Below are 56,695 nucleotides of genomic sequence, written 5' to 3'. Positions count from 1 at the left end.
TGTTGCCCAACGAATAGGTCTAGCAACCTCGCGCCCCATAATGTTTCAGGGCACGTTGGGTGAAAATGTGATGATGCCGATGCGGTCACATCCATTGTCCAAGTCCACCGAGGATCCGGATTTCCCCGAGACGCTGAGGGCAGGCAATAGTGCTGATCCATTCAACGCCGAATGGCTTGACCCCGGAATGGCGGGTTTTGACGATACGGCGCGGCTGCGCGATTGGTGGCTGAAACTGATCGATGGCATGGGCTCGGGCGCGGCGTTGTTTCAGCGCGGTGCCGAGCAGGTGTTTGATGCGAATGAGCGCCCGGAACTGGCAGCAAAGCTGGTCGAATTGCGCCCTCGGGTTCAGAAGGCGGTGCGCGAGGCCGGGCTTGATCAGCAGGCGCTGATTTTCGATCGCTGCGCGTATAACCCTGCGCTACCCGTTGCTGAGAACCTGTTGTTTGCCACCCCCTGCGTTCCGGTGACGCGACAATTGCTGGCACAGCAGACCGTGTTTCTGGGCCAGTTGCGCGAGTTGGGGTTGGATGAAACCCTGATCAGCCTGACACGCGACGTAATTGAGATGCTGCGCCAGATATTTGGGCTTGATGGAACAGATCATCCTTTGTTTCGCAAGCTGGGGCTTGAGGCCCAAACCTACGAGGCCGCGGTTGAATTGGTCGAGCAAACCCGCAAAGAAGGCGCAAACGGGCTGGATGACGAACAATTGGCTAGCTTGCTTTCGGTGCCATTTGTGATCTCGGCCGAGCAGATTGGCCCGGCGTTTTCGGATGAGCTGAAGAACCGCATTCTTGAGCTTCGCCACAGCCACTCGGCCAAATTGCTGGAACCCTTGCACGATGTATTCGTCCCGTTGGATGAAGATGCCTTTGCACCCGGTTTGACGGTTATGGAAAACGCACTGTTTGGCAAGGTCAGCCAGATCGGCGGTGCGCGGACCGACGAGGCGCGCAAACTGATCGTCGATGTTCTGGCCGAGAACGGGGCGCGACCGATGGTGGTGGAACTGATCTATGATGTTCCGGTCTCGATTGGCGGCCAGAACTTGCCTGCCGTATTTGCCGAACCGCTGGCCTTTACGCGCGCTGCGATCAAAAAGCCAGATATTCTGATCCTGGAAACCGCGCTTGCCAGCTATGATATGGAGACACAGGTCGCAGTTTATAAAAATCTGCGTGAATTGCTGCCCGAAACTACTGTAATCTATCTAAATGATGCGTTCGAAAATCCAGATGTTTTCGACATGTATGTTGAAATCCGTCAGGGCCGGGTCGTGACGGGTGAAGGCCCAACCGACGTCGACGGCGACGGTGCGGCGTCTGCCGATCTGGTACGCAAATTGCGTGCGCTTGAGCAGACCCCGTTGTTCTCTGGGCTCGACCGTCGCCAGCTTCGACTGCTGGCCTTTGGTGCGCGCTGGTTCGAAGCGAAACCCGGCCAGGTGGTGTTTCTGAAGGATGATCAGCCAACCGATGGCGCCTATGTCATCCTTGAGGGCGAGGCAGGATTGTACCTGCCGCGTTCGGGCGAGGCCGATCAACTGATCACTACGGTTGGTGCGGGCGCGTTGGTGGGAGAGCTGGGGTTGATCCGAAAAGAGCCTCGGGCGTTGAGCATGGTGGCTGAAACGGAACTGTCCTGCCTACGGATCGGTGAAGAGGAATTTCTGGCGGTCGTCGAGAACGATGCAGCCACAGCCTTTAAACTGTTGCAGGTCATCGCGGGGTATGTCTCGAACTGATCGGCTTGCTCGCCTGTCGATTGTTACCCTTCGGTTGCGGGTGCACCGCCTTGAAACGCATTCCCATTTGCATAATCACATGGGGTTTCCTGCATCTGTAGGTGCAGCCCGTCACCTTTGTAGGGATGGGCTCGGGCAAGGCTTTCATCGACCTCGATACCAAGGCCGGGCTCGGTCGGAGGAGCGACGAACCCCTTCTCGACGCGGATGCTTCCCTTTATCAGTTGATCGTGGAATGGGGTCTCGATGCTTTCAAGCAGCAGCAGGTTCGGGATCGACGCCGCCAGATGAATATTCGCCGCCCACTCGATCGGTCCCGCATACAGATGGGGTGCCATCTGGGCGTTGAAAACCTCGGCCATTGCGGCGACTTTCTTCATCTCCCATATACCGCCAGCGCGTCCCAACGCAGGCTGAAGGATTTCGGCGGCCCCGGCGCGCAGGACCGCGCCAAATTCCGCTTTGGTTGTCATCCGTTCACCGGTTGCGACAGGGATACGGACATTGCGCGCCACACGGGCCATATCCTCGATCATGTCGGGGGGTGTGGGTTCTTCGAACCACAGCGGCGAAAAGGGTTCCAGCGCTTGGCCCAGACGTATAGCTCCGGCTGTGTTGAACTGGCCATGAGTACCGAACAGCAGATCGGCCTTGTCTCCAACTGCCTCACGGATCGCTTTGCAAAACGCTATCGACATTGAGATATCGGACATCGCGGGCATGTGTCCACCGCGGATCGTATAAGGCCCGGCGGGATCAAACTTGACGGCGGTATAGCCGCGCCGGACCATTTCAGCAGCACTTTCTCCGGCCTGCTCAGGTGAAGTCCAGAAGTCCGTCAGGTTATGCTGAGGAAGTGGGTAGAGATAGGTGTACGCCCGGATACGGTCGTTCATCCGCCCACCCAGCAGCGCATAGACCGGACGATCACGATCCTTGCCCAAAATGTCCCAGCAGGCGATTTCGAGCCCCGAGAACGCACCCATGACGGTCAGGTCTGGTCGCTGAGTGAAGCCGCTGGAATAGGCGCGGCGGAACATCAACTCGATATTCTCGGGGTTTTCGCCCTGCATGTGCCGTTCGAATACATCGCGAATGACATGGGTCATGGCTTCGGGACCAACCGAGGACGCGTAGCATTCCCCCCAACCGATCACGCCCGTATCCGTGGTGACCTTGACCAAAATCCAATAGCGCCCACCCCAACCCGGTGCCGGAGGCGCAGTGACAATGACATCGAGATCTTGCAGTTTCATCGGGTGTTCCTTTTGCGGGGTTCAGTCGCGATCAAACAAGATTACATTGCGTTTGGCCGCACCGGACTTGGTGTCTTCGATGGCCTCATTGATCTGCGACAGGGTCCAGCGACCCGAGATCAACTCGTCCAGTTTCAGCCGCCCCTGTTCATACAGATCGATCATCCACGGGATGTCGCGCTGGATCACTACATCGCCCATTTTTGAGCCCACCATGCCCTGGCCAAGCGCGGCCAGCACGACGGGTTCGTAGCTGGACATGTCACCAGAATGGGGCATCCCGATCATGATCGCCTTGCCGCCCCGACCAAGGTAACGCGGGGCCTGATCATAGGCCGGGATTGCACCAACAGTAATCAAGACGGCGTCTGCGCCACGTCCGCCCAGCGCCTTGTAGGCGCTTTTCCACGGCTCTTTCTGGCTGGCCAAAACACCATGGGTCGCGCCGAACTCCATTGCGATATCCAGCTTATCCTGTGTCATATCGACCGCAACGATACGGCGAGCTCCGGCAATACGTGCGCCTTGGATTGCGTTCAAGCCGACGCCCCCGGCGCCGATGACAACCACGTCCTGCCCGGGGCGAAGTTGGGCGGCGTTGACTGCTGCACCAACACCGGTGATCACCCCGCAGGACAGCAGGCTGGCAAGGTCCTTGGGCAGCGTTTCGGGAATGCGGACGATTTGTCGGTGGCTGACAACTACCTTTTCGGCAAAGGCCCCGCATGCCATGGCCTGTTCCAGCGCATCACCGTCGGCAGTCTGCAGCGGACCTTTCACCGTGTCATAAGGTGTTTCACAAATGGTGGGCATGCCACCGGCACAGGACGGGCAGGACCCGCAGGCGCGGATCAAGGTTACCACAACGGGATCACCAAGTTTGAAATCCCCTGCGCCTTCGCCAACAGCAGAAACGATGCCAGCCGCTTCGTGCCCGTAAACCGCGGGCAAGTGGCCGCCCCATGCGCCGCTTGCAAAGGAAATGTCCGAATGGCAAATCGCCACTGCATCCAGCGTTACCTCGACCTCGCCCATGCCGGGTGGTGCGATCAGGATGTCTTCGATGACCAGAGGTTCGCCGAAGGCCCGGCATACGGCTGCTTTGATGGTTTGCATGTGTTTTCCCGCTCCCTAACGGGATCACGGTGACCCGTCCCGGCGGGACCTGCAAGGTGGAAACCGTCACGGATGTGTCGTTGTTCTGCCAAAGTGGGGTAGACGCAAAAGAATCCACCTATTGATAAGCATTGTGTGGGTCATCGGTTCAGTGTGCGACAACCAAACAGATCGGCGCACGGCGTATCGGGGTCGGGACATCGACGGTGGCTCGCTACATTCGTTGCGAGATCTGGTGCATCAACCCGGCAAGATGCTCAGGATGCGAAAAAAACGGCGAGTGAGAGCTGTCTATCGTAAGGTGCATATCAGGGTCCGCGCAGCCCGCCATCTCGGCCTGATATTCGGTCGGAACGATTCTGTCATCGGTAGTTCTGATGTACCCTTTTGGAACGCGCGCGAAGTTATCGCCGACGTCTAGGGGGGTAGTCTGCGGTGCAATCGCCTGGGGGCACAGGCGCGCGAATGCATAGGCAACCACCTCGCGCGCGCAGTCGTGATAAAGCAGGTCGTGCACCTGATCCGGTACCACCGAATACGACAACCCGTCGCCGGATACTTCGACGGCATTTCCGATCAGTTGGCGTGGGGCTCGTTTGCGCATTTCGACCATAGATAGCCCGGATTTCGGAACATAGGCACTTAGATAAATCACACCTCGCATGGCGTTCGGGTCGGTCTCGGCAGCCGCACTTACGGGATATCCACCCCACGAGTGCCCTAAGATGATGGTCTTTGGTGTCGAAGCCTTCAGCACGGCATCTCTGCACGTTCCAAGGGTGACATCGCGGATAGGCGTCGGGTCCGAGCCGTGGCTTGGCATATCGATGGCGCGGGCGGTATGTCCGAAAGTGGTCAGTTCCGGGATCAGATCGCGCCAGCACCAGGCACCGTGCCAAGAGCCATGTACAAGCAAGAAATCTGCCAACAATCCCTCCTTCAAATATGTCCGATCTCGGTCAGAAAATCACCAATCAATTGGGCAAAGTCCTGAGGGCGCTCGACGCAGGGCAGGTGGCCTGCCTTTCGGATCAGCGCAAAGCGTGAACCAGGGATCAGATCGACCGTTTCGCGCACCAGATCGGGCGGGGTTGAGCCGTCTTCGCTGCCCGCAATCCCCAAGGTCGGCAGGCGCAATCCGCTGGTTGGCGTATAGAAATCGGTGCCAGAAATTGCACTGCAGCAGCCCAGATAGCCATCGACCGGTTGTCGGACCATCATGTTGCGCCAAAGCGTCATCTCGGCGCTGGCCCGAAATGATTTCGAGAACCACCGATCCATGGTGGCATCCGCCAGTGCCTCGATCCCGCCTTTACGGACAGCATCCATACGCTGCTGCCACATCATGGGAGTGCCGATCTTGGCGGCCGTATTCGACAGCACCAGCGCGCGGATCTGATCCATACGCTTGACCGCCAGACCCTGCGCAATCATGCCACCGACGGACAGACCCACGAATACGCAATCCTTGACCTCTAGATAATCCAGCAATTGCTCGGCGTCGCGCACCAGATTTCCCATGGAATAGGGCGCTGAGGGTGCTGTTGACAATCCGTGCCCGCGTTTGTCGTACCTAATGATGCGCAGGCCTTTGGGCAGTAGCGGCAATATCGGGTCCCACAGCCGCATATCCGTGCCCAGTGAATTAGCAAACACGATAGGGGCGCCAGCGGCGTCGCCATCAATTCGGTAGTGTATCCGAACATCTTTGAGGTCAGCGATATGCATGTTTAGCGTCCCCGTCTGCTCAGGGTGTCGGTTAAAACGACTACGACCGGATTTTGCACCGGCTTTAAGCGATTGTCAGGTAAGGAATTCCAACGCCCGTTCAAAGATCTGCGGATCCACGTTGCCGCCCGAGGCGACTACGATCACCGCATTTCCATCAATCTGATCCTTGCGAAACAGGGCAGAGGCCAGCGAAACCGCTCCTCCGGGTTCCAGCACGATCTTCAGACGCAGAAACGCAAGGGCCATGGCGCGTAGGGATTCCTGTTCAGATACCGACAGACCAGGGCCGCAAAGCCGCTGCAGGATGGGAAAGGTAATCTGCCCCGGCTGTGGCGTCAGGATTGCGTCGCAGATGTTTCCCGAAGTAGCGTCGTTGCTTTGGATCGTCCCGCTTGCCAGCGAGCGTTTCACGTCTTCGAACCCTTCAGGCTCGCATGGACGAGGGCGCAGACCGGGCGCGTGACGCTCTAACGCCAGCGCGATACCAGATGTCAGCCCGCCGCCGCCACAGCAGATCAGAACGTCACCTTCGGTCACGCCCAGCGCCCGTGCCTGACGTGCCAGCTCCAGTCCCGTTGTTCCCTGGCCAGCGATCACTTGCGGTTCGTCATAAGGCCGGATCAAGGTCAAACCGCGCTCGGCAGCCAATGCCTCGCCGATGTCTTCGCGGCTTTCGCTGGCGCGATCATAAAGGACGACCTCACCGCCCAGCGCGCGGGTGTTTTCAATCTTCAGCTTCGGCGCATCCGAGGGCATGACGATGACGGACGAGATTCCATGTTGAGCCGCTGCATAGGCAACACCCTGTGCGTGATTGCCCGAGGAGTAGGCGATGACGCCCCGGTTGCGCGCCGCCTCATCCAGTGCCGAAATAGCTGACCACGCGCCGCGAAATTTGAAGCTGCCGGTGTGTTGCAGGCATTCGGGTTTGATCAGAACGCAGCGACCCGCGATTTCATCCAGGAAAGGCGACGACAGAAGCGGCGTCTCGCGCACGTGACCTTTCAGCCGCTCGGCGGCGGCTTCGATCATGTCTATGTTGCTCATTTGGCGTCCAGTATTTTGCGGATCAGGTCTAGGGATTGAGGCTCGTTCAGGAACGGGATATGTCCTCGGTCCGGCACTTCGGTCGAGATCAATTCGGGGTGGTGTGCGTGCATCTTCTGCACCGTGGCTTTGCTCAACAAGTCGGAATTTGCGCCGCGGATCACACCGGTGGGGATCGTACGCAGGGCGTCGAACAAAGGCCACAGGTCCGGTGCCGGGGTGATGGCGGCCTGCTCGATCAGCGCTTGTCGCAATGCGGGGTCATAACGCAGCTGTAGCCCGGTATCGGTTTGAATGTATTGATGTTCTACCTGCAGTTTCCAGACGTCCTGAGCGATGCCCGGGAACTGTGGCGCCATCATCGTTTGCAGGACCTGCGCAGCCTCATCATAGGATTGTGAACTTGGGGGATTGCCGACATAGTCCATAATCTTGGCAATGCCGGCGGGTTCGATTACCGGGCCAACGTCATTTAATATCACACCTGCCAGCCGGTCAGGATGGCTGGCGGCCAAGGCCATGGCGATCAGCCCCCCGCGTGATGTGCCCAACAGAGTCACTTTCTTCAAGCCCAGTTGATCCAGCAGATCAACCGCATCCAGCCCCTCGCGCAGGATGTTGTAATTCATGTAGTTCGCATCAAAATCGGACTTGCCGCGCCCGCGATAATCCATCGCAATCATACGAAGATCACGCATATGTGGCGCAAGAAATGAAAAGTCGCGGCAGTTGCGCGTCAAGCCAGCCAAGCAAAGCAGAGGATGGCCCGTGCCGGTATCTTCATAGTACAGGCGTTTGCCGTCCGAGGTGGTGAAATATGCCATCAAAGCCCTGCCAATTGAGGGATCGTCGTCAGGTCTGGCAGCACATGTGCAGGTTTCCACGGCAGACGGTCCATTGGCTCGCCAGCGCGGTTGACCCAAGCTGTGACAAATCCATAGCCACTGGCCCCGGCAGCGTCCCACCCGTTTGAGCTGACGAACAGCACTTCATCGCGCGCGCAGCCGAAGCGGTTCTGCACCAGATCGTATACGCTGGCATGGGGTTTGAAGACCCCCACGCTTTCGACCGACAGAACATCACCCAGCACATCACCGATCCCGGCAGACTGCACCGCCCCGTTCAACATCGGGGGTGAACCGTTGGATAGGATGGCGGTCTGCAACCCACCGGCCTTCAGCGCCTTCAACATATCGGGGACCTCGGGATAGGCCTGCAATTCCCAATACAAATCCAGCAGACGCTGCCGAAGGGTGTTATCCCCCTGAAGGCCTACCGCTTCCAAGGCCCAATCCAGCCCATCTTGCGTGACATCCCAAAAGTCACAATGCGCATCAGCGACAGCACGCAACCATGTATATTGCAGTTGCTTCAGACGCCAGTGATTGGCCAACTCGGGCCATTTGCTAGCCAACGCTTCAAATCCGGGCTCTGTTGCGGCCTGCCTGGCGGCGGCGGCCACGTCAAACAGAGTACCATAAGCGTCGAATACACACGTGGTGATAGCCATCCGATCCTCCCCTGATCGGGCGCAGGTAATCACAACCGGTTCCGGGGTTAAAGAGGGCAGGGTTTACAATGCTGTGTCAGCCTCTAGGCTGCGCCGTTCATTTCTTTTCAGGCCGGAGGCCATCATGACCGCAATCAAACAAGGCGACACGGTTCGCATCCACTACACCGGAACTCTGCTGGACGGCAAAGTCTTCGACAGTTCCGAGGGGCGCGATCCGTTGGAGTTTGCGGTTGGTTCCGGGCAGATCATACCCGGTCTGGACGCTGCCCTGCCGGGCATGGAGATTGGCGAGAAGAAGCGTGTCGAGATCGATTGCGTTGACGCCTATGGCCCGATCAATCCGGGCATGCGGCAGCAGATCCCGCGTGAAGGCATCCCGGATGACATTCCGCTTGAACCTGGCACGCAGTTACAGATGCAAACTCCTGACGGTCAGGCATTGCCAGTGACTGTCGTCGAGGTAGATGAGGCGACGGTGACCTTGGATGCAAATCATCCACTAGCGGGGCAAGATCTGGTCTTCGATATCGAAATCGTTTCGATCAACTGACGCTGATTGGATCAAAGGCCCGGGATATGTGACAACAACGGCTCAATCGCATCGCGCACGGGCGGTTGGGTCAGAAACACAAAGGCAATCAGCAGCGATGTGAGAATCAGCAGCAAAAGACGCGCACGTCCGCTTCCTGATTTGCGTTTCAAAGCTGGCGAGCGCGTGTTGCTCGCAAGGATCTGTTCAAGTTTGCTCATATCGTAATCCCTGCGGGGCAAAGATGTTCAAATCTTGGCACCCGCAGGGAAAGATATGGTCACATGGCCTCTGGCTGAGGCATGCCCAGAATATGATACCCGCCATCGACACGGATGATCTCACCCGAAGTATAGCTGCCGGCGTCGGACGCAAGATACACGGCGGTGCCTCCGACGGCCTCCAGCGTGGCATTCGAACGCATCGGTGCGTTCTGGTCGCAGAACTTGTAGGTCTTGCGTGCACCACCAATAGCCGCACCCGCCAATGTTTTCATCGGGCCGGGCGAGATGGCGTTCACGCGAATACCCTCGGGGCCCAGATCGTTCGCCAGATAGCGCGTCGCCGATTCCAGCGCAGCCTTGGCGACGCCCATGACATTGTAGTTTGGTACAACCTTGTTCGATCCTTGATAGGTCAGGGTCAACAATGTGCCGCCATTGTCCTTCATCAGCGGATAGGCGCGACGGGCAACTTCGATGAACGAATAGGCCGACACATCCAGCGAGTGTTTGAAGTTTGCCCGCGTGGTGTTCAAGAATCGACCGGTCAGTTCGGACTTGTCCGAATAAGCGATAGCGTGGACAACAAAATCTATTGTTGGCCAGCGGGCGGACAACTCGCCAAACGCGCGATCCAGTGAATCATCATCGGTCACATCCGCATCGACCATGAAGTCGCTGCCCAAGCTTTGGGCCAGCGGTTCAAGCCGTTTGCCAAACGCCTCGCCCTGATAGGTGAAAGCCAGCTCAGCGCCTGCTTCGTGCATGGCTTTGGCGATGCCCCACGCGATAGAGCGGTCATTAGCCACGCCCATGATCAGGCCGCGTTTACCCTTGAGAATATCCGACATCTTGTTCACCCGTTATACTTCGACAGAACCATGGATCCGTTGGTGCCGCCAAAGCCGAAGCTATTGGTCATCACGCTGTCCAAGCCTGCGTTTTCAACCACTTGAGTTGCAATTTCACCGGGCAGGATGCCGTCGGCAAGTGTGTCGACATTGATCGACGGAGTAATGAAATCATGTTCCAGCATGAGCAGGCAGAAGATCGCCTCAAGCGCGCCCGCTGCGCCTTGCGCGTGACCGGTCATCGATTTTGTCGATGAAATCGGAGGCACACTGCCTTCACCAAAGATACGGCGTACGGCTTCGACTTCTCCGACGTCGCCCACTGGGGTCGAGGTGCCGTGGGCATTGATATAGCCGACCTTGCGGCCTTCGGGCACGGTCGACAGCGCCAGACGCATCGCGCGCTCGCCGCCTTCGCCGGATGGTGCCACCATGTCGTGCCCATCAGATGTCGCGGCATAGCCGGTTACTTCGGCATAGATTTTCGCACCGCGCGCCAGCGCATGCTCGAGGTCTTCCAGAACCACGATGCCGCCACCGCCGGAAATCACAAATCCGTCGCGGTTCTGATCGAATGCGCGCGAGGCTTTATCAGGTGTCTCGTTGTACTTGGACGACATCGCACCCATCGCGTCGAACAGGCAGGACAGGGTCCAGTCCAGCTCTTCTCCTCCACCTGCGAACATCACATCCTGCTTTCCCAGCATGATCTGTTCAGCCGCATTGCCGATGCAGTGCAGCGAGGTCGAGCAGGCCGAGGTGATCGAGTAGTTGATACCTTTGATTTTGAACGCGGTCGCCAAGTTCGCAGAAATCGTCGAACACATGCACTTTGGCACTGCAAACGGGCCGATCCGTTTGGTTGCGCCGGTTTTCAGCACGGTTTGGTGCGCAGTCAACATCGCGCTGGTCGATGGTCCACCCGAACCTGCCACCAGACCTGTGCGCGGATTGACCACCTGATCTTCGGTCAGCCCGGCGTCCGCGATGGCCTGATTCATCGCGATATGGGCATAGGCAGCACCCGGACCCATGAACCGCAGGGTCCGCTTGTCCACGTGATCGGCCACATCGATTTTCAGCGAACCGGCGATCTGGCTGCGAAAGCCGTGCTCGACCATCTGTTCGCTTGCTACGATGCCGGATTTGCCTGCTTTGAGCGAGGCGAGCACCTCTTCGGCATTGTTCCCGATCGAGGACACAACCCCCAGACCGGTGACGACTACTCGACGCATTTGCGTACTCCTTATTGCGGCCGGTCAGGCTCAGGCGTCTGACAGAACGACCTTCATATCCTTGACGTCGTATATCAATTCGCCATCGGCTTCGACGATGCCATCTGCCACACCCATGGTCAGGCGGCGCGTCTGGATCGCCTTTTTGAAATCAATCTTATAGGTCAGCATCTTCCGGTCCGGGCGCACCATGCCGGTCAACTTGACCTCTCCGACGCCAACGGCCATGCCACGTCCTTGCCAGCCGCGCCAGCCGAGGTTGAAGCCGGTCAGTTGCCACAAACCGTCCAGGCCCAGACAGCCGGGCATGATCGGATTGCCAGGGAAATGGCAGTCAAAGAACCAAAGCTCAGGTGTGATATCGAATTCGGCCAGCACATGACCCTTGCCATGCGCTCCACCGTCGCCGGAAATCTCGGTAATGCGGTCCATCATCAACATCGGCGGAGCCGGCAACTGCGCGTTGCCAGGGCCAAATAGTTCGCCGCGGGCGCATTTCAGCAGATCGTCCTTGTCAAAACTGCTCGGGAATTGGGCCATTCTGCCGCCTCTCCTGCCTGGGTCCGTTTATTACATCTGGCCTCGTCTATCACCCGTATGCAAGGTCCTGCAAGACCAGCACTCCATATCTTGTTGTGACTACAATATTCTTTGCGAATGAATTTCATTTGAAATTGCAGGCAGGGCGCACTTATATTAAGGGCAGCAAAACACAGGTATCGGATTCATGACACCTCAGAGCCGTGAGATCGCTGCAAATTGGTTGGTTGACGCAGGTTTGCGCCCCACGCGCCAAAGGGTTGCTTTGGCCGAATTGCTTGTGGGCGACGGTCTGCATCGTCATGTGACAGCGGAAAGCCTGTTTGAATCCGCAAAAGCCAAAGGTGACGCGGTTTCGCTGGCGACCGTATACAACACATTGCGGGCGTTTTGCGATGCCGGGGTGCTTCAAGAGATCACTGTTGACGGGTCCAAAAGCTATTTCGACACCAACACGCATGACCATCCGCATTTCTATTGGGAAGACGAAAGCCGTCTGAGCGATGCACCATCCGATCAATTGGTAATCCAACAATTGCCGGAAGCTCCTGAAGGCGTCGAAATCGCATCGGTCGATGTGGTGATCCGCCTGCGGAAGAAGTAACCTCTAATCCTTAAATAACAACGTAACCAACGCATGCTCAGCCTGCGTGATCAGCGGATCAGTCGGCCCCGTGCCATGCCGTGCCAATACAACAGATTCGGTTGCATCTGGATCGGTGATCGGCAGGCTTATCACGCGGACCTGATCATAACTGAAGCCGTTTTTAGGGCTGGTATAGCTTATCCCGATGCCTTCCCCATGAGCGGCCAGACTGCGCGAAAGCTCCAATGATTCCGCTCGGTGCGAGATTGTGGGGTTCAAACCTTTGCGTCTGAAAAGCGCGAGTACATGCTGTGCAGACAAACCCTCTTTAGACAGAATCAGTGGATATGACGCTAGCTCGGTCAGGGTGAGCTGATTGGCCGCCGCCAGTGTATGATCAGGTGAAAGCAGTGCGTGTGGGGTGCTGTCGAACAACTTCTTGCAGGAAAAACCGGCATCCATGCCGAGGTCATAGGTGAGTGCAAAATCGTATCTGCCATCGATCAAGCCGGAAATCAGGCCTTCGAACGTCTCAACCCCGTGTGTCAGGGCGACGTCGGGCAAAGCTTCTTGCAGGCGGTGCAGAGATTGGGCCAGAAGAAAGGGTGCCAGATCGACAAAGCATCCCAGGCGCAATCGGCGTTCGCCGGTTATCGGCTGCTTTGACTGTTCCAAAAGCGCAGCTCGCTTCAACAAGGCCTCGGCCTCTTCGATGAATTTGCGGCCCTGCGGGGTCAGCGCCATCGCGGCACCCCGTCTTCGGGCAAACAGTGGATATCCCAAACGTGATTCGACCCGGGTCAGCGCATTGGACAAGGCAGGTTGCGAGACATTTAGGCGTTGTGCCGCAGCAGACAGGCTGCCATGCCGACCGATGGCGCAAACATATTCGTATTGGCGCAGAGTGAGGTATAACATAGAGTTAATACCTAAATTGAAAGATATGATTTGAACAGATGTCTTATTCATGCGCAGATCGGGCGACAAATCTAAGGAGACCGCAATGACTCACTCTCTTGTTTCTCAGGCCATGATCGACAACTTCCAGACGGACGGCGTTGTGTTGGTTAAAGGCCTGTTCGCCGATCATATTGAAACCCTACGGGCCGGGGTTGCCGCGAATATGGCCGAGCCGGGTCCTTATGCTTCGGAGAACAGGAAAGATGGCGAAACCGGCCGTTTTTTTGACGACTATTGCAACTGGTCCCGTATCCCGCAGTTTCGTGAAGTGATCGAAAAATCTCCTGCTGCTGAAGTAGCGGCCGACCTCATGCAGTCGCAATCTGTGCAGATGTTCCATGACCATGTTCTGGTGAAGGAACCCGGAACCTCGATGGCAACGCCGTGGCATCAGGATGGGCCATACTATTTTGTGGATGGTCAACAGAATATCAGCTTCTGGTCACCGTTGGATCCGGTGAAACAAGCGACCTTGCGCTGCGTTGCCGGTTCGCACCGCTGGGAAAAAGAAGTGCTACCTACCCGCTGGGTCTCGGAAGAAGGTTTCTTCCCTGACGAGGGCCAGTACATGCCGATTCCGGACCCAGATGCCGAAAGGATGAAGATTGTAGAATTTGAAATGGAGCCCGGTGATGCAGTGGCCTTCAACTATCGCACGCTACACGGGGCCCGAGGCAATACTTCCGATAGCCGACGCAGGGCATTTTCGCTGCGATTGGTTGGTGATGATGCACGTTATGTCGAGCGTCCAGGCCGGACTTCGCCGCCATTTCCGGGACATGAAATGGTGCCTGGGCAAAGGCTGCGTGAGGACTGGTTCCCAGTTCTGCTACAGCGTTAGAACCTAGAACCACTGGCCCGATTCGATCAGGCCCAGATCCAGCAATTGGCGCGAATCCCACTCGAACGGAGTTGAATGGTTCCAGCAGAAGTTGGAGATATCGAACGTCGATCCGGCGTTCGTCTTCAATGCTTTGGCCGCCCGGAACGAACAGATCGCCGCGGTCAGGTTGTTGTGCCACGGGCAGGCGTAGGTGTTATATTCCGGCTCATTGAAAGTGTGATCAGGCAGAAGTCTCAGATCGGGTTTTGCTTTGAACAGCGAAATCCGATCGATCCGGCGTCGTTCATACGGGATATGATCTTCGAACCGCCAGCGCAGACCACCGGACATATCCAGTTGCCGCTCTAGCGGCTTGCCAGATGCGTCATGCCGCGTGTGGGCGTAGTATCCGGTCTTGTCCAGCATTGCGTGATTGGGGGCCACTCCGTTTGGATAGGCCGTCAGATCATTCGCATACAGATCGATCACATGGGTCAGCATGGCCTGGCGCCGTTCTTCAGAATGGAAGGCCAGTAACTCTCCGACCGAGCGGGTCTCGCAGAAAGGGTAGAACAGATATTCAGAGTTGTAGCAGTAGTATACCCATGCACCCTGAGCCGCCTGAATGATCCGATTGACGGCCTCAAATACGACGGTTCTGGGCGCGCAGGTCATCGTCACTCGATGAACCCTTTCCTCCAGCGCTTCATCCAGCGTGAATTCTTGGGGCAGGAATGTGATCACGGATTTGAACCCCAGCTTCAAATGATGGTGCAGCGTCCCTTCTAGCTCGACATTATCTTCGGCAAATATCAGTGCCACGGGTCCCTTGCTCAGGATCGACCGATCGGATTTCAGAAGGTGATCAAGGGATTCGTACTGCATCGTTGGTTTCGTTGCCGCCTTGCTGGAAATTCCCGCCAAATTCGGGTAATTGCGCCAGCATTGCAAGCGGCGTTCGATACGTATAGACGACGCCGACCCAGCGACTGCAAAGGCCAACCCATGTCTGAACCGAAAAAGCTGTTTATCAAGACCTATGGCTGTCAGATGAACGTCTATGACAGCGAACGCATGGCCGAAGCGCTGGGCGGACAGGGCTATGTCGAGACCAAATCGCCCGATGATGCGGATATGATCCTGCTAAATACCTGCCACATTCGAGAAAAGGCAGCTGAGAAAGTCTATTCCGAACTGGGCCGTTTCAAGGGCCTCAAGGCGGAAAAGCCGGACCTTAAAATCGGTGTCGCAGGTTGCGTCGCTCAGGCCGAAGGCGAGGAAATCATCCGCCGCCAGCCGCTTGTCGATCTGGTGGTGGGGCCGCAAAGCTATCATCGCCTGCCCGAGATGGAGGCGAAGACGCGCGCGGGTGAAAAGGCGCTGGATACCGAGTTCCCCGAAGAAGACAAATTCGAAAAGCTCAAGAACCGCCCCAAGGCCAAGCGCGGACCGACGGCATTTCTGACCGTGCAGGAGGGGTGTGACAAGTTCTGTGCCTTCTGCGTTGTGCCCTATACACGCGGGGCCGAGGTCAGCCGCCCGGCAGATCGCATCCTGCGTGAGGCCCGCGATCTGGTTGAACGCGGTGTGCGTGAGATCACGCTGCTGGGGCAGAACGTAAATGCCTATCACGGGGCTGGACCGGACGGAGACATGACCCTTGCCGGTCTGATCTGGGAATTGAACAAGGTCGACGGGCTAGAGCGCATACGCTTTACCACCTCGCACCCGAACGACATGGATGATGCGCTGATCGAAGCGCATGGCACCTGTGAGAAGTTGATGCCATATCTGCATTTGCCGGTGCAGTCGGGGTCGGACAAAATTCTAAAGCGGATGAACCGCAGCCATACGGCTGAAAGCTATCTGCGATTGATCGAGCGTATCCGAGAAGCGCGCCCCGATATTCTGATGTCCGGCGATTTCATCGTGGGCTTTCCGGAAGAAACGGAAGAGGATTTTCAGGCTACTCTGGATTTGGTCGAAGAGGTCAAATACGGCTACGCCTATTCCTTCAAATACTCGACGCGACCCGGCACACCTGCAGCAGAACGGCCACAGGTCGAGGCCGAAGTGGCGGATGCACGCCTGCAGCGCTTGCAAGGGTTGATCACGCGCCACCAGCGCGAGATTCAGGACTCGATGGTCGGAAAGACAGTTAATGTCCTGTTTGAAAAGCCTGGGCGGCAACCGGGCCAGATGGTTGGAAAATCCGAGTATCTGCATGCGGTTCACGTCGCGGACGCTGATATCGCGAGCGGCGACTTACGTAAGGTAAGGATAAAATCGTCTGGCGCGAACTCGCTGGGTGGTGAGTTGGTCTGATCCCTTGTGGCTGGCCCGCAAAGGGTTTTCGCCTTGAAATTTAACCCTTGATTTATGGCTTGGAACTATGTTCCGAGGAAGGCTAGATTTTTCTGGGCCGAATTTTGGGTGTCGACAAACGCACCGACCCCGCCTGACGGCCCGCCTTTGCGGAGGGTACGAGTAGTGAGCTGGATACGTTTTCCGAGTGTAAACCTTTCCCGTGTTTTGTCGGCGACTGTCGTGTTTCTATCTTGCGCTGCCCCGACTTTGGCCGGCGATGTCGTCGGGGAAGTCACTGAGCCCGACGTAATCTCGTCTCAGCGTTTCGCGCGCGACGTCAATGCGTTCTATCTGGGGGTCAGCGCCGGACATGCCTCGGGCGGTTCGGACGAGTTTGGCCTGCGCGTGAACGACGGAGACACGTTTGCTGCGGGCGACCTTAAGCCAAGCGGAAATTTCGCAGGTTTTCGCGGTGGCTGGCGCGGCATTCTGCCAGCCAGAGGTGGGCGCGACTATGTGTATGGGCTGGAAGTCGGCTATGACTTTGGCACGCTCGATGACATCACCTCGTCCCGATCCGGTGGGGCAGAGGTCAGCGGCAGATCCGCGATCTCGGATGTATTGTCCATCCGCTTACGGAACGGGCTGACGAACCGCAGCGGCAGTGTCCTATATTTCGTGACTGTGGGTTATGTCCGCGGCGATATCACCACGTCAGGCTCACTAACTGATGCGAGCGGGACCAGCCGATTTGAGAGCGAGGACCGCCGACAAGGTTTCTCGGCCAGCTTGGGCGCTGAACACAAACTGAACGAAAATTGGTCGATCACCGGCGAGATCGAGTATCTGCAGTTCGAATCAAAAACGGTCGAACTGGGTCCGTCATTCTCGACCAAATCGACGCCAAGCTATCGCGGACTACGGATCGGGTTGAATTATACATTCTGATACCCGTGCGATTGGCGTTCATAGATGGCTGTTTCAGCGTTCATCGGCGCATTTGTCATGCGGTGTGCAAATTTTGAAACTGCCGCTTGCGTCTACCTCTACAGTTTGTCTACGCTCAAGATGAAACGCCAAGACAGGAGAACGGATTGGCCATCGGTGCCCTGACCCCACCGCAAGATGACATGCCCCAGCGTGAGGCGCTTGTTGAATTCCCCGACAACAGATTATTGATCGATTTATGCGGTGAATATGACCGCAACCTGACCGATATCGAACAGAAGCTCTCGGTGCAGATTGTGCGACGCGGCAATCAGCTTGTCGTGCTGGGCGACGAGGATTCGCAAAAGCAGGCGATTGAGGTTCTACAGGCCCTCTATACACGGCTCGAAGGTGGGCGTGATGTGGAAGCCGCAGATGTCGACCGCGAGTTGCGCATGGGCAATTCCGAGGTCGGAACTGGCACGCGCGATGGTGACCAGCTTGAGATGTTCAAGGGTGGCACGGTCGAGATCAAGACACGCAAAAAACTGGTCGAACCGCGCACCGACGCCCAGAAGGCCTATGTACAGTCGCTGTTCAACAACGAACTGGCCTTTGGCATTGGTCCCGCGGGCACCGGCAAAACCTATCTGGCCGTTGCGGTCGGGGTGTCCATGTTCATTGGCGGGCACGTTGACCGCATCATTCTCAGCCGTCCGGCGGTCGAGGCCGGTGAAAAGCTCGGTTACCTGCCCGGTGACATGAAGGATAAGGTCGATCCCTACATGCAGCCGCTTTATGACGCGCTGAATGATTTCCTGCCCGGAAAACAACTTGCCAAGCTGATCGAAGAAAAGCGGATCGAGATTGCTCCGCTTGCCTTCATGCGCGGTCGTACGCTGGCAAATGCATTTGTGGTGCTGGACGAAGCGCAGAATGCCACAACGATGCAGATGAAGATGTTCCTGACTCGGCTTGGTGAAGGTAGCCGGATGGTTATCACCGGCGACCGGTCTCAGGTTGATCTGCCGCGCGGTGTGCAGTCGGGTCTCAAGGATGCCGAACGGTTGCTGAAAACGATCCCGAATATCAGCTTCAACTATTTCACCTCGAAAGATGTCGTCCGCCATCCGCTTGTCGCCGCCATTATCGAGGCGTATGAGGCCGATGCGGGGCGCGAAACCGGATAACTTTCAAGGCGCCGATTGAAGCTGGGCTCGGAGCCAAAGGTATGAATCTGGAAATCACGCTTGAGGATGATCGCTGGCGCGGGCTGGAGCCTTTGGCCACGCGCGCAATTGCTGCTGTTCTGGAGTATTGCGATCTTGAAGCGGATCAATGCGAAATCAGCTTGCTGGGCTGCGATGATGCACGGATCGCTGAATTGAATGCTGAATTTCGTGAAAAATCCACGCCGACCAACGTCCTCAGCTGGCCTGCCGAAGAACTGGCCCCGGATCGGGCGGGAGACACTCCGCCGGCTCCGCAACCTGACTTTACTGGCGAAATCGTGCTGGGCGACATTGCGATCTCTTATGACACCTGCGCGCGCGAAGCAGCTGAAGCCGGCAAAAGCACCGACGATCACGTGACGCATCTGATCGTTCACGGTACACTACATTTGCTGGGGTATGATCACATTCGTGACCTCGACGCCACTTTGATGGAAAGGGTCGAGGTCGAGATACTTGGCAAACTGGGTATAGATGACCCATATAATGTATGACATGGGCACCTTTGCCCGATCATTTGGAACAGGATAATGGGCGAAACAGACGGCAGTTCTAGGGCGGCGCATGGCGCGCATTCTCAGAACAGCAACAATGACAGCGACGAAAGAGGCGGGCTTTTTTCTCGACTCATCGACGCATTTTCTTCTCAGGGCGAAGAGACCAGCCAGCTAAACGGGGCCGAGGTCGTCAGCGCTCAGCCAAGGGGCATGATCAACCTGCGCAGAATGCGGGTCGAAGATGTTGCGATCCCGACAGCCGAGATCGTCTCGGTCCCCTCGACAACCCCAAAAGACGAGCTTGTGCAGATTTTCCGCGACAGCGGCTTGTCTCGCATCCCGGTTTACGATGGCACGCTGGATACGCCACTGGGGTTTGTGCATCTCAGGGACTTCGCGCTGACCCATGGCTTTAACGGCAACTCGTCCGATTTTGATCTGAAGTCGATGCTGCGGACTTTGCTGTTCGTGCCGCCATCGATGCCAATTGGCGTGTTGTTGACCAAGATGCAGACCGAGCGTCGCCATATGGCTTTGGTGATCGATGAATACGGTGGGGTCGATGGTTTGCTGACCATCGAGGACCTGATTGAACAGGTTGTGGGTGAGATCGCCGACGAACATGATGCCGACGAAGATCAGCTATGGATACAAGAGAAACCCGGCTGCTACGTCGTGCAGGCGCGCGTGCCGCTTGAAGAATTCGAGGCCGAGATTGGCCGCTCACTGACCAGCCACGAAGATGTAGATGAAGAAGAGATCGACACTTTGGGCGGTCTGGTCTTCATGCTCTCGGGGCGGGTCCCGGCGCGTGGTGAGGTTGTATGCCACCCCGAAGGGCCCGAGTTCGAGGTCATTGATGCAGACCCGCGCCGGATAAAACGGCTGCGTGTCATGCTGCCGGATATTGTTGCATGAACCCTGCCGATGGGTGGCCCTTTTGGCTGCGGTTGGTGCTGGCGGCGCTGTTGGGTGTTGCAGCGGCCTGTGGTCTTGCTCCATTAGGGTATTGGCCGGTAACCGTGCTGTCGCTGGTGCTAATAGCGCCGTTGTTTCTGAGCGCTGAGACAATTCGCCGGGCGGCTTTGCTGGGTTGGGTCTTCGCAACGGGCTATTTCGCACACGCGTTAAGCTGGATTATCGAGCCGTTTCTGGTTGATGCCCAACGCCATGCGTGGATGGCCCCTTTTGCGCTGATCTTTTTATCCGGCGGGTTAGCCCTGTTCTGGGCGTTGGCCTTTGGAGTTACGAAACGCATCGGTGGAGCACCCGTCTTGCAGGCGGCTTTGCTGTCTGTGACGCTGGCACTGGTCGAGTTTGCGCGCGGCTACATTCTGACCGGGTTCCCTTGGGCTGGCATCGCGCAGATTTGGGTGGATACGCCATTTGCCCAGATCCTGTCGCTTGTCGGCCCCTATGGTTTGGGGACGCTGACACTGTTCGCCACTGTGCCATTGGGCGCAGCCTTGTTCAGTGATCGGACCCGAAGCGGCATCGTTGTACCGATCGCGTTGACCGCAGGCTGTGCGGTATTGGCTTTGATCTATGCAGCGAACCGACCTCCAGTCATGCCCTCTGGTCATATCGTGCGGCTGATTCAACCCAATGCACCCCAGGACCAGAAATGGGATCCTGCATATGCGTCAGTGTTTTTTGCACGCCAACTTGAATTCACAGCGGCCGAGCCCCGCCCGGACCTAATCGTCTGGCCGGAAACCTCGGTCCCGGCATGGTTGGGCAGCGCGCAGCCCTATCTTTCAGCAATTGGCGAAGCGGCACAGGGCGCCCCGGTAGTCCTGGGCATTCAGCGTGCCGATGGGCAGCAGATCTATAACTCGATGATCTATCTAAATGAGGAGGGTCAGCAAGACGGGCTATACGATAAACATCACCTGGTGCCCTTTGGGGAATACGTGCCATTTGGTGAAGTGATGGCACGTTTCGGTATCTACGGGATGGCCGCAACCACAGGGAATGGCTTTAGCGCGGGGCCAGGTGCCGCATTGATGGATGTAGGCGTGCTTGGCAAGGCGCTGCCGCTGATCTGCTACGAGGCGGTATTCACGCAGGATATTTTATCCGCGCCGGATCGTGCGGATTTTCTTTTGCAGATTACAAACGACGCTTGGTTCGGAACGCGTTCCGGCCCGTATCAGCACCTCGCCCAGGCGCAGATGCGTGCAATCGAACAAGGCCTGCCGATGTTGCGCTCGGCCAATACCGGAGTTTCGGCAATGATTGACCCATTGGGGCGGATCACCGAGGCGCTGGCGCTTGGGCAAGCGGGGTTTATCGACGCCGAATTGCCGCGTCCTCATGCCCCGACCGTTTATTCTCGAATTGGAGACAGTCCGGTACTTTTAGCTTTGTTGGTGCTATTTGCGCTGCTATGTCGGCACGCCCGGCGCGTAAACGACCAAATTCCGATTGACCCTGTCAAACGCTAAGCGTATTCGGTCGCACGCCTGTCACAACGGCTTCCTGACGTGGTGGGGTAAACTTAATGGAGCACATTCATGTCCCGACAGAATTATACTTTTACTTCGGAGTCCGTTTCCGAAGGACACCCGGATAAGGTCTGCGATCGTATTTCCGATGCAGTACTAGACGCATTCCTGCGCGAAGAACCCGAGGCCCGCGTTGCCTGCGAAACTTTTGCCACCACGGATCGCGTGGTAATCGGCGGTGAAGTGGGTCTGTCGGATCAGGACAAGCTGCATGATTATATGGCGCATATCGACGATATCGCGCGGGCATGTATCAAAGATATCGGCTACGAGCAGGACAAGTTTCACCACGAAACCGTCGAAGTGACGAACCTGTTGCACGAGCAGTCGGCCCATATCGCGCAAGGCGTGGATGCTGCCGATAACAAAGACGAAGGTGCAGGCGATCAGGGCATCATGTTCGGCTATGCCACGACCGAGACGCCAGCGCTTATGCCTGCGCCGATCCAATACTCGCATGCTATCCTTCGCCGTCTCGCTGAAGTTCGCAAAAATGGCAGTGAACCCGCCCTTGGCCCGGATGCAAAATCACAGTTGTCTGTTATCTATCGCGACGGCACGCCAGTCGGTGTCAGCTCAATCGTGCTTTCGACGCAGCACATGGATGAGGCGCTGACCTCGGGTGATATTCGCGCCATTGTCGAGCCCTATATCCGTGAAACCCTCCCTGACGGCTGGCTGACCGCCGAAACCGAATGGCACGTGAATCCCACCGGCAAGTTCGTCATCGGCGGTCCGGATGGTGATGCGGGTCTGACCGGTCGCAAGATCATCGTCGACACTTATGGCGGTGCAGCACCTCACGGTGGTGGCGCATTCTCGGGCAAAGACCCAACCAAGGTGGACCGCTCGGCGGCTTATGCAGCGCGTTATCTGGCCAAGAATGTCGTTGCTGCAGGGATGGCAGAGCGCTGCACCATTCAGTTGAGCTATGCGATTGGGGTGTCAAAGCCCCTCTCGATCTATGCCGACACGCATGGAACTGGCCAGATTGCCGATGCAGTGATCGAAAAAGCAGTTGGGCAGGTGATGGACCTGACTCCGCGCGGAATTCGCCAACATCTGCAACTCAACAAGCCGATTTATCAGAGGACCGCTGCTTATGGCCACTTTGGTCGTGAACCCGATGCGGACGGCGGATTTAGCTGGGAGCGCACCGATCTGGTGGACGCGCTGAAACAGGCGGTCTGATCAACAATTAGAAAAACGCGCCGGTTTCGGCGCGTTTTTTTGCAAGTCGGCGACCACTTGCAACAATTTCAGCCCCGCAGTAAGGGCTGCGCCATGAGTACAAAGACCCCACAACGCCCGCGCAGAAATTTTTATGGCCGCTTTAAGGGCAAAACCCTGAAGCCCAGTCAAAAGACTTATCTGTCGGAAGATCTTGCTGCCTTGTCCCCCGGTACGGTGGATTGGGACGGTAATCCTGAGCGCGATCCGCTCGATCTCGACGGTCTATTCAGAGGCAAGCCTGTCTGGCTTGAGGTCGGCTTTGGCGGCGGCGAGCATCTGGTGCATCAGGCTCAGCAAAACCCGGATATCGGCATCATCGGAGCCGAACCCTATATCAATGGTGTTGCGATGCTGTTGGGTAAAATCCGTCAGGCCGGTGTTGAAAACCTTGCCGTACATCCCGGGGACGCGCGAGACTTGTTCGACGTTTTGCCTGAAGCCAGCATATCGCGCGCTTTTCTGCTCTATCCCGATCCATGGCCCAAAACACGGCATCACCGCCGTCGGTTTGTCACACCTGAACATCTGGAGCCTTTGGCGCGCGCGTTGAAGCCAGGCTCAATCTTTCGCGTTGCCACAGACATCCCTGACTATGTGCGCCAAACGCTGGAAGAGGTGCCGCGGGCAGGCTTCGAATGGTTGGCCGAGCGTCCCGCCGACTGGCGTGAGCCGTGGGATGACTGGATTTCCACGCGCTACGAACAGAAGGCGCTGCGCGAAGGCCGTACACCCCATTACCTGACCTTCCGCCGCAAAGACTGATTGTCGCTGGACCAACCGGCCCCAATTCGCTAATCGGCCTGAGGACTGATAGCGAAAACAGGAGCCCCCATGTCCGGACACGGCACGCCCATCCCGATGACGTCGCAGCCTTGCGGCCCGCTGACAGGCACCGCAGAGGTGCCCGGGGACAAGTCGATCTCGCACCGGTCCCTGATCCTGGGGGCAATGGCTGTGGGAGAAACCAAGATATCGGGCCTGCTGGAAGGCGAGGACGTATTGGACACCGCTAAGGCCATGCGTGGCTTTGGGGCCGAAGTAACGGATCATGGCGGTGGTGAATGGTCGGTGCATGGCGTGGGCGTTGGTGGTTTTTCCGAACCAGATCAGGTAATCGATTGTGGCAATTCGGGCACTGGCGTGCGCCTGATCATGGGGGCGATGGCGACTTCTCCGATCACAGCGACCTTCACCGGAGATGCGAGCCTGAACAAACGTCCGATGGCGCGCGTCACCGATCCGCTGGCGCTGTTCGGAACCCAATCTGTCGGCCGAGACGGTGGACGTCTGCCGATGACCATTATCGGTGCTGCGGACCCCACCCCGGTGCGCTATGAGGTGCCTGTGCCGTCGGCGCAGGTGAAATCCGCCGTTCTGCTGGCAGGGCTTAACGCCCCCGGCAAGACCATCGTGATTGAGAAAGAAGCGACTCGCGATCATTCCGAACGGATGCTTGCGGGCTTCGGCGCAGAAATCACGGTCGAGGACACGGATGAAGGGCGCGTCATTACGCTGACTGGTCGGCCCGAGCTGAAGCCACAAGTCATCGCCGTGCCGCGCGACCCGTCCAGTGCGGCCTTCCCCGTCTGTGCCGCACTGATCACACCGGGCTCGGACGTGTTGGTCCCCGGTATCGGCCTGAACCCGACCCGCGCAGGCCTGTTCACCACGCTGCGCGAAATGGGTGCCGATCTGACCTACGAAAACGAGCGCGAAGAGGGGGGTGAACCGGTTGCCGATCTGCGTGCAAAATACTCGCCCAACATGAAGGGGATCAACGTCCCGCCCGAACGCGCGGCGTCGATGATCGATGAATACCCGGTGCTGTCTGTTGTGGCCGCAAATGCGACCGGCACAACATTGATGGGCGGCGTGAAAGAGCTGCGCGTCAAGGAAAGTGACCGGATCGACGCAATGGCCCGTGGCCTGCGCGCCAACGGTGTGACCGTGAACGAGGGTGACGAATGGTGGTCAGTCGACGGTCTCGGCATCGGCGGTGTGCCCGGTGGTGGGACCTGCGAAAGCTTCTTGGACCACCGCATTGCCATGTCGTTCATGGTCATGGGGATGGGAGCTAAAAAGGCGGTTTCGGTGGATGACGGCGGACCGATCGCAACGTCGTTCCCGATTTTTGAGCCTTTGATGGCCGCGCTCGGTGCCAAGGTCGAGCGTACATGAGATTCACCGTAGCTATCGACGGCCCTGCGGCGGCGGGCAAGGGGACGATTTCCAAGGGCGTTGCCGCGCATTTCGGGTTTGCGCATCTGGATACCGGTCTTCTCTATCGCGCAGTGGGGCGTCGTATGCTGCAAGGTGACGAACCGGTTGCAGCGGCTGGGTCCCTGACAGCAGAAGAATTGCAGCAGGGCGATCTGCGTACGGCTGAGATCGCACAGGCGGCCTCGAAAGTTGCGGTCATTCCTGAAGTCCGAAGCGCACTCGTTGATTTTCAGCGGGCGTTTGCCCGTCGCGCCGGAGGCGCCGTGCTGGACGGGCGCGATATTGGAACCGTGATTTGCCCAAACGCTGAGGTCAAACTGTTTGTCACCGCCAGTCCCGAAGTCCGGGCGGAACGGCGATATCTTGAGCTTTCGGCCAAAGGTTCGGACGTGTCACGCGAACAGGTGCTTGCGGATGTCAAAGAGCGTGACTCACGTGACGCGGATCGCAGCACTGCACCGATGAAACCTGCAGATGACGCCGTGCAGCTTGATACGTCAAACCTGAGCATCGAGGCCGCGTTGGCACGGGCGCTCGAAACGATAGAACAGAACCTGCCCGCAGCCTGAAGTGGCTGCGGACAAGGGTCCGTCAGTTACAATTCACCAACTGCGATGCTCTTGATATTGGCCCACTGGTCATCTGCGGTTTTAGCGGTGCTGGTGACGTCTTTCAGGAAAGCAGCGCGGGTATCAGCATTCAGGAACAGATACAGCTTGCCGTCTGCGATCAGGTACTGATCCGGGTCGCCGTCGAACTTTTTGCCAACAGACACCCCGAACGAACAATAGCCACCGTGCTGGGGCAAGTAAGCCGCCGGATTGGCCTCGAACGCTTCAAGGTTTTCCGCGCTGGTGAAGTAATAGGATGCGCCGTCATAAGTCGCCGAATGATTGGCGAAGCCTTCTACCGGATTGCCATTGTTGACAAGCGCGACCAGATCGACGCCATGGGCTGCCAGGGGTGCACCAGCCGCCGACAGGCCTTTGGAGACGTTGATTTCGTCTGCGGCAAAAGCCGGAGCTGCCAGGGCCAGAGTTGCGGCTAATGCAGTAAGTGCGAGCGATTTCATAGCAGGAATCCTTTCCATTTTGGTTCAAGGCTCGGGTCCGCCCCAAGCCAATGTCACTAAGTTAGGAAAGGCTCCTCGGACGGGTAATCGCAGATAGGCCGCAATACTTTGCAGATCGTTCGTAGATCAGGACGTTTCGCAAAACTGATCACATAGCTTTGTTTGGCCACCTGTCCGATGGCCGCCTAAGCTTGTTGGACAACCGTAGGAGTGGCCCATGATCAGACTAGCCCTGTTTTTGTTCTTTCTTGCAGGTAGCGTAGCTGCGCAGCAATCAGATACGCCGGTGCCCGAGGCCGAACCTCCGATGACTTACGAGCGTCTGGGAAAAATCATCTTTGCGCTAGATCCCGAGGCGCAACCGATCGGGCCGGGGTTTGAGTTGACGATATCTGATGTGACGGTGCTGGTTGTCACCGATACCAATGCTGATCGCATGCGGGCGATGGTCGCGATTGGCAGTGCTGCGGATTTGTCGCCAGCCGATTTGCAACGGATGATGCAGGCAAATTTCGACAGCACGCTGGATGCGCGCTATGCGATCGCAAATGGCACCTTATGGGCTGCGTTCATTCACCCGCTTTCGCTGTTGCAAAGGGATCAGTTGATCTCGGGGCTGGCCCAGACTGTGAATATCGCCAACACCTATGGCACATTGTACACCGGTGGCGCGGCGGAATTCGGAGGGGGCGACAGCCATGATCTGCAGCGTGAGCTGATCGAAGAACTTCTGAAGAAGGGTGAGGAAATCTGACACTTGTCCAAAGTAGGCGCATAGCCTGAATTCTGATGACGAATGTGCCTGCGACCATGGATGTCATAGGCTCTAGCTGGATGCTTGAAAGCTGTTATAGTCTTCCCACAGCTAAATAAGGGAAAGCTGCTGTTAAATCCCCAACACTCAAAAAAAAGGGGAGGCAGCTACAAAATCCCAAGCCAACAGGGACAAAAAATATGAATAATCGTTTGCGTAAGATCACCATCGTGGGTGGTGGTACGGCGGGTTGGATGACTGCGCTCATCCTGGACATGGTGTTCTCCCGCACGTCAGCACCCAAGGATCGCCCACGCATTTGCTTGATCGAAAGCCCCAACATCTCGACTGTGGGTGTCGGTGAAGCGACGGTGCCGCGTATGCCGGTCACGCTCCGTCAGGCGGGCATATCAGAGCGGGATTTCTTCCGCGAAACCAACGCATCGTTCAAGTTGGGAGTTAAGTTCTGCAATTGGAACAACGACGCCAAGGGCAATCGGATCGACTACGTAAACCCGTTTGCCCATGGTCAATTGCTGGAGGGGTTGGAGGCTGCCGAGTATTTTCTGCGTTTTGGTAACGGGGATCGGGATTTCACGCAGTCAATCTCACCGCATGATGATCTGGCCCGGTTGTGCAAGGGTGCGCGTCCTTTGGGTGCACCTGAATTCGAGCAGCGGTTTGGCTATGCTTATCATCTGGATGCCGTGAAGTTTGCGGGCATGCTAACAAAGGTCTGCGCCAAGCGCGGCGTAGAGCATATTCAAGACGAAGTGCAATCGGTCGAATTGGACGAGCAGGGCAATGTCAGTCACCTGATGTTAGAGCGCAAGGGACGCCATGACATTGAGATGGTCATAGATTGCACCGGCTTCCGGGGGTTGATCATCAATCAAGCGTTGGGCGAGCCGTTCATGGATTACTCGGACTACTTGCCCAACGACCGTGCCATGGCCTTGCAGATCGAGCACCCTAACCCCGAAAAGATCGAAAGCGTTACACGCTCGACCGCGCTTGGTGCGGGTTGGACGTGGCGTGTGCCGCTCTACAATCGTGTAGGTACGGGATATGTGTATTCATCCGCGCATCGGACCGATGATCAGGCGGCGGACGAATATCTTGACTGGTTGGGCGACAGCGGCAAGGGGCTGACACCGCGCGTGATCCCCATGCGTGTTGGTCGTGTCCGCAATGCCTGGGTTAAGAACTGCTTGGCGATCGGTTTGTCTGGTGGATTTATCGAACCGCTTGAAAGTACCGCGATCCACATGATCGATCACGCGATCCGCTGGTTTGCCGAGCATCTGCCGACCCGCGATATCGAGCCCGCGCTGCGCAACCGATATAACCGGCAGATGAACAAGCTTTATGACGAGGTACTGGATTTTATCTGCCTGCACTACCGGTTGGGTAACCGCACCGATGATCAATATTGGATCGACGCCCGCACCAAGATGAAGATTCCGGATCGGTTGGCCGAGAACCTTGAGCTGTGGCAGCATCGTCTGCCGATGGAACACGATATCGAGTTTGCGACGCTGTTCAATTTCCGCGTCTATCAGACGGTTCTTCTGGGCAAACAGGTGTATGATACGGGCTATGGCGAAGGTATCCGTGATCGTCTGCGACCGCTGAAGAAACCGATTTGGTTCCAGTGGTGGAAGGGGGCAAAAATGGACCTTGCGCAGATCCTCAAGACCATGCCGGATCACAAAACCCTGCTGCGAGATATCCGGGGCGAGTTGGAGAAGCCTGCCTTTGGCAAGGCCGCAATGGGGCAGCCGACTGTCGCAATGCCGGGCGCGAAACCGGCACCCGTGGTGATCGAGAACATGCCAAACCTCGCTGAGATTCAAAGCGGCAAGAAGGATCTGCAACTGTTCTAGCGCCGCATGGTATCATTCGGCAGAACTGACAAAGAAGGCCGGGGATCGGATCGCGTTTGCTTCGATGCCCGGACCCGATGTTCGGATTTTGTGGGATTGGCCAGTGTTTAAGGGCTTTGCTCTTGCACATGACACGGAATCCGCCTATACGCGCGCTGTCTGAACAAGGGCGGTTAACGTCCGGATGACGTATCTGAGCAGGGCCGGGTTACCTCGGCCCTTTGTGTTTGTTAGCTCGGGCGCGTTCTGGATCACGCATTCAGGCATCATGAAACAAGACCGGCGGAGACAACCGCTCGGCCAGCAAAAACGTTATGTAAAGGAAAACAACGCCACATGGCTAACGCATCCATGGAGGAATTCGAAGCCCTCCTGAATGAAAGCTTCGAAATGGACACGCCCGAAGAGGGTTCTGTTGTCAAAGGCAAGGTTCTGGCGATCGAAGCCGGCCAAGCCATCATCGACGTAGGCTACAAAATGGAAGGCCGCGTTGATCTGAAAGAATTCGCAAATCCCGGCGAAGCCCCTGAAATCGCTGTAGGCGACGAGGTCGAAGTGTACCTGCGCGCCGCAGAAAACGCCCGTGGCGAAGCCGTCATCTCGCGCGAGATGGCCCGCCGTGAAGAGGCATGGGACCGTCTGGAAAAAGCATATGCCGACGACCAGCGCGTCGAAGGTGCAATCTTTGGTCGCGTCAAAGGTGGCTTCACCGTCGATCTGGGTGGCGCAGTTGCGTTCCTGCCCGGCTCGCAGGTTGACGTTCGCCCCGTGCGCGACGCTGGCCCGCTGATGGGTCTGAAGCAGCCGTTCCAGATTCTGAAAATGGACCGCCGCCGTGGCAACATCGTTGTTTCGCGTCGCGCTATCCTGGAAGAATCGCGTGCCGAACAGCGTGCCGAAGTCATCGGCAACCTGTCCGAAGGTCAGACCGTCGAGGGTGTCGTCAAGAACATCACCGAATACGGTGCATTCGTTGATCTGGGCGGCGTTGACGGCCTGCTGCACGTCACCGACATGGCATGGCGCCGTGTGAACCACCCGTCCGAGATCCTGACGATCGGCGAAACCATCAAGGTTCAGGTCATCAAGATCAACAAAGAGACCCACCGCATCAGCCTGGGCATGAAGCAGCTGCAGGAAGATCCGTGGGATCTGGTTGCTGCGAAATACCCGCTGGGCTCGGTCCATCAGGGTCGCGTCACCAACATCACCGACTACGGCGCGTTCGTCGAGCTGGAAGCCGGTGTCGAAGGTCTGGTTCACGTGTCCGAGATGTCCTGGACCAAGAAAAACGTCCACCCCGGCAAGATCGTTTCGACCAGCCAGGAAGTCGACGTCATGGTTCTGGAAATCGACGGCGCCAAGCGTCGCGTGTCTCTGGGCCTGAAGCAGACCCAGCGCAACCCATGGGAAGTGTTTGCAGAAACGCACCCCGAGGGCACCGAGGTCGAAGGCGAAGTCAAGAACATCACCGAATTCGGTCTGTTCATTGGCCTCGAAGGCGACATCGACGGCATGGTTCACCTGTCCGACCTGTCCTGGGACGAGCGTGGCGAAGATGCGATCCAGAACTACCGCAAAGGCGACATGGTTTCGGCCGTCGTCTCGGAAGTTGACGTTGAGAAAGAGCGTATCTCGCTGTCGATCAAAGCCCTGGGCGGTGACAAGTTCGCTGAAGCCGTGGGCGGCGTGAAGCGTGGTTCGGTCATCACCGTCGAAGTGACCGCGATCGAAGATGGCGGCATCGAGGTCGAGTACGAAGGCATGAAGTCGTTCATCCGTCGTTCGGACCTGTCGCGTGACCGTGCTGAGCAGCGCCCCGAGCGTTTCTCGGTCGGCGACAAGGTCGACGTCCGCGTCACCAACGTCGACAGCAAGACCCGTCGTCTGGGCCTGTCGATCAAGGCACGCGAGATCGCCGAAGAGAAAGAGGCCGTGGAACAGTACGGTTCTTCCGACTCGGGCGCGTCGCTGGGCGATATCCTGGGTGCAGCACTGAAGTCGGGCGACTAATTCCGGGGCGTATCCCAAACATGAAATTCGGCCTCGCACCATGGTGCGGGGCCGTTTTTGTTGCGAATCAATATCTTCCAAATAGTCGGCTTAATTTGCCTATCGTTCGCGCATGAAGTGTGGAAATCAGGCCAACGGGCAAAAATTCGCGTGAGATTGTCGCAAAATGCCGCCTTTGCTGGCAGAGTATCCGTTCCCCCGATCCGGGTTTTTTCCTATACTGTCAGAACAATAGGCTTGTCACATCGTCCGCCTGGGAGGGTATTGCGTATGATCCGTTCAGAATTGATTCAGAAAATTGCCGACGAAAACCCGCATCTCTATCAACGCGACGTCGAGCGGATCGTGAATACCGTTTTTGAAGAAGTGACCGACGCCATGGCACGCGGCGACCGCGTAGAGCTGCGCGGTTTCGGCGCGTTTTCGGTGAAAAAGCGTGACGCACGTGTAGGCCGCAATCCTCGCACTGGTGAGACTGTGCAGGTTGAAGAAAAATGTGTTCCATTTTTCAAAACTGGCAAGTTGCTAAGGGACCGTTTGAACGGTAAAGCCTAGCCTCATGATGCGCTACATTCGTTATGCTTTTCTGGCTGCATTGGGGATCGTTCTGGTCTCGGTTTCGCTGGCCAATCGCCAAATTGTTGAACTTAAGCTTATGCCGGATGCTTTGTCCGAGTTGCTGGGGTTCAACCTGTCAACCTCCTTGCCGCTGTTTCTGGTCGTGCTGGGTGGGGTTGTTGCCGGCCTGGTCATCGGCTTCCTGTGGGAATGGCTGCGCGAGCATAAACACCGCAAGGATGTGACCGTGAAGCAAGGCGAAGTGCGCAAGCTTGAGCGTGAAGTTAAGAAGCTCAAGAAAAAGCAGAATGAAGGTCAGGATGATGTGCTGGCCATTCTGGATGAGGCAAGCTGAGGCCCTACGATGCCCGCTGATATCCGAGTTAAAATCTGCGGCCTGACCGCCCCTGACCACGTGCGCGCTGCTGTGGATGCGGGTACGGGATATGTTGGTTTTGTGTTTTTCCCCAAATCCCCGCGCCATGTTGAGCCCCAGACAGCTGCGACATTGGCACAGCAGGTGCCTGCGGGCGTCGCCAAGGTGGCGCTGACAGTGAATGCGACGGACGAGGATCTGGACCACATTCTTTCGATCGTGCCTCTGGATATGTTGCAACTGCATGGCAAAGAAAGTCCTGAGCGTGTGCAGCAAGTGCGTGACCGCTTCGGCCTGCCGGTAATGAAGGCCATTGGTGTGGCCGAGGCCGAAGACCTCGCGGCCATCGATCTCTATTCAGATGTGGCGGATCAGCTGTTGATCGACGCAAAGCCACCACGAAACGCGGAGCTGCCTGGTGGTAACGGTTTGTCTTTTGATTGGCGCCTGCTGGCAGGTCGTAAATACTGGCGTAGGCCATGGATGCTGGCCGGAGGTCTGACCCCTGACAATGTCGCAGAAGCGGTGCGAATGACCGGCGCACAGCAGGTGGATGTCTCATCCGGCGTCGAAAGCTCTCCGGGTGTAAAGGATGCCGGGCTGATCCGCGCCTTTATCGACGCGGCAAGTTGATCTGATCTGCGCGAACCTGCGTATCTCCTCAAAATGGGGGAGAGCATGCTGGCAGTGATCGGCGGAGTTTCACTTAAACGATGGTATCACGGGCCCGAGTTCTTCTGGCGCGCTCATCAATCCTTGCGGCAGGCACGCGGTGACGCGCTGTGCCTGCATGCCGAGGTATTTGTGCGTCAAGGCTGTTATTTTTCATACACAGTCTGGCATGATGTCGAAGCTATGCTGACATTCGCATATTCCGGCCCTCATCGCCGTGTAGTACGCGCGTCGACCCGTCTGGCCGATATCAATGTGTTCTGTCAATTTCCCTGCATTGCTGTTCCAAGTCGAGTTCAGGCACTTCAGGTGTGGGAACAGCGCGCTCAGGCGGCGGAATGATACGTTTTGCGATGGCAAATCACTCCATCACCTCCTATGAACATCGGGTACGACGAGGGAGACTTCCATGGCCAACGATCTTTTTAATTCCTTCATGTCCGGCCCCGATGAACAAGGCCGCTTTGGCATCTTCGGCGGGCGCTTTGTCAGCGAAACGCTGATGCCGCTGATCCTGTCACTGGAAGAGGAATATGACAAAGCCAAGGATGACCCCACATTTTGGGCCGAGATGGACGATCTGTGGGCAAACTACGTGGGTCGCCCTTCGCCGCTCTACTACGCGGAACGCCTGACCGAACATCTGGGCGGCGCAAAGATTTACTTGAAGCGTGACGAACTGAACCACACCGGCGCGCATAAGATCAACAATGTGCTGGGCCAGATCATTCTGGCGCGGCGCATGGGAAAGACCCGGATCATCGCCGAGACCGGGGCAGGGCAGCACGGCGTGGCCACAGCCACCGTCTGCGCCAAATTCGGCCTGAAGTGCATTGTCTACATGGGTGCCCATGACGTTCAGCGCCAGGCCCCGAACGTGTTCCGTATGCGCCTGCTGGGAGCCGAAGTGATCCCGGTGACATCCGGCAGGGGTACGCTGAAAGATGCGATGAACGACGCTCTGCGCGACTGGGTGACCAATGTGCGCGATACCTTTTACTGCATCGGCACCGTTGCTGGCCCGCATCCTTACCCGGCGATGGTACGCGACTTCCAGTCGATCATCGGCAAGGAAGCCAAGGAACAGATGCAAAAGGCCGAGGGCCGTTTGCCCGACACCATCATCGCCGCCATCGGAGGTGGTTCGAATGCGATGGGCCTGTTCTACCCGTTCCTCGACGACAAGGATGTGAATATCATCGGTGTTGAAGCGGGCGGCAAGGGCGTGAACGAGAAGATGGAGCATTGCGCCTCATTGACCGGAGGTCGTCCGGGCGTGCTGCACGGCAACCGCACTTATCTGCTGCAGGATGATGACGGGCAGATTCTCGAAGGCTATTCGATCTCGGCCGGTCTGGACTATCCTGGCATTGGCCCCGAGCATTCCTGGCTGCACGACATCGGTCGCGCCAACTATGTCTCGATCACGGATAAAGAAGCGCTTGAAGCGTTCCAGTTGTGCTGCGCCACCGAAGGTATCATCCCTGCGCTGGAGCCCTGCCATGCGCTGGCGCATGTTATGAAAATCGCGCCGGAATTGCCCAAGGACCACCTGATCTGCATGAATATGTGTGGCCGGGGGGATAAGGATGTGCAGACCGTCGCACGGTACCTGAACTTTGATATGTCGGATACCGAAGGTCGCGCAGCGGACTGATCAGGCCCAACAGGCTTTGCGCCTTTGAGGAACTGTGCCAGTTTGCATTGCATGTGCAGTGTTTCCTCAAAGGCCGGACCCGACCGACTTGACCAGAAATACGATCAGGCCGCCCCGGGCTGGGCAGACAAGATGCGTCTGCTGGGGTATTTCGATGCCTATCTGGGTTTTCTATCCTCGGACCCGCAGGTCGAATTGGGCCGTAACGCACTGGATATCGGGTGCGGTACGGGAGCCTTTGCCGAAGCACGCGCCGTGATTCGGCGCGAAGGGCATGTGACGCTTTTGGAACCTTCGGCCCGAATGCTGCAACTGGCAGGGTCAGCGTTGCAACGGCGCGGTGGAAACGCCGAGACTGTCCAATCGCGCTTGGAAGAGTTCCATCCGGCATCCCGTTTTGACTGCCTGTTGGCTGCGCATGTTCTGGAGCATTGCGTTGATCCGATAGATGCTTTGCGCCGCATGCGCGATCTGGCTGAACCGGGTGCAACGCTTTGGTTGGTAGTCAGCAAGCCACATTGGTGTAATGCGATCATCTGGTTCCAATGGCGGCACCGAACCTATCGACCGGATATTGTGGCGGAGATGCTCGCGCGTTCGGGCTGGGATCTGCAGTCCGAGCATGGCTTTCCAACCGGGCCGCCGTCGCGCACGTCTCGCGGATATCGGGCGATCGCCATCTAGTGCTCGTCTTCAGCGCGCTGCATTTTTAGAATATGGAGAGGTACGATATCCAGCGCCCTCTGGTGCGTGGCTTCAAGGTGCACCTTGGGCGCGCATCCCTCGTCATGGGCTTGCAAAAAGCGCCCCGCACACAAGCACCAGCGATCACCAGGCTTGAGCCCAGGAAAATCGAATTCAGGCCGGGGTGTGCTCAGGTCATTTCCGACATATTTCGAATAAGCCAGAAACTCTGCCGTCATCACGGCGCAGACCGTATGGCTTCCCTGATCCTCGGGGCAGGTGTTGCAGGCACCGTCGCGAAAGAAACCGGTTAATGGTTTGCGCGAGCAAGGCGCGAGCACGCCGCCCAGAACATTGATGCTGTCTTGCTTCTGCATGATGGTATCTTACAGGCTTCGCGCAATTTTGCGGAACATTTCTATGTTCTGCTCACCGACACCGGGATCGCGGAACTTTCGGTCTGCGCCCGTCGTGACAATCAAAACCCCACGTGGCTGGTCGAAGTAAATGTACTGCCCATACACGCCCCGCGCCATGAATTCACCTTCATGGGCACCGATCGGAATCCACCATTGATAGCCATACCCTATCTTGCCCGGTTCGGTCGGTGCGCTTGGCCAAGTAGCTGCGTCGATCCAATCCGCGGGTACAATCTGCCGTCCATCGCGTTCGCCATCCTGCAAAATCAACTGCCCGAACCGGGCAAAATCGCGCGTTGTGAAGTTGAGACCACCCAGAACAAATGCAACGCCTGCTCCATCGGTGATGTAATAACCTTCTCGCTCCAACCCCAGCGGTGCGATCACTTTCTCGGTCAGTAACTCTGCAACGCTGCGTCCTGTTGCCCCCCGGATGACCATTCCGATCACATGAGTATCGATCGACACATATTGCCATGTTTCACCCGGCGCGACGAAACTGTCCTTCAACGAAGCCGCGAAGTCGTCCAGTTCACCTCCCAGCGCCACGACGCGGCCCATGCGATTGATGTCGGAATTATAGTCCAAATAATCCTCGTCAAAGGTCACGCCGCTGGCCATGTTCAACACGTTGCGGATCGTGGCGGTCTCATAGGCGCTGCCCTTGAGGTCAGGTGCGTATTGCACAACCGGATCGTCGAGCGAGTTGATCGCGCCTTCATCCAGCAAAATACCGAACAAGGCAGACAGATAGCTTTTAGCAATTGACCACGAGATCCTGCGATCATCCGGCCCGGTGTCCAGATAGTATTCTTCGAAGCGAATTTCTCCGTCCTGCATCACCAACAGGGATGTTACCGAGCGATCTTCGATCCACTGATCTGTTCCATCGGGAAGATCGAAACCAGGCCCATACGGCAGCTCCCAGGTCGGGCCATTGCCACGCGACAGAGTGACCGTAAGAAAGGCTTCGTCCATATGCGAAAAGTTGTGGACGATCTTTTCTTCTGAAAACAGCGAATTCACCGCCATCAGGCGCTGGATTTCCTCGCGTTTCCAAAATCCGACAACCGCCGCTGCCAATGCCAAGGTCAACAGGATACGCAGCAGCCATCTGAGCGCTGTTTTCATTCGACACCTCTCTTTTCCTCTGACATTGGACTTTGGCCTGAGGCTTTGCGCAAGCGCAACGTTGCGGAATGATTATCTGAATTTATCCAGCAGCTTTTGCATGGCCGAACGCTCATCGGGCGCTGAAACGGCTTCGGCGGCAGCTTTGGGGGGCGTATCAGGTTTAGTGGGCTGCTTCGATGATCTGGGCGGAGCAGTGCGCAGGGCAACGGCATTCATGAATTTCCCGCTTTCGTCATCGGCAAGATAAGTGGCACCGTCCGAGACGCCGCGCAGCACGTCATCCAGCCAGTCCGCATCCGCCTTTGCAAAGTCGCTTAGAACATAAGGCGAGACCATTTCTTTGCGGCCCGGATGACCGATACCCAGCCGCACGCGATCATAGGCCGGGCTGATATGGTCGTGGATCGACCGCAACCCGTTATGGCCTGCGTGGCCACCGCCTGCCTTAACGCGCACTTTACCGGGTGCCAAGTCCAGCTCATCATGAAAGACGGTCACGTCCGTCGAGTCGAGCTTGTAGAAGCGCATTGCCTCTCCTACTGACTGGCCAGAGCGGTTCATGAAGGTTTGCGGCTTGACTAGCAGCACTTTCTGGCCGCCTAGACGTCCTTCGGCAATTTCAGCCTGGAACTTGGACTTCCATGGACCAAAGTTGTGATCTTCGGCAATTCGCTCTAACGCCATGAAGCCGATATTGTGCCGGTTGCGAGCGTATTTTGATCCCGGATTTCCCAAACCGACAAACAGTTTCATCGCTTTGTCCCTTACAGTCTCGCGTCGTTATCTCATTGCATGGATCAGGGGATGTTTTCCAGCCCCGTACACGCAAAAGAAAACGGGGCCCCAGATGGCGCCCCGTTTCAAATCTGGATTTGATCCGGATTTATTCTTCTTCCTGGCCGATGACTTCAACTTCATCTGCAGCCACTTCTTCCTCATCACCCTCTTCGTCGTCGCTGGTCGACAGACCGGTGGGTGCCGAGACGTTGGCGATCACGAAGTCACGATCGATGGTGGGCTTGGTGCCTTCGGGCAGCACAACCGAAGAGATGGTGACAACGTCGTTGATTTCCATGCCAGTAAGATCAACAGTGATCTTCTCAGGAATGTCACCGGCGGTGCAGAGCAGTTCAACCTCGGGGCGGACAACGGTCAGAACGCCACCCTTTTTGATACCGGGGGCTTCTTCTTCGTTGATGAATTCAACGGGGATGAACAGCGCGATCTTGGTGGTCCGACGCAGGCGCATCAGGTCCAGGTGGGTCGGCAGGTCTTTGACAACGTCACGCTGGACATCGCGGCAGATGACGCGCACGTCTTCGTGACCTTCGACTTTCAGGTTCCACAGGGTCGACTTGAACCGGCCTGCTTTCAGGCGCTTGAACAGTACGTTGAACGGGATCTGGATCGGCAGCGGCTCTTTGTCGCCACCAAAAACAATGCCCGGAACCATGCCATCGCGGCGTGCTTGACGAGCGGCGCCCTTGCCTGTCCCCGTCCGTTCCAGAGCTACGAGATCAGGAATCTCTCCAGCCATGATAATTCTCCAATGTTAGGGCGGGCATCCTCCAAGGCTGTATGCCCGCGTGAAGCCGCGTCCTTAGCTTGATTCAGTTGGTTTGGAAAGGGCTTTTTGTAGCCCGAGAAATTTTGCGAGGCTCTGCCTCGCGCTCCGAGGTATTTACGGCCAGATGAAGGACGGATCCTCTGCTTCATCTGGCTGCAAGTACCTTGAACGAGACGCTCAATGGGCGGCCATGCGGCGTCTCCATCTACGTGGGAGGCGCAGGATCAAGCCTGCCAGCGACCGCCAAAGTCTTCCGGGACTAGAAGATTGTGGCGCCCAAGATCGGCTACGTTACGTTCACCGCAAAGTGCCATCGTTGTATCGAGCTCTTTCTGGATCACTTCCAATGCCGTTGTCACGCCTTTCTGACCCATTGCACCCAGCCCATAGACAAAGGCGCGACCAATAAAGGTGCCTTTGGCCCCAAGCGCCAGAGCTTTCAGCACGTCTTGCCCTGAACGGATGCCGCTATCCAGATGCACTTCGACATCACTGCCGACGGCATCCATGATCTCGGGCAGAACCCGGATCGAGCTGAGCGCACCATCCAGCTGCCGTCCACCATGGTTTGAGACAACAATTGCATCTGCGCCCAGCTTGGCAGCCATTTTGGCATCCTCGGCATCGAGTATGCCCTTGAGGATCACCTTGCCGCCCCATTGTTCCATCAGTTTCTCGACTTTGCCCCAGTCGAGGCTGGGATCGAATTGCTCGGCGGTCCATGTGCCCAGCGAGCGCGTATCTGTGATGCTATCGACATGACCGACGATATTCCCGAATTCTCGGCGCTTGGCACCTAGCATCTCGATGCCCCAGGCCCATTTTGTCATCAGGTTGGCGATGGTCTTTGGGGTCAGCTTTGGCGGCGCAGATAGGCCATTCTTCAGGTCCTTGTGTCGTTGGCCAAGGATTTGCAGATCAAGTGTAATGACAAGGGCCGAGCATTTCGCATCCTTCGCGCGCTGGATAAGTCGCCCGACATAGTCCTGATCTTTCATAGTGTAGAGCTGAAACCAGAAAGGGGCCGAAGTGTTTTCAGCAACATCTTCGATCGAATTGATCGACATGGTCGACAGTGTGAAAGGTACACCAAAGGCTTCGGCGGCTTTGGCCGCTTTGATCTCACCATCCGCGTGCTGCATTCCTGTCAGGCCTACCGGAGCCAATGCAACGGGCATGGATACATCCTGCCCGATCATCTGCGATGCGGTCGAGCGCCCTGTCATGTCTACGGCGACCCGTTGGCGCAGGCGGATATCTTCGAAATCCGACGTATTCTCGCGGAAGGTTTGTTCGGTCCAGCTGCCGCTTTCTGCATAGTCAAAAAACATGCGGGGTACGCGACGCTCATAGATCCGTTTGAGGTCTTCGATATTAGTAATGACTGGCATTGATCAGGCTCTCGCAGGATTGGTCAAGTTTCTTTACCAATTATTTTGAAACACTGCAATGCCCGCTTTCTGCAGTTGGTTGCCGCGTGGCCAAAACTAAAAACACCGCAGTAGGCGGCGCGCCTGCTGCGGTGAAGAACCATCTGAAAATGGAAAGAAATTGTTAGGCGGAGTGTGCGCCATCTGACAGTGTTTTGACAAAATCCAGAACCTCGGTCACCGGTTTTCCGGAACCGATCTGGCTGACAATGGCAGATCCAACTACCGCGCCATCGGATACACTCGCGATGTTTCGAGACTTTTCTGGCGTATTGATCCCGAAACCGACGATCACAGGCAAATCAGTTGCAGCTTTGATCCGAGCGACCTCGGGCCCAACATCGGTTGCCTGCGCTTCGGCGGCACCGGTTATGCCGGTAATCGATACATAATACACAAAGCCGGATGTGTTTTGCAGTACGCGAGGCAAGCGTTGGTCATCGGTCGTCGGCGTCGCCAAGCGGATGAAGTTCAGCCCGGCAGCTTGCGCGGGCAGACAAAGCTCTTCGTCCTCTTCGGGGGGCAGGTCGACGACGATCAGCCCGTCGATCCCCGCTGATTTTGCATCTGCCAGGAATTTCTCGACACCTCGGCTGTAGATCGGATTGTAATATCCCATCAGCACGATCGGTGTGGTGTCATCGGATTCACGAAAGGCGCGGGCCAAATCCAGAGTGCGTTGCAATGTCATTCCACCATCCAACGCCCGTTGGCCAGCAGCCTGAATGGTCGGGCCATCGGCCATCGGATCGGTAAAGGGCAGGCCCAACTCGATGACGTCGACACCTGCGCCGGGCAAACCCTTCACGACCTCCAGCGATGTGTCGTAGTCGGGATCCCCGGCCATGACATAAGCTACAAATGCCTTTTTGCCTTGCTTTTGCAGGGCGTCGAATTTGGCGTCAATACGGGTCATCGGAAATCCTTGCACTCGGGTTTGGACCTGATGTGCAGAAACTTTCGCTGAAAATCAATCCCGCTTGGTGGGCTTCCGATCAGAAGGCGTAATGGTATCTCAGCAAAAGTGCGTTTACGCCTGGGTTGTCTTCCTGCGTGCTGGCGTTGGATATATGAGTGATAGCGGCAGACAGTTTGTTGCCGCTTTCCAGCGTATAGCCAAGGCCCAGTAAGCTACGTATCTGAAAACTGCCGCCCAGATCATTCAGTTCGTTGGATTCACTATAGTATCCCGGCATGACACTGCCCTCGATGAACCAACGGTCCGCAAAAGTGTAAAGCCCGATCAGGCCCGCGCCAACATGCGTGTCACCGTCGGTATCAACAGACAGGGACGCACCCCAGGTGGCGCTGAAACGGGTCGCTTCGTAGAAAGAGCGATGCTGGTATTCCAGCGAAACAATTGCCTGATCTTCGCTCTCAGCGCTGGAATAATCTGCGTAGCCTGCTCCGAAAATGATGGATTGGGCATGTGCTGCAGTAGCGGCTGTCAGCGCAAAAGCCAGAATAACAAGGGATTTCATTTTTACCTACTATGTCCGTCGTTCGTTGGTATTGGTTTTATTGAGGAATGTAGGTGCATGTTTTCAATGGACGCAAGAACACAAATCGATGTCGATTTTGTGATGTGGCAGAATAGACTCGCGGCAGTGTTCAGGCACTTTGCCTTGCGCATTGCACCGGACCTGCCTAGAAGCGGCGCTCGAATGGTATCAGGAGGCCGTCATGGGCTTTAAAATGGGAATCGTGGGTTTGCCGAATGTTGGCAAGTCGACTCTCTTCAACGCACTGACCAAAACTGCGGCAGCTCAGGCGGCGAATTTCCCGTTCTGCACCATCGAACCCAATGTGGGGGATGTCGCCGTTCCTGATGACCGGCTGGATAAACTGGCGGCGATTGCGTCCTCGAAACAGATCATCCCGACGCGCATGACCTTTGTGGATATCGCTGGTCTGGTGAAAGGGGCCTCGAAAGGCGAGGGGCTGGGCAACCAGTTTCTGGCAAACATCCGCGAGACTGACGCGATTGCCCATGTGCTGCGTTGTTTCGAAGATGGTGACGTGACCCATGTGGATGGCCGCGTTGATCCGGTGGCCGATGCCGATACGATCGAGACCGAGCTGATGCTGGCCGATCTGGAAAGCATCGAAAAGCGTCGCGCCAATCTGGTGCGCAAGCTGAAGGGCAATGACAAAGAAGCGCAACAGCAGGACCGCCTGCTGGCCGAGGCGCAGGAGATGCTGGGAAACGGCAAGCCAGCGCGTCTGGTTGAAGTGTCTGATGAAGACGCCAAGGCATGGAAAATGCTGCAACTTCTGACCACCAAGCCGGTGCTTTATGTCTGCAACGTGTCCGAAGAAGAGGCCGCCGAAGGCAACGAGTACTCTGCCAAAGTCGCTGAGATGGCTGCCGCGCAAGGTAATGCTCATGTCATTATCAGTGCCAAGATCGAGGAGGAGATCAGCCTTCTGGAAGACGACGAGGCACAGATGTTCTTAGAGGAAATGGGTCTGGAAGAGCCCGGCCTCGACCGTCTGATCCGCGCGGGCTACGACTTGCTTAAGCTGGAAACCTATTTCACCGTCGGCCCGAAAGAGGCCCGGGCCTGGACCATCCGCACCGGCACCGCCGCACCACAGGCCGCAGGTGTCATCCACGGAGACTTTGAGAAGGGCTTCATCCGCGCCGAGACTATCGCCTATAACGACTACATCGCTGCCAATGGCGAACAAGGTGCCAAAGAGGCGGGTAAGATGCGGGCCGAAGGGAAAGGCTACATCGTCAAGGATGGCGATGTGATGCACTTTTTGTTCAACACCTGAGAAGCCACCAAAGCAGCCACTGCTCAGCTTATAACCTCGGATTTTCTGCGAAGAACGGGCCGATATCGGGTTGCTCGTGTGTGAATGCCATTGTCCACTTCATGTTGTGGTGGGCTACGTAGATATCCGCGCCAAAAGATGTGAAATCTGGATATGTTTCTGAGACGCAGCGATACGACCATTTGATATCTTCATCAAAGATAACATACGCGGCAGGCCACTGGTTCTTATAGGCATTTAAAGCGTCATCGCTCGCCCGCGCGATTTGAAACCCGTAACTGAAACCATGCCAGCGAAAGCGATTGTGAATCCAGGAACCGGTTGATTTCTTTACGTTCCCGGCGAATGTCTGATGCCAGCATTGAACAACCTCACCACCTTCTTTGGAATTGAGAGGATCAAAATCGACGCATTCACGCACCAAGAAGTCCTCAATTTGGTTTCTCGTAAGGTTCATGGAATAATTCGGTTCTATGTTGTTGTTAAACCGGCATATCGCGCGTTATGGCGAAGTGTCAAAACCGCTCAGGTGGCAAGATGCGATCCTGTTAGTTTCATTTGGGCTGGAACAGCAGTTCGGCAGGCTCAACCACCCGAGTATTGCATGTATCTGAAGCGCTGATCCTGTGGCAGCCAACAAATTGACGATGCTCGCATCTCACACATTTCTCTCGTGCAGAAATGTGGTTAGTTTGGATTTTGACCTGATACTTGAGACAGCTCTAGATGATCGAAATCCGCGACCTGCAATTGCTCAGCGCATTGGCGCGGCATCGTCATTTCGCTAAGGCAGCTGAGGAATGCGGGATTTCACAGCCTGCGTTCTCGATGCGAATCCGAAACCTGGAGGATCGGCTGGGTGTCTCCATCGTTCGCCGTGCAAACCGATTTCAGGGGCTGACCGAAGAGGGCGAGATGATTGTTCAGCGCGCGCGGCGCATTCTCGACGACACCAAGGCTTTGGAACAACAGGTGCTCGCTGCAAAGGGTGAGATCACCGGCACGCTTATTTTGGGTGTGATCCCTACAGCGATTGCCTTCACCGGGCGTCTTACGAAGCGGTTGCGCGATGCGCATCCACGTATCGTGACCCGGATTGAAACAATGTCTGCAACGGCCATTCAGCACCGGTTGGACGAAGGAAGTCTGGATGCTGGCATCACTTATGGCGACAGTATCGGTACCGATCTACGGCAAGTGCAGCGCTTGTACGAAGAAACTTATGTCCTATTGGTCCCGTCGCATATGACCGATGAGACAGGCCCGATCCCATGGGCCCGCGTGGCCGAGTTTCCCCTGAGCCTGCTGGAACCACAGATGCAGAACCGGCGGATTCTGGATCGGATATTCGCCGAACAGGGCTTGCACCCGGATATTGTGGCCGAGACCAGCGGATTCACTGCCTCGATGGTCATGGCACGCGAGGGGCTAGCGGCCACCGTGATTCCACGCGTGCTGGTGCGGGCGCTGGGCGACCTGAAGGACACAAGGGTGCTGTCCCTGATCGAACCCGTGGTGAGCAAGCCGATTTGTCTGGCCACGCTCACTCGTGACCCGGAATTGCCCACGGTCGCGGCCTTACGCACAGTGATGGCGTCTTTGCGGTGATAAACTGTCGTTATCGTGCGATTGAAATATGCGATTTGACGATATGCTAGTCTGATGAGACACGGGGCCTCAATCGGAGGGCATCATGGCAACATTAGACACCAAGCCATCAGGCGCGCCAAAGGGCGTCTGGAAGTCAGGTAAAGGCAAGGGGCGGCACACGCCCAAAGGCCGTCAATTCTCGGACGAGGCACAAGCAGAAATTGCACGTCTGCTGGGCGACCGCCCGCGACGTCGCGATCTGCTGATTGAATTTCTGCATTTGATTCAGGACGCACACGGCCATATCAGCGCCGACCACATCGCCGCTCTGGCGGTTGAGATGCGGATCGGGCAGGCTGAGATTTACGAAACCGCAACCTTCTACGCCCATTTCGATGTGGTGAAAGAGGGTGAAACGCCTCCTCCGGCGTTGACGATCCGTGTGTGCGATTCGCTGTCCTGCGAATTGGCCGGTGCCCAGCAGCTGCAAAAAGCGCTGGAAGAGGGTTTGGATGCCTCGCAGGTCCGCGTTGTCCGTGCGCCCTGCATGGGACGCTGCGACACCGCTCCAGTGCTGGAGATCGGTCACAACCACATCGACCACGCGACCCCCGAAAAGGTGCAGGCCGCGATTGCGGCGAATGACACCCACGCCCATCTGCCCGATTACGAAGCCTTTGCGGTTTATGAAGCCAATGGCGGCTACGCCAAACTGAAAGAGCTGCGCGAGGGCGGCGATTGGGAGAAGGTGCAGGAAGACGTACTGTCCTCGGGCCTGCGTGGTCTGGGCGGCGCTGGCTTCCCGTCGGGCAAGAAATGGGGCTTTGTTCGCATGAATGAAGGCCCGCGTTATCTGGCTGTCAACGGCGATGAGGGCGAGCCCGGGACATTCAAGGACCGCTACTATCTTGAGCGCACGCCGCATGTCTTCCTCGAAGGGATGCTGATCGCCGCTTGGGCCGTCGAGGCAGAGACCTGCTTTATCTATATGCGCGACGAATACCCGGCAGTTCTGGAAATCCTGTGTCGTGAGATTACCGCGCTCGAACAAGCCGGGATCGTCGAAGAAGGCTATATCGACCTGCGCCGTGGTGCTGGCGCTTACATCTGCGGTGAAGAATCCGCGATGATCGAGTCGATCGAAGGCAAAAAAGGACTGCCGCGTCATCGTCCTCCGTTCGTGGCGCAGGTTGGGGTCTTTGACCGTCCGACCTTGGTGCACAATGTCGAGACGCTCTATTGGGTGACCAAAGTTTGCCGTGAAGGGCCTGAATGCCTTAACAGCACCGAAAAGAACGGTCGCAAGGGTTTGCGTAGCTATTCGGTCTCGGGTCGTGTCGCAAAGCCGGGCGTTTACCTTCTGCCCGCTGGCTCGACCATTCTGGACGTGATCGAGGCTGCCGGAGGCATGGCCGGGGGCCAGACCTTCAAGGCTTATCAGCCGGGTGGTCCATCCTCGGGTCTGTTGCCTGCATCGATGGATGACATCCCGCTGGATTTCGACACGTTGCAACCGCATGGCACCTTCATCGGGTCCGCTGCGGTTGTGGTTCTGTCCGATCAGGACACCGCACGCAATGCGGCACTGAACATGCTGCGCTTCTTCGAAGACGAAAGCTGCGGCCAGTGCACGCCCTGCCGTGCAGGCTGCGAAAAGGCGGTCAAGCTGATGCAAGCCGACAAATGGGATCAGGAACTGCTGGAAGACCTGTGTCAGGTCATGGGCGATGCCTCGATCTGCGGTCTGGGGCAGGCGGCCCCGAACCCGATCCGCCTGGTCATGAAACATTTCGCTGACGAAATCTGAGGGAGACAGCCATGCTTGATGCAAGCCCAAACAAGACCGTCACCTTCAACCTGAATGGCGAAGATGTCACCGTGCCCGAGGGCTGGACCATCTGGGAAGCCGCAAAGGGGCAGGGGTTCACTATCCCTCACCTGTGTCACAAGCCGCAACCCGGTTACAAACCCGACGGCAATTGCCGTGCCTGCATGGTCGAGGTAGAAGGCGAGCGCACGCTGGTCGCCTCGTGCATCCGTCCGGCAGCCGACGGCATGGTGGTTAAGACCGACAGCGACCGGGCCGAGAAATCGCGCGCGATGGTCATGGAGCTGTTGGTCGCGGATCAGCCTGAGGAAGCGCACGACACCTCCAGCCACTTCTGGGATATGGCCAAGCTGAACCATGTCAGCGACAGCCGTTTCCCGGCGAAAGAGGCCGAGAAAATCCCGCTGTTGGATGACAGCCACGTTGCGATGCGCGTCAATCTGGACGCCTGCATCAACTGCAACCTCTGCGTCCGGGCCTGCCGCGACGTGCAGGTCAACGACGTGATTGGTATGGCCGGTCGTGGCCACACAGCGCAGGTGGTGTTCGACCAGAACGACCCGATGGGTGCTTCGACCTGTGTGGCTTGTGGTGAATGCGTGCAGGCCTGCCCGACCGGTGCTTTGATGCCAGCAACCGTACTGGATGACCAGCAGCGAGGCGACAGCAAGGACTACGACTCGGAAACGGAAAGCGTCTGCCCGTTCTGCGGCGTGGGCTGTAAGGTTTCGCTCAAGGTCAAAGACGGTAAGGTGAAGTATGTCGAGGGCATCAACGGCCCCGCAAACGAAGGTCGTCTGTGCGTCAAAGGCCGCTTTGGCTTTGACTACATTCACCATCCGCATCGCCTGACCAAGCCGCTGATCCGTCGCGAGGATGCTCCAGCCAAGGGATTGAACGTCGATCCCGGCAACCTGGATACCCATTTCCGTGAAGCAACGTGGGAAGAGGCGATGGATTTGGCCGCGACCAAGCTGATAGACTTGCGCGACGAAGACCCGCGCAGCGTTGCAGGCTTCGGCTCGGCCAAGTGCACCAACGAAGAAGCCTATCTGTTCCAGAAGTTCATCCGTCAGGGCTTCCGCCACAACAACGTCGACCACTGCACCCGTCTGTGCCACGCGTCATCTGTTGCGGCCCTGATTGAGAATGTGGGCTCGGGTGCTGTGACCGCGACCTTCAACGAGATCGAAAACGCGGATGTGGCGATCATCATCGGGGCCAACCCGATTGAAAACCACCCTGTCGCTGCGACCTACTTCAAGCAGTTCACCAAACGTGGTGGCAAGCTGATCGTTATGGACCCGCGCGGCGTTGGGATGCGCAAGTTTGCTGATGAGATGCTTCAATTCCGTCCGGGTGCGGATGTCTCGATGCTGAACGCGATCATGAACGTGATCGTGGAAGAAGAGCTCTATGACAGCCGGTACATCCACCGCTGGACCGAAAACTGGGAAGCCGAAAAAGAACACCTGCGCCAGTTCACGCCTGAGGCTATGTCGCCGATCTGTGGCATCGAACCGGATCAACTGCGCCGAGTGGCGCGCACCTTTGCACAAGCCAAGGCCGGTCTGATTTTCTGGGGTATGGGTGTCAGCCAGCACATCCACGGCACCGACAACTCGCGCTGCCTGATCTCGTTGGCTCTGATGACCGGCAATGTTGGTAAACCCGGTGCGGGTCTTCACCCGTTGCGCGGTCAGAACAACGTGCAAGGTGCCTCAGACGCGGGCCTGATCCCGATGTTCCTGCCGGACTATCAGTCCGTTACCGACGACGGCATTCGGGCCAAGTTCACCAACGTCTGGAATGACGACCGCGACTTCTCGAACGAGAAGGGGCTGACCGTCACCGAGATCATCGATCAGGCTTATGCGGGCAAAATCAAGGGTATGTACATCCAGGGGGAAAACCCCGCCATGTCCGACCCCGATGTGAGTCACGCGCGCGACGCGCTGGCTAAGCTGGAACTGATGATCGTGCAGGATATCTTCCTGACCGAAACGGCGAACTATGCCGACATCATTCTGCCCGCCTCAGCGCTCTATGAGAAGAACGGCACCGTGTCGAACACCAACCGTCAGGTACAGCGTGTGCGACCTGCCGTTAACCCTCCGGGCGAAGCGCGCGAGGATTGGAAGATCACCGTTGAGCTGGCGCAGCGGATCGGTTTGAACTGGGATTATTCCGATGTTTCTCAGGTCTTTGCTGAGATGAAGCTGACGATGAATTCGCTCGACAACATCACGTGGGAACGGCTTGAGACGGAGACGATAACTTATCCGTCACTGTCCGAGACAGACCCAGGTCAGGCGATTGTGTTCGGCGATGGTTTCCCACGTGCGGATGGTCGCGCCCGGTTCACGCCAGCCAGTGTCATCCCACCGGATGAGGCCCCGGATGATGAATACCCGATGATCGCCACCACTGGGCGCCAGCTGGAGCATTGGCATACGGGGTCGATGACCCGCCGGTCCAACGTTCTGGATGCCGTGGAACCTGAAGCGAACTGCTCGATGAACCCGCGTACATTGAAACTGATGGGGATTGAGCCGGGCGATATGATTCGTCTGACTACTCGCCGCGGTTCGATTGAAATCATGGTGCGGGCCGACCGGGCGATTGCCGAGGATATGGTGTTCATCCCGTTCGCCTATGTCGAGGCGGCGGCGAATATCCTGACCAACTCGGCCATCGATCCTTATGGCAAGATCCCCGAGTTCAAGTTCTCGGCAATTCGCGTCGAAAAGATCGCAGACGCCGTCGCGGCAGAATAGTCTTCAATCAACTGAAAAAAGGCGGCCCTTTGGGGTCGCCTGTATTTTCAGTAGTCGCGTTCGAAAAAGATACCCAAACCCGTCTCGCCCCGGCCATCCACCGTGCCGCGAACCGTGAAGCTGTCGGTGACGTCGAGGTTCAAGTTCACCTCGGTGTCACCTTCTGTATTGACGGTGAAATCGGTGTAGAGATTGTCGCTTAGATATGCGCCCGCACCAAGGCTGCCCCCACCGCCCTCAGTCGCGCCAAGGTCGATAGTGTCCAGGCCCGTGGCCTCGCGCACCCCTTTGGTAGTATCCCCGCCGGCGCCGCTGAGTTGGGCCAATGAGGCCGCCATCTGCGCAATGACAAACGGTGACAGTTCTGAGAACCGGTTGCCGAACAAGAGCATTGCAAGCGCTTCCTCGGTCGGGCGTTCAGGATCTGAGAAAACGTCGACCTCGGGTGAGTCCAGCGGCCCGGCGATCTCGATCGTTGCGGTGCCGTCCGAGGTGCTGGAGGACGATTCAAACTCGATATATGGCGTCAGGTCACCCTGCAGAGTGACCACACCCTTAGTCAGCGCAAGGCGGCGACCAAGGATATCGATATTACCGCGGATAAGCTCAATCTGGCCTGACGGCACAACAGAAGTTGTAGTTCCACCAATTTGTATGCGACCGCCCAGTTCCGCGTTCACGCCGCGTCCTCGGACAAAAACTGCCTTGGGTGCAAGCAATCCGATGTCGAGCGACATGCGCGAGTTGCTTTTAGTCTCATCCTCGGTTTCCACCAGATTGGCGCGTTCCCGCGTTACGAAACCGGCACGGCTTTCGTTCAGGTGTTGGATCGTCGGAATTGGTGCTGCGCCAACTGCTCCTGCGGCGGCTGCAAGATTGATGTTGGTTTCGCCAAAGTTGATCTGCCCGGCCAGCGAACTGTTACCGGCCAATGCCCCGGTCAGGGCGATCTGACCGTTCAATGTGGTCTCATAGAGCAGCTTGTCTGTCAGCACGAGATTGTTGAGCGCCGTGGTTATCTGGGCGTTGAAGGGTGGGGTCAGATCAATCGGGCCGTTGACGGTAAACTCTCCGCCCGCGCGTAACCCACCCTGCAGTGCAATCGTGGCGCGGCTTTGCGCGATGTTTACGGAACCCCCGATGCCAGTGATTGTCTGTCCCACATCGGGCAAGGCCATCGACGCGCCGGATGTTGAAATCGTTCCGCTAAGCGCATCCAGCGCAGGTGCCCCTTTCAGGGCCAGATCGAACCGGGCAGTACCGGCCAGATTGTTGGGAGAGATAAATGCATTGGCGATACCGATGTTGACACCGCCCTGCATCTTCAGGTCCGCTTCGCCGCTGGTTTCGTTAAAGGTCCCGGCAACCGTTGTATTGATATCGGCGGGGCCATTAGCCTTTGCGTCGATGGTCCACATCCCGGCGTCGCGGCGGGCGGTACCACTGGCGGCGACGGTTCCGGGGAAATCGGGCACAAAACGTTCGACCCGATTCAGGCGGGCGTCAAAATTTAGATCCGCGGTGCCACCAGTTTCTACGGTTCCGGTTAAATTGGCGTACGAGCTATCAGGTCCCTGCAGGCGCGCATTGCCTTCCAAACCGGACCCTGTCGGGGCGACGTTGCCATCCAGCGTGAGCGGCCCGGACAATGTCGAAGATAGACGGCCGATGTCGTCCAGCATGGCCGAGAAATCGAGGCCACCGGCCTCCCGATCCAATCGGCCCGATGCATCTGCGGTCAGCGCGGTTCCGTTCAGACTGAAAGTGCGGATGTTCAGCCCCTGATCATCGTTGGCGGCATCCACGTTCAGCGTGGTTCGTCCCTGTACCAACGCATCTACGGCTTGGATACCCGTGGCAAGGTCGTCTGCGCTCAGGTTGCCTTTGATATCAAAGGCCTTGCTGCTTTGCGCGGCCCGACCGGTGACGTCGGCATCAATCGACCCGGCCAGATCAAGCCCGGCGAGGCCGGAGAACAAAGACAGGTCGGGGGCGTTCAGCTTGGCGCTTCCATCCACCGCGATGTTTCCGGTGGGGTCATCGATGGTTGCGCCTACCTCAGCAGTAATAGCAGCACTTTTGACCGTGGCGTTTCGAATAACGATTTGGTTGCCCGAATGCGCACCGTCCAGATTGATTGATGTCCGGCCTTTCAACAGCGGGTCGAACTCGCTCATCCCGGTTTCGATATTTGTTCCGATCACGCTGGCTTGGCCGTCGAATTCCAACGTCTGTACGGTGCCTTTGCCATCCAGCCGGGCCTGTAATGCGCCCGCCAGATCACGCTGTGCGATGCCTGAGAACACCGCCAGATTTGGGGCGTTCACGCTGGCCTGACCGTCAATTGTCAGATTGCCATTTGGCGTCGTGACCGTGCCGCTGGCCTGCGCTGTCAGAGCGTCGCCATTCACGGTGAAATCGCGAATTGTTACCCCGTCGGTGTCGCGTTTGGCATCCAGAACGATTTCGGTTTCACCCGTGATCATTGGATCAATATCGTCACGCCCGGTCACCAGATCACGCCCATTCACCGTGACCTTGCCGTCAAAGCTGCGTTCCAGTGGCGAGCCCTTTCCAGCCACCTGGACCGAAGCCTCGCCACCAAGCTGAAGCTGTGCCAGGTCCGAGAACCGCGACAGGTCGGTCGCCTGCAGCAGTGCCGTGCCATCAACCTGCAACCCGGTCGCAAGCCCGCTGATCAACGCATCAGCGTCTAGGGTATAGTCGCTGCCGACCAGTTCGACCCCGGACAATTGCAATGTCTGGTCGCTGCCGTACTCGAACTGTCCATCCAGTGTGATCTGATTTCCGACGGCGGCATTCAGTGCGACATCTGTCAGATCAATGCCATCGAGCACAGCCTGCAGATCGCCATCGACCGACAGCCCGCTGGATTGATCTAGCGTGCCTTGCCCGCTGATCCGTGCATGATCGAGGTTCAGGTTGGGGGTTTCAATCTTGTTGGTCGTCAGGCTCAGGTCCCAGAGATTGCCATTCTCGGTATTGTACAAGGCCGAAATCTGCGCCGCGCCGATTGACGTATCGCCGCCGCTGACGGGCAGGACGACCTTGTCACCTTCCGGCGGCGTGATACGACCTTGCAGGGCGACCAGTTTCAAAACACCGCCCGAAGCAAGGCTGAGTTCGCTTTTGAGGTCCAGTGCTTCCGAGGTAATCTCGATATCCGATACATCCAGCGCCCCGTCAGAATGGGTGCGCCCATCTACGAACAGCCGTGTGTCGGTACCGAAGAACGTGTCCATCTCTTCGGCCAGAAACGGCGTCAGGTCGCCTCCGACATCGGCAGTAAACGCGATTCCATCGGAGGCGTTGTCACTCTCTTCGGCTGTGCGCAGTCGTACCTGACCGGACACGCGAAGCTGCTGATCGCTGCTTAGACCGATATCAGCATTAAAATCCGTTATCGGCCCCGAGCCTTTTGCAGTCAGCTCGAGCGGCGGGGCATCGGGGATGGACAGGGCCGTTGCGATCAGACCGCCTGAGGCTTCGGCTACGGTCAAGTCCAGATCGATCTGGCGGCTGTCGTTCTGAAAGCCTGCTTTCAGATCAATCGTGTCCCCGGCGCGGTCCAGTCGGTCGATATCCAGCGTAGTATCCAGTGTTCCATCAGCCAGCGATAGGTTGCCGTTCACGGCAAGCTCGGCAGCGATGCCGATCAGCGGCTCACCTAAAGACAGGTCATCGACGCGCAGCTCTCCGATTTCGATCGAAACCGGAAGCTCAGGTAGTTGGAAGGGTTGGGTTTCGGCTGAAGGGGGCGGTGCGTCCTTTGTTGTTGTACCGGGTGCGCGGGCGATATCGATTTCCTGCGCCGATAGTGTGTTGACCGAGAACCGACCGCGCAGCAGTGCCAATCGGTTCCAGTCCAATTCAGCGTTTTTAATGGTGAGCCAGACGCCGTCGTCATCGGCGACTGTGATTTCCTGAATCGTCGCACGCGAACTTAAGGCACCTTCAAGGCCGATCACCCGCACATTCTGATCATCACCGGACAGGGTATCTTGCAGAAACTGCTCGATCATGCTGCCGCCCTCGTCCTGAGCGGTCGCCGCGATGGGAACGGTGATCGCTGCTGAACTTAGCAACAAGGGATATACAACGCGACGCATCAAAAGGCCTGCCCGATCCCGAGGTAGAATTGCAGCCCGTCACCCGTATCGCCCTGAACCGGCACCGCAAGGTCAAAGCGCAAGGGCCCGAAGCCGCCCAGATCATAACGGATTCCAAGGCCCGCGCCAGAATGCTCTTCCGCGCCGCTGCCGATGAATGAGGACGTGTCGACCACACCGTAGTCATAAAACCCAACCAACGAGATTGCGTCAGTGACTTTGCCTCGGACCTCGGCTGAGAGCCCCAGAAAGGATTTGCCACCGGCGACACCATCCCCGACGGGGATACCTAGGCTTTCAAATGGCTGACCCCGTACTGTACCGGCACCACCCGAGAAGAACAGGAAATCTGGAGTCACACCATCTGCCGGAGGTCCGAGGACCGATCCCAACTGCACCCGGCCTGCCAACACCAGCCGACCGGCGGTGCCCAGATCGTTATAGGCGCGACCGTCAAAGAACATTCTCAGGCCGGTATCCGACCCGGAGAACCCGACAAAGGGCATGACTTGCGAGTCTAGATAATAACCGCGCGTCGCGCTGACCTTGCTGTCGCGTTCATCCCATTCTGACCGGAACGGAAGAATGAAGTATCGAAACTTGCGCCCATCGCCATAGGCGTCATCTGCGTCCGACCATTGGAAACCTGCCGAGGCTTCGGCGTAGAGGCGGTCAGAGAATGTGCGGCGTGCACCATAGGCAAGCGAGGCGACGGTGACGTTGTAGTTTTCGGTATTGCGCCGCTCCAACAGCGCGCTCCAGAATGTATTGTCGTCAGGGCCCAGACGATCAGGTTGATCCAGCCGCAGACCAATGCGTCCATCGATATCCTCGGCACCGCCGATATTGCGGATTGCCGCCTCGAACCGCAGCCTTTCGGCTCGCCGGAAAACGTTTCGATGGGTCCACGTAGCTGTAAGATCAACCCCGTCGCGCGAGGCAATCTCGGCCCCAAAGGTCAGGCGGCGCGGTGGCAGGTCTTCAAACGTCGCGTCGAAATCAAGCGTGCCATCCGGGTTGGGTTCTTCATGTTCCTTGAGCGAAACCGTAGCGAATGTGCCGGTGCGCCGCAGGCGGGTGCCAACCTTTTGGACCTGTTCAGGCGAATAAACCTCACCCGACGGGAAGCCTGCGACTTTCTCGATCGATCGATGGCGGACATTTGTATCGCCCTGAATGATCATTTTGCCGAACCGCAACCTTGGCCCCGGAGCCAGATCAATTGTCGCGTCCAGCCGTGCCTGCGCATGGCGCGCTATTACTTTCTGATCTTCCACTTCCGCCTTGGCATGGCCTGTATCGCGCCAGCCCTGCACCCCGGCCGAAGCCGCCTGTTGGATCGCTCCGGTGGTCGCGGTCTTACCCGTGGCGAACTCTTCGGGCAGTTCCGTGCCCGGTGCCAGCGGTTGCACGACAGCCGTTCCGAACTTGAACTTCCGCCCTGGTGTGACAAGGATAGTCGCCCGTTTGAATTGGGCTGGAACGTTCAGCGAATTGATTTTGGCGGCTTCCTGCCCGTCAAGCTTGATGCTGACGACGGGGCTGAAATAGCCTTCGTCGTACATGATCTGAACGATGGTGCGGTAGTCGGACAAAGCTGCCGACAGTATTTCCAGTGACGTATCAAGACCACGCGATTCCGAGGTGAAGATGGATGAAGTCTCTTCCAAGCGGTCGACCAGATCTTCAGATGCACCAGGGGCGGATAGGGTCGTTTCTAGCGCGGTAGCAAGATTGGGGGACAAGGCCACAAACGCACCAAAAAGCCAGCCTCTCAGATCGCTGCGCGGTCTGCTCCCTGTCATTGTCTGGCTCCAACTGCCCCAAGTCGAAATCGCTATGGCCGCGAAACAAAACGAATGCGGCGTGTTGAATTCATTTAGAGCATCTGACGGCGCTTAGGGGAAGAACTAAACAAAGTTCAGGTGTTTTTATTGGCAAACTCGTGTGCCAATCCGCTACAGACCGGCATTTCGGAACCAGCGAACAATCGCATCCCGGTCTTCAGGTTCCATATAGGTCACGTTCGCGGGAGGCATGGCATGTGTGACGCCGGATTGCAGATAAATCTGCTGCGCGTTCTGAGCAATGTCAGCTTTTGTTTCCAGCAGGACACCTTTGGGTGCCCACAGGATGCCTTCCCAGACAGGCTCGCGCGCGTGGCACATAGAACAGCGACCCAGAACTATGTCCTGTGCTTCTTCAAAGCCATCCGCTGATGCAAATTTCTGTTCGTAGGGAGTTAGTTGCCGTGCTTCGGCCTCTTCCAACGGGTCGTTCATCGAAGCGGTCGACAACCACATGATGGTCATGAACAGCAAAGCCGTTACCAACCAGGTCCAGGTTGGGTTTCCAGCGCGCGCATGGCGGGTGTTGAAATAGTGCCGGATCGTGACACCCATCAGGAAGACCAGCGCGGCGATGATCCAATTGTACTCGGTCGCAAAAGCCAGCGGATAGTGGTTCGACAACATCAGAAACACGACCGGCAATGTCAGATAGTTGTTGTGGGTCGAACGCAGCTTGGCGATCTTGCCGTATTTCGGATCAGGTGTGCGCCCGTTCTTTAGATCGTCCACCACAATGCGCTGGTTTGGCATGATGATGAAAAACACATTTGCGGTCATGATTGTGGCCGTGAAGGCCCCCAGATGCAGCATCATCGCGCGACCGGTGAATATCTGGTTATAACCCCAGCCCATAATCACCAGCAGCACGAACAGAAGAACCATCAGCAATGTCGGACGCTCGCCCAATCCCGACTTGCAAAGAAAATCGTAGACCAGCCAACCGACAGTCAGCGAGGCAGCCGAGATCAATATGCCTTGCCATAGCGCCAGATCCGCCTTTTGGGCATCGATCAGATAGAGCTCTCCGCCTACCCAGTAGACGATCATCAGTAGCGCGGCACCGCTGAGCCATGTGGCGTAGCTTTCCCATTTAAACCAGGTCAGGTGGTCGGGCATACGCTCCGGAGCGACGAGATATTTCTGGATGTGATAGAATCCTCCGCCATGGACTTGCCATTCCTCGCCGTCCGCCGGTCCGGGGATATCGCGGTTCAAACCAAGATCCAGCGCGATGAAGTAGAAGGATGATCCGATCCAGGCAATCGCGGTGATAACGTGCAACCAGCGCACGCCAAAACCAATCCAATCCCAGAACACGGCGAAGTCGTACATGCTTATGTCTCCGATTGCGTTGCGCCACACTAGGCAAACGGGCTTTTCTTCGGTATTCCCGTATATTGTCAAACTGTATCAAAAAAAACGATAAGATGTCCTATCTCGACAACATTCGAACCTTTGTCCGGGTCTATGACTTGGGCAGCATGTCAGCCGCCGGGCGGGATATGAGAATTTCACCTGCGGTGACGTCGGCGCGAATTTCGCAGTTGGAGGATCATCTGGGAGTACGCCTGTTTCAGCGCACAACCCGGAACCTGACACCAACGGAACAGGGACGGGCGTTCTACCCCGGCGCGGTTGCGGTTCTGGATGCAGTTGATGAGGCAGAGGCCCAAGTCACGCATCTGACCGAAGCCCCCCGCGGGTCTCTGTTTGTTGCTGCGCCCTTGGGCGTCGGGCGCCGGTTATTGGCGCCTCATGTGCCTGATTTTCTGTCAGAATACCCTGAGATTGATGTGCGTCTAAGACTGACAGACCGCTCGGTTGATCTGACCACTGAAGGCTTGGATCTGGCTTTTTTCATCGGTCAGCCCGAAGACAGTACATTGCGCATTCGCAAGATTGCGGATTGCCAGCGTGTGCTATGTGCAGCCCCTGATTACGTGCGCCGATGTGGGATGCCAGAAGCTGGATCCGATCTGATTTCAGGCAAGCATGAATGCTTGAACCTGCGCTTCCCCGGCGCGGCAGAGTTTCAGTGGATGCTGGAAACACCCGATGGCCCGAAACGATTTGCTGTCTCGGGCAGGTATGAATGTGACGATGGTGATGTTTTGACCGATTGGGCGCTGTCCGGGCAAGGTATTGCCATGAAACCCGTTTTTGAGGTGTCAGAGCACTTGAAGGCGGGGAGGCTGATCCCGGTGGCGATGAAGACGCCTCCGGTTCCCGTGCAAATGGCCTGCCTGTATACGCATCGCCGCCATCAGGACCCGAAGGCGCGGCTGTTTATGGATTTCATGATTGACCGGATCGGCAAAGTGGTTCGAAGCGCCGAAGTCTAGGGCTAGCTGCCCCGGTAGGTCGAGTAGCCGTAGGGGGACAACAGCAGCGGAACGTGGTAGTGCGCGTCCGCATCGGACATGCCAAAGCGGATCG

54 protein-coding genes and 1 riboswitch (2 of these 55 only partly in view) are annotated in these 56,695 nt (G+C 57.1%); of the genes, 28 read left to right on the top strand and 26 right to left on the bottom strand.

What is annotated here, in order from left to right:
* Positions 1-1,750, top strand: the 3' portion of a protein-coding gene (locus ACR0AW_RS07750; protein WP_170511501.1) for an ABC transporter transmembrane domain-containing protein. 1,292 nt of this gene lie to the left of the window's left edge; only the last 1,750 of its 3,042 coding nucleotides appear in the window; the start codon falls outside the window, past its left edge; it ends in the stop codon at positions 1,748-1,750.
* A 23-nt stretch (positions 1,751-1,773) separates the two neighbouring features.
* Here the strand turns inward: ACR0AW_RS07750 and ACR0AW_RS07745 are convergent, their stop codons facing one another.
* The 7 genes from ACR0AW_RS07745 to ACR0AW_RS07715 form a co-directional block, all read right to left on the bottom strand.
* Positions 1,774-3,006 (bottom strand): mandelate racemase/muconate lactonizing enzyme family protein, encoded by a 1,233-nt coding sequence (locus ACR0AW_RS07745; RefSeq protein ID WP_170733306.1) that lies wholly within the window; start codon positions 3,004-3,006, stop codon positions 1,774-1,776.
* Positions 3,007-3,027: 21 nt separating this feature from the next.
* The gene (locus ACR0AW_RS07740) at positions 3,028-4,122 is read right to left on the bottom strand and encodes a Zn-dependent alcohol dehydrogenase (protein WP_170733305.1); all 1,095 of its coding nucleotides are present in this window, start codon (positions 4,120-4,122) and stop codon (positions 3,028-3,030) included.
* 214 nt (positions 4,123-4,336) lie between these two features.
* Complete coding sequence (locus ACR0AW_RS07735; protein ID WP_170397608.1) at positions 4,337-5,050, bottom strand: alpha/beta fold hydrolase; 714 nt, start codon at positions 5,048-5,050, stop codon at positions 4,337-4,339.
* A gap of 11 nt (positions 5,051-5,061) precedes the next feature.
* The gene (gene pcaD, locus ACR0AW_RS07730; protein WP_170733304.1) at positions 5,062-5,850 is read right to left on the bottom strand and encodes a 3-oxoadipate enol-lactonase; all 789 of its coding nucleotides are present in this window, start codon (positions 5,848-5,850) and stop codon (positions 5,062-5,064) included.
* Positions 5,851-5,925: 75 nt separating this feature from the next.
* Positions 5,926-6,900: a threonine/serine dehydratase family protein gene (locus ACR0AW_RS07725; RefSeq protein ID WP_170733303.1), complete on the bottom strand. Its 975-nt coding sequence runs from the start codon at positions 6,898-6,900 to the stop codon at positions 5,926-5,928.
* A complete protein-coding gene (locus tag ACR0AW_RS07720; protein ID WP_170733302.1) occupies positions 6,897-7,724 on the bottom strand; it encodes an alpha/beta fold hydrolase in 828 nt (275 codons plus the stop codon). Before ACR0AW_RS07720 ends, ACR0AW_RS07725 begins: the two co-directional genes overlap by 4 nt.
* Entirely contained in the window at positions 7,724-8,410 is a 687-nt protein-coding gene (locus ACR0AW_RS07715; RefSeq protein WP_170733301.1) for a haloacid dehalogenase type II, read from the bottom strand. The genes ACR0AW_RS07720 and ACR0AW_RS07715 overlap by 1 nt, the downstream gene beginning before the upstream one ends.
* Before the next feature lie 124 nt (positions 8,411-8,534).
* On the opposite strand from ACR0AW_RS07715, the gene ACR0AW_RS07710 reads away from it, so the two are divergent.
* Entirely contained in the window at positions 8,535-8,963 is a 429-nt protein-coding gene (locus ACR0AW_RS07710) for an FKBP-type peptidyl-prolyl cis-trans isomerase (protein WP_170397592.1), read from the top strand.
* An 11-nt stretch (positions 8,964-8,974) separates the two neighbouring features.
* Here ACR0AW_RS07710 and ACR0AW_RS07705 read toward each other — a convergent pair whose 3' ends face one another.
* From ACR0AW_RS07705 to fabA, 4 genes are read right to left on the bottom strand one after another with little or no spacing between them, the layout of a single operon-like run.
* Positions 8,975-9,163: a hypothetical protein gene (locus ACR0AW_RS07705; RefSeq protein ID WP_170397589.1), complete on the bottom strand. Its 189-nt coding sequence runs from the start codon at positions 9,161-9,163 to the stop codon at positions 8,975-8,977.
* 59 nt (positions 9,164-9,222) lie between these two features.
* Positions 9,223-10,014 (bottom strand): enoyl-ACP reductase FabI, encoded by a 792-nt coding sequence (locus ACR0AW_RS07700; protein WP_170397587.1) that lies wholly within the window; start codon positions 10,012-10,014, stop codon positions 9,223-9,225.
* Between the two features lie 5 nt (positions 10,015-10,019).
* Entirely contained in the window at positions 10,020-11,249 is a 1,230-nt protein-coding gene (gene fabB / locus ACR0AW_RS07695) for a beta-ketoacyl-ACP synthase I (RefSeq protein ID WP_170733300.1), read from the bottom strand.
* A gap of 30 nt (positions 11,250-11,279) precedes the next feature.
* Positions 11,280-11,789 (bottom strand): bifunctional 3-hydroxydecanoyl-ACP dehydratase/trans-2-decenoyl-ACP isomerase, encoded by a 510-nt coding sequence (gene fabA / locus ACR0AW_RS07690; RefSeq protein ID WP_170397581.1) that lies wholly within the window; start codon positions 11,787-11,789, stop codon positions 11,280-11,282.
* 187 nt (positions 11,790-11,976) lie between these two features.
* On the opposite strand from fabA, the gene irrA reads away from it, so the two are divergent.
* Positions 11,977-12,393 carry an iron response transcriptional regulator IrrA gene (irrA, locus tag ACR0AW_RS07685; protein ID WP_170397577.1) on the top strand — a complete coding sequence of 139 codons (417 nt, stop codon included), beginning with the start codon at positions 11,977-11,979 and terminating at the stop codon, positions 12,391-12,393.
* 3 nt (positions 12,394-12,396) lie between these two features.
* Here irrA and ACR0AW_RS07680 read toward each other — a convergent pair whose 3' ends face one another.
* The gene (locus ACR0AW_RS07680; RefSeq protein WP_170733299.1) at positions 12,397-13,293 is read right to left on the bottom strand and encodes a LysR family transcriptional regulator; all 897 of its coding nucleotides are present in this window, start codon (positions 13,291-13,293) and stop codon (positions 12,397-12,399) included.
* 85 nt (positions 13,294-13,378) lie between these two features.
* Between ACR0AW_RS07680 and ACR0AW_RS07675 the strand changes: the two genes are divergently transcribed.
* Positions 13,379-14,176, top strand: coding sequence for a phytanoyl-CoA dioxygenase family protein (locus ACR0AW_RS07675; RefSeq protein WP_170733298.1), 798 nt, complete (start codon positions 13,379-13,381; stop codon positions 14,174-14,176).
* A gap of 3 nt (positions 14,177-14,179) precedes the next feature.
* Here the strand turns inward: ACR0AW_RS07675 and ACR0AW_RS07670 are convergent, their stop codons facing one another.
* Positions 14,180-15,043, bottom strand: coding sequence for a hypothetical protein (locus ACR0AW_RS07670; RefSeq protein ID WP_170733297.1), 864 nt, complete (start codon positions 15,041-15,043; stop codon positions 14,180-14,182).
* Between the two features lie 120 nt (positions 15,044-15,163).
* Between ACR0AW_RS07670 and miaB the strand changes: the two genes are divergently transcribed.
* The 10 genes from miaB to cmk all read left to right on the top strand — a co-directional run bounded on the left by miaB (position 15,164) and on the right by cmk (position 25,650).
* On the top strand, positions 15,164-16,483 hold the full coding sequence (miaB, locus tag ACR0AW_RS07665) for a tRNA (N6-isopentenyl adenosine(37)-C2)-methylthiotransferase MiaB (RefSeq protein ID WP_170647436.1): 1,320 nt from the start codon (positions 15,164-15,166) through the stop codon (positions 16,481-16,483).
* Between the two features lie 165 nt (positions 16,484-16,648).
* The gene (locus tag ACR0AW_RS07660) at positions 16,649-17,413 is read left to right on the top strand and encodes an outer membrane protein (protein ID WP_170511305.1); all 765 of its coding nucleotides are present in this window, start codon (positions 16,649-16,651) and stop codon (positions 17,411-17,413) included.
* Between the two features lie 146 nt (positions 17,414-17,559).
* The gene (locus ACR0AW_RS07655; protein ID WP_170404555.1) at positions 17,560-18,582 is read left to right on the top strand and encodes a PhoH family protein; all 1,023 of its coding nucleotides are present in this window, start codon (positions 17,560-17,562) and stop codon (positions 18,580-18,582) included.
* A gap of 41 nt (positions 18,583-18,623) precedes the next feature.
* A complete protein-coding gene (ybeY, locus tag ACR0AW_RS07650) occupies positions 18,624-19,118 on the top strand; it encodes an rRNA maturation RNase YbeY (RefSeq protein ID WP_170404552.1) in 495 nt (164 codons plus the stop codon).
* 36 nt (positions 19,119-19,154) lie between these two features.
* Positions 19,155-20,039, top strand: coding sequence for a hemolysin family protein (locus ACR0AW_RS07645; RefSeq protein ID WP_170733296.1), 885 nt, complete (start codon positions 19,155-19,157; stop codon positions 20,037-20,039).
* Positions 20,036-21,568: an apolipoprotein N-acyltransferase gene (gene lnt / locus ACR0AW_RS07640; RefSeq protein ID WP_170733295.1), complete on the top strand. Its 1,533-nt coding sequence runs from the start codon at positions 20,036-20,038 to the stop codon at positions 21,566-21,568. Before ACR0AW_RS07645 ends, lnt begins: the two co-directional genes overlap by 4 nt.
* A gap of 15 nt (positions 21,569-21,583) precedes the next feature.
* Positions 21,584-21,632, top strand: a riboswitch (SAM-SAH riboswitch).
* 5 nt (positions 21,633-21,637) lie between these two features.
* The gene (metK, locus tag ACR0AW_RS07635; protein WP_170511314.1) at positions 21,638-22,819 is read left to right on the top strand and encodes a methionine adenosyltransferase; all 1,182 of its coding nucleotides are present in this window, start codon (positions 21,638-21,640) and stop codon (positions 22,817-22,819) included.
* Between the two features lie 93 nt (positions 22,820-22,912).
* A complete protein-coding gene (trmB, locus tag ACR0AW_RS07630) occupies positions 22,913-23,623 on the top strand; it encodes a tRNA (guanosine(46)-N7)-methyltransferase TrmB (protein ID WP_170733294.1) in 711 nt (236 codons plus the stop codon).
* 69 nt (positions 23,624-23,692) lie between these two features.
* Positions 23,693-25,039, top strand: coding sequence for a 3-phosphoshikimate 1-carboxyvinyltransferase (aroA, locus tag ACR0AW_RS07625; protein WP_170733293.1), 1,347 nt, complete (start codon positions 23,693-23,695; stop codon positions 25,037-25,039).
* Positions 25,036-25,650, top strand: a complete 615-nt coding sequence (gene cmk, locus ACR0AW_RS07620; protein WP_170404536.1) for a (d)CMP kinase — start codon at positions 25,036-25,038, stop codon at positions 25,648-25,650. Before aroA ends, cmk begins: the two co-directional genes overlap by 4 nt.
* A 26-nt stretch (positions 25,651-25,676) precedes the next feature.
* On the opposite strand, the gene ACR0AW_RS07615 is transcribed toward cmk, so the two are convergent.
* Positions 25,677-26,153 carry a YHS domain-containing (seleno)protein gene (locus ACR0AW_RS07615; protein ID WP_170511473.1) on the bottom strand — a complete coding sequence of 159 codons (477 nt, stop codon included), beginning with the start codon at positions 26,151-26,153 and terminating at the stop codon, positions 25,677-25,679.
* 217 nt (positions 26,154-26,370) lie between these two features.
* Between ACR0AW_RS07615 and ACR0AW_RS07610 the strand changes: the two genes are divergently transcribed.
* The 9 genes from ACR0AW_RS07610 (at position 26,371) to ACR0AW_RS07570 (ending at position 34,753) form a co-directional block, all read left to right on the top strand.
* Complete coding sequence (locus ACR0AW_RS07610; RefSeq protein ID WP_170404529.1) at positions 26,371-26,907, top strand: hypothetical protein; 537 nt, start codon at positions 26,371-26,373, stop codon at positions 26,905-26,907.
* A 200-nt stretch (positions 26,908-27,107) separates the two neighbouring features.
* On the top strand, positions 27,108-28,793 hold the full coding sequence (locus ACR0AW_RS07605; protein ID WP_170733292.1) for a tryptophan halogenase family protein: 1,686 nt from the start codon (positions 27,108-27,110) through the stop codon (positions 28,791-28,793).
* Between the two features lie 336 nt (positions 28,794-29,129).
* A complete protein-coding gene (gene rpsA, locus ACR0AW_RS07600) occupies positions 29,130-30,806 on the top strand; it encodes a 30S ribosomal protein S1 (RefSeq protein ID WP_039532111.1) in 1,677 nt (558 codons plus the stop codon).
* Between the two features lie 270 nt (positions 30,807-31,076).
* A complete protein-coding gene (gene ihfB / locus ACR0AW_RS07595) occupies positions 31,077-31,361 on the top strand; it encodes an integration host factor subunit beta (protein ID WP_050603110.1) in 285 nt (94 codons plus the stop codon).
* A gap of 7 nt (positions 31,362-31,368) precedes the next feature.
* Positions 31,369-31,719, top strand: a complete 351-nt coding sequence (locus ACR0AW_RS07590; protein WP_170397774.1) for a LapA family protein — start codon at positions 31,369-31,371, stop codon at positions 31,717-31,719.
* 9 nt (positions 31,720-31,728) lie between these two features.
* Complete coding sequence (locus ACR0AW_RS07585) at positions 31,729-32,373, top strand: phosphoribosylanthranilate isomerase (protein WP_170733291.1); 645 nt, start codon at positions 31,729-31,731, stop codon at positions 32,371-32,373.
* Between the two features lie 45 nt (positions 32,374-32,418).
* Positions 32,419-32,754 carry a hypothetical protein gene (locus tag ACR0AW_RS07580; protein ID WP_170424385.1) on the top strand — a complete coding sequence of 112 codons (336 nt, stop codon included), beginning with the start codon at positions 32,419-32,421 and terminating at the stop codon, positions 32,752-32,754.
* A 67-nt stretch (positions 32,755-32,821) separates the two neighbouring features.
* Positions 32,822-34,069: a tryptophan synthase subunit beta gene (gene trpB, locus ACR0AW_RS07575; RefSeq protein ID WP_170397508.1), complete on the top strand. Its 1,248-nt coding sequence runs from the start codon at positions 32,822-32,824 to the stop codon at positions 34,067-34,069.
* A 51-nt stretch (positions 34,070-34,120) separates the two neighbouring features.
* Entirely contained in the window at positions 34,121-34,753 is a 633-nt protein-coding gene (locus tag ACR0AW_RS07570) for a class I SAM-dependent methyltransferase (protein WP_170733290.1), read from the top strand.
* Here ACR0AW_RS07570 and ACR0AW_RS07565 read toward each other — a convergent pair.
* The 7 genes from ACR0AW_RS07565 to ACR0AW_RS07535 form a co-directional block, all read right to left on the bottom strand.
* Positions 34,750-35,130, bottom strand: coding sequence for a DUF2237 family protein (locus ACR0AW_RS07565; protein ID WP_170397502.1), 381 nt, complete (start codon positions 35,128-35,130; stop codon positions 34,750-34,752). The genes ACR0AW_RS07570 and ACR0AW_RS07565 overlap by 4 nt on opposite strands.
* A gap of 9 nt (positions 35,131-35,139) precedes the next feature.
* A complete protein-coding gene (locus ACR0AW_RS07560) occupies positions 35,140-36,303 on the bottom strand; it encodes a serine hydrolase domain-containing protein (protein WP_170636455.1) in 1,164 nt (387 codons plus the stop codon).
* Positions 36,304-36,375: 72 nt separating this feature from the next.
* Positions 36,376-37,059, bottom strand: a complete 684-nt coding sequence (gene pth, locus ACR0AW_RS07555) for an aminoacyl-tRNA hydrolase (RefSeq protein WP_170397497.1) — start codon at positions 37,057-37,059, stop codon at positions 36,376-36,378.
* Positions 37,060-37,189: 130 nt separating this feature from the next.
* Complete coding sequence (locus ACR0AW_RS07550) at positions 37,190-37,843, bottom strand: 50S ribosomal protein L25/general stress protein Ctc (RefSeq protein WP_170397494.1); 654 nt, start codon at positions 37,841-37,843, stop codon at positions 37,190-37,192.
* A gap of 254 nt (positions 37,844-38,097) precedes the next feature.
* Complete coding sequence (locus ACR0AW_RS07545; protein WP_170397492.1) at positions 38,098-39,264, bottom strand: alpha-hydroxy acid oxidase; 1,167 nt, start codon at positions 39,262-39,264, stop codon at positions 38,098-38,100.
* A gap of 163 nt (positions 39,265-39,427) precedes the next feature.
* Complete coding sequence (gene trpA / locus ACR0AW_RS07540; RefSeq protein ID WP_170404505.1) at positions 39,428-40,219, bottom strand: tryptophan synthase subunit alpha; 792 nt, start codon at positions 40,217-40,219, stop codon at positions 39,428-39,430.
* A 79-nt stretch (positions 40,220-40,298) separates the two neighbouring features.
* Positions 40,299-40,784, bottom strand: coding sequence for an acyloxyacyl hydrolase (locus ACR0AW_RS07535; RefSeq protein WP_170733289.1), 486 nt, complete (start codon positions 40,782-40,784; stop codon positions 40,299-40,301).
* 202 nt (positions 40,785-40,986) lie between these two features.
* Between ACR0AW_RS07535 and ychF the strand changes: the two genes are divergently transcribed.
* Positions 40,987-42,084 (top strand): redox-regulated ATPase YchF, encoded by a 1,098-nt coding sequence (gene ychF / locus ACR0AW_RS07530; RefSeq protein ID WP_170511460.1) that lies wholly within the window; start codon positions 40,987-40,989, stop codon positions 42,082-42,084.
* Between the two features lie 28 nt (positions 42,085-42,112).
* Here ychF and ACR0AW_RS07525 read toward each other — a convergent pair whose 3' ends face one another.
* Entirely contained in the window at positions 42,113-42,541 is a 429-nt protein-coding gene (locus ACR0AW_RS07525) for a DUF4275 family protein (RefSeq protein ID WP_170733288.1), read from the bottom strand.
* 269 nt (positions 42,542-42,810) lie between these two features.
* On the opposite strand from ACR0AW_RS07525, the gene ACR0AW_RS07520 reads away from it, so the two are divergent.
* The 3 genes from ACR0AW_RS07520 (at position 42,811) to fdhF (ending at position 48,279) form a co-directional block, all read left to right on the top strand.
* Positions 42,811-43,692: a LysR family transcriptional regulator gene (locus ACR0AW_RS07520; RefSeq protein ID WP_170404498.1), complete on the top strand. Its 882-nt coding sequence runs from the start codon at positions 42,811-42,813 to the stop codon at positions 43,690-43,692.
* Between the two features lie 85 nt (positions 43,693-43,777).
* A complete protein-coding gene (locus ACR0AW_RS07515) occupies positions 43,778-45,481 on the top strand; it encodes an NAD(P)H-dependent oxidoreductase subunit E (RefSeq protein ID WP_170733287.1) in 1,704 nt (567 codons plus the stop codon).
* Positions 45,482-45,492: 11 nt separating this feature from the next.
* A complete protein-coding gene (gene fdhF, locus ACR0AW_RS07510) occupies positions 45,493-48,279 on the top strand; it encodes a formate dehydrogenase subunit alpha (protein ID WP_170733286.1) in 2,787 nt (928 codons plus the stop codon).
* Positions 48,280-48,326: 47 nt separating this feature from the next.
* Here the strand turns inward: fdhF and ACR0AW_RS07505 are convergent, their stop codons facing one another.
* From ACR0AW_RS07505 to ACR0AW_RS07495, 3 genes are all read right to left on the bottom strand, one after another.
* Positions 48,327-52,409 carry a translocation/assembly module TamB domain-containing protein gene (locus ACR0AW_RS07505; protein ID WP_170733285.1) on the bottom strand — a complete coding sequence of 1,361 codons (4,083 nt, stop codon included), beginning with the start codon at positions 52,407-52,409 and terminating at the stop codon, positions 48,327-48,329.
* Positions 52,409-54,214 carry an autotransporter assembly complex protein TamA gene (locus tag ACR0AW_RS07500; protein ID WP_170626495.1) on the bottom strand — a complete coding sequence of 602 codons (1,806 nt, stop codon included), beginning with the start codon at positions 54,212-54,214 and terminating at the stop codon, positions 52,409-52,411. The genes ACR0AW_RS07505 and ACR0AW_RS07500 overlap by 1 nt, the downstream gene beginning before the upstream one ends.
* Positions 54,215-54,367: 153 nt before the next feature.
* A complete protein-coding gene (locus ACR0AW_RS07495) occupies positions 54,368-55,591 on the bottom strand; it encodes a urate hydroxylase PuuD (protein ID WP_170397471.1) in 1,224 nt (407 codons plus the stop codon).
* 95 nt (positions 55,592-55,686) lie between these two features.
* Here ACR0AW_RS07495 and ACR0AW_RS07490 point away from each other — a divergent pair, with 95 nt between their 5' ends.
* Positions 55,687-56,601, top strand: a complete 915-nt coding sequence (locus tag ACR0AW_RS07490; RefSeq protein ID WP_170424363.1) for a LysR family transcriptional regulator — start codon at positions 55,687-55,689, stop codon at positions 56,599-56,601.
* 2 nt (positions 56,602-56,603) lie between these two features.
* Here ACR0AW_RS07490 and uraH read toward each other — a convergent pair whose 3' ends face one another.
* Positions 56,604-56,695: the 3' portion of a hydroxyisourate hydrolase gene (uraH, locus tag ACR0AW_RS07485; protein WP_170404478.1), read on the bottom strand. Its footprint extends 265 nt past the window's final position; only the last 92 of its 357 coding nucleotides appear in the window; its start codon lies beyond the right edge, outside the window — the gene reads right to left on this strand; the stop codon is at positions 56,604-56,606.

This window comes from Ruegeria sp. C5, assembly GCF_056537605.1.
The sequence above is the reverse complement of the archived record's forward strand: the minus strand, read 5'-3'. Positions and strand labels throughout refer to the sequence as shown.

Excerpts from the sequence above, each read along its gene's own strand:
- ihfB (WP_050603110.1), top strand. The coding sequence starts at position 31,077 with ATGATCCGTTCAGAATTGATTCAGAAAATTGCCGACGAAAACCCGCAT.
- ACR0AW_RS07680 (WP_170733299.1), bottom strand. The coding sequence starts at position 13,293 with ATGTTATACCTCACTCTGCGCCAATACGAATATGTTTGCGCCATCGGT.
- ACR0AW_RS07645 (WP_170733296.1), top strand. The coding sequence starts at position 19,155 with ATGGGCGAAACAGACGGCAGTTCTAGGGCGGCGCATGGCGCGCATTCT.
- ACR0AW_RS07670 (WP_170733297.1), bottom strand. The coding sequence starts at position 15,043 with ATGCAGTACGAATCCCTTGATCACCTTCTGAAATCCGATCGGTCGATC.
- ACR0AW_RS07520 (WP_170404498.1), top strand. The coding sequence starts at position 42,811 with ATGATCGAAATCCGCGACCTGCAATTGCTCAGCGCATTGGCGCGGCAT.
- metK (WP_170511314.1), top strand. The coding sequence starts at position 21,638 with ATGTCCCGACAGAATTATACTTTTACTTCGGAGTCCGTTTCCGAAGGA.
- ACR0AW_RS07490 (WP_170424363.1), top strand. The coding sequence starts at position 55,687 with ATGTCCTATCTCGACAACATTCGAACCTTTGTCCGGGTCTATGACTTG.
- miaB (WP_170647436.1), top strand. The coding sequence starts at position 15,164 with ATGTCTGAACCGAAAAAGCTGTTTATCAAGACCTATGGCTGTCAGATG.
- ACR0AW_RS07615 (WP_170511473.1), bottom strand. The coding sequence starts at position 26,153 with ATGAAATCGCTCGCACTTACTGCATTAGCCGCAACTCTGGCCCTGGCA.
- ACR0AW_RS07605 (WP_170733292.1), top strand. The coding sequence starts at position 27,108 with ATGAATAATCGTTTGCGTAAGATCACCATCGTGGGTGGTGGTACGGCG.
- ACR0AW_RS07525 (WP_170733288.1), bottom strand. The coding sequence starts at position 42,541 with ATGAACCTTACGAGAAACCAAATTGAGGACTTCTTGGTGCGTGAATGC.
- rpsA (WP_039532111.1), top strand. The coding sequence starts at position 29,130 with ATGGCTAACGCATCCATGGAGGAATTCGAAGCCCTCCTGAATGAAAGC.
- ACR0AW_RS07675 (WP_170733298.1), top strand. The coding sequence starts at position 13,379 with ATGACTCACTCTCTTGTTTCTCAGGCCATGATCGACAACTTCCAGACG.
- trpB (WP_170397508.1), top strand. The coding sequence starts at position 32,822 with ATGGCCAACGATCTTTTTAATTCCTTCATGTCCGGCCCCGATGAACAA.
- ACR0AW_RS07745 (WP_170733306.1), bottom strand. The coding sequence starts at position 3,006 with ATGAAACTGCAAGATCTCGATGTCATTGTCACTGCGCCTCCGGCACCG.
- ACR0AW_RS07725 (WP_170733303.1), bottom strand. The coding sequence starts at position 6,900 with ATGAGCAACATAGACATGATCGAAGCCGCCGCCGAGCGGCTGAAAGGT.
- fdhF (WP_170733286.1), top strand. The coding sequence starts at position 45,493 with ATGCTTGATGCAAGCCCAAACAAGACCGTCACCTTCAACCTGAATGGC.
- ACR0AW_RS07590 (WP_170397774.1), top strand. The coding sequence starts at position 31,369 with ATGCGCTACATTCGTTATGCTTTTCTGGCTGCATTGGGGATCGTTCTG.
- trmB (WP_170733294.1), top strand. The coding sequence starts at position 22,913 with ATGAGTACAAAGACCCCACAACGCCCGCGCAGAAATTTTTATGGCCGC.
- ACR0AW_RS07710 (WP_170397592.1), top strand. The coding sequence starts at position 8,535 with ATGACCGCAATCAAACAAGGCGACACGGTTCGCATCCACTACACCGGA.
- cmk (WP_170404536.1), top strand. The coding sequence starts at position 25,036 with ATGAGATTCACCGTAGCTATCGACGGCCCTGCGGCGGCGGGCAAGGGG.
- irrA (WP_170397577.1), top strand. The coding sequence starts at position 11,977 with ATGACACCTCAGAGCCGTGAGATCGCTGCAAATTGGTTGGTTGACGCA.
- ACR0AW_RS07515 (WP_170733287.1), top strand. The coding sequence starts at position 43,778 with ATGGCAACATTAGACACCAAGCCATCAGGCGCGCCAAAGGGCGTCTGG.
- ACR0AW_RS07610 (WP_170404529.1), top strand. The coding sequence starts at position 26,371 with ATGATCAGACTAGCCCTGTTTTTGTTCTTTCTTGCAGGTAGCGTAGCT.
- ACR0AW_RS07505 (WP_170733285.1), bottom strand. The coding sequence starts at position 52,409 with ATGCGTCGCGTTGTATATCCCTTGTTGCTAAGTTCAGCAGCGATCACC.
- ACR0AW_RS07715 (WP_170733301.1), bottom strand. The coding sequence starts at position 8,410 with ATGGCTATCACCACGTGTGTATTCGACGCTTATGGTACTCTGTTTGAC.
- ACR0AW_RS07740 (WP_170733305.1), bottom strand. The coding sequence starts at position 4,122 with ATGCAAACCATCAAAGCAGCCGTATGCCGGGCCTTCGGCGAACCTCTG.
- ACR0AW_RS07720 (WP_170733302.1), bottom strand. The coding sequence starts at position 7,724 with ATGGCATATTTCACCACCTCGGACGGCAAACGCCTGTACTATGAAGAT.
- ACR0AW_RS07535 (WP_170733289.1), bottom strand. The coding sequence starts at position 40,784 with ATGAAATCCCTTGTTATTCTGGCTTTTGCGCTGACAGCCGCTACTGCA.
- ACR0AW_RS07700 (WP_170397587.1), bottom strand. The coding sequence starts at position 10,014 with ATGTCGGATATTCTCAAGGGTAAACGCGGCCTGATCATGGGCGTGGCT.
- lnt (WP_170733295.1), top strand. The coding sequence starts at position 20,036 with ATGAACCCTGCCGATGGGTGGCCCTTTTGGCTGCGGTTGGTGCTGGCG.
- ybeY (WP_170404552.1), top strand. The coding sequence starts at position 18,624 with ATGAATCTGGAAATCACGCTTGAGGATGATCGCTGGCGCGGGCTGGAG.
- ACR0AW_RS07550 (WP_170397494.1), bottom strand. The coding sequence starts at position 37,843 with ATGGCTGGAGAGATTCCTGATCTCGTAGCTCTGGAACGGACGGGGACA.
- fabA (WP_170397581.1), bottom strand. The coding sequence starts at position 11,789 with ATGGCCCAATTCCCGAGCAGTTTTGACAAGGACGATCTGCTGAAATGC.
- pth (WP_170397497.1), bottom strand. The coding sequence starts at position 37,059 with ATGAAACTGTTTGTCGGTTTGGGAAATCCGGGATCAAAATACGCTCGC.
- ACR0AW_RS07500 (WP_170626495.1), bottom strand. The coding sequence starts at position 54,214 with ATGACAGGGAGCAGACCGCGCAGCGATCTGAGAGGCTGGCTTTTTGGT.
- trpA (WP_170404505.1), bottom strand. The coding sequence starts at position 40,219 with ATGACCCGTATTGACGCCAAATTCGACGCCCTGCAAAAGCAAGGCAAA.
- ACR0AW_RS07565 (WP_170397502.1), bottom strand. The coding sequence starts at position 35,130 with ATGCAGAAGCAAGACAGCATCAATGTTCTGGGCGGCGTGCTCGCGCCT.
- ACR0AW_RS07560 (WP_170636455.1), bottom strand. The coding sequence starts at position 36,303 with ATGAAAACAGCGCTCAGATGGCTGCTGCGTATCCTGTTGACCTTGGCA.
- ACR0AW_RS07495 (WP_170397471.1), bottom strand. The coding sequence starts at position 55,591 with ATGTACGACTTCGCCGTGTTCTGGGATTGGATTGGTTTTGGCGTGCGC.
- ACR0AW_RS07580 (WP_170424385.1), top strand. The coding sequence starts at position 32,419 with ATGCTGGCAGTGATCGGCGGAGTTTCACTTAAACGATGGTATCACGGG.
- aroA (WP_170733293.1), top strand. The coding sequence starts at position 23,693 with ATGTCCGGACACGGCACGCCCATCCCGATGACGTCGCAGCCTTGCGGC.
- pcaD (WP_170733304.1), bottom strand. The coding sequence starts at position 5,850 with ATGCATATCGCTGACCTCAAAGATGTTCGGATACACTACCGAATTGAT.
- fabB (WP_170733300.1), bottom strand. The coding sequence starts at position 11,249 with ATGCGTCGAGTAGTCGTCACCGGTCTGGGGGTTGTGTCCTCGATCGGG.
- ACR0AW_RS07570 (WP_170733290.1), top strand. The coding sequence starts at position 34,121 with ATGTGCAGTGTTTCCTCAAAGGCCGGACCCGACCGACTTGACCAGAAA.
- ACR0AW_RS07545 (WP_170397492.1), bottom strand. The coding sequence starts at position 39,264 with ATGCCAGTCATTACTAATATCGAAGACCTCAAACGGATCTATGAGCGT.
- ACR0AW_RS07585 (WP_170733291.1), top strand. The coding sequence starts at position 31,729 with ATGCCCGCTGATATCCGAGTTAAAATCTGCGGCCTGACCGCCCCTGAC.
- ychF (WP_170511460.1), top strand. The coding sequence starts at position 40,987 with ATGGGCTTTAAAATGGGAATCGTGGGTTTGCCGAATGTTGGCAAGTCG.
- ACR0AW_RS07705 (WP_170397589.1), bottom strand. The coding sequence starts at position 9,163 with ATGAGCAAACTTGAACAGATCCTTGCGAGCAACACGCGCTCGCCAGCT.